This window comes from Aminobacter sp. 01T433 (genome assembly GCF_056398585.1).
The window spans coordinates 1-56,858 of record NZ_JBFTPR010000018.1; the positions used below are offsets into that span (position 1 = coordinate 1).

Genomic DNA, 56,858 nt, shown 5'->3' on the forward strand with positions numbered 1-56,858 from the left:
GCCTGTTCGTCAAGCGCTCGCTCGGCTCCGGCTATGCCGGCATCGACAACACGCTGTTTTACAAGGACGGCACCATGATGCTGCTCGGCGACGCCAAGAAGATGACGGAAGAAATCGTCAAGGCCATGGATCACTGAGCCAAGCGCTCAAGCGATCTCGCCGCAGCGAGAACTGAAAAAGCCCGGCAAATGCGCCGGGCTTTTTTTTGAATAGCCGAAAGCTCAGCGCTGAGCTTCGGTTGCCATTTTCACCGCCATTCCGGCCAGAACCGTGCCCATCAGCCAGCGCTGGATCTTGAGCCAGCCGGGGTTGTGGGCGAGGAACTGCGAGATCGATCCTGCCGAAAGCGCAATCATCGCGTTGACCGAGACGCTGATGCTGATCTGGATCATGCCGAGGATCAGCAACTGGGTCAGCACGCTGCCGGCCACCGGATCGATGAACTGGGGCAGCAGCGACAGATAAAGCACCGCGACCTTGGGGTTGAGCAGGCTGGTGAACAGGCCCATCGCAAAAAGCTTGCGCGTGCCGTCCTTCGGCAGTTCGCGGATGTGGAAGGGTGAGCGCCCGCCGGGGCGGATGGCCTGCCAGGCGAGCCACAGAAGATAGGCAGCGCCGGCAAAGCGGATCGCGTCATAGGCGTATGGCACCGCCAGAACCAGCGCTGTGATGCCGAAGGCAGCACACAGCATGTAGATGACAAAGCCGAGCGCCACGCCGCCGAGCGAGATCAGCCCGGCCCTGGATCCCTGGCTGATCGAGCGCGACACCAAATAGATCATGTTTGGGCCAGGCGTCAGCACCATGCCCAACGCAATCGCGGCAAAGGCGAGGAGATTTGCAGTCTCGGACATGGCATTCCCCTCGGCTTCGGTCGTGTCGAGGGGAATTCCTATACAGTGTCGCTGGGTTCAGACAGGGGCAGCCAGGTGCAAGCAATTGCGACAGCAACGGCACCGGGGCGCAGGCGCCCTGTCTAACTCCTTTGTCTGTCTTGGTTCAGCGCGCGCTCACCAGCTGCAACGCGCCAACCCCCAGCGCGGCGTTGAGACCCGTCTGGCCCGAAACGCTGATCGGCTGAAGCGCGACCGAACGATACCAGCCAAACAATACGTTGGCCCCCACGCCCAACAGCGCAGTCGCCTCTGCACTGGCACCGGCATAATTTCCGGCGAGCAGGGCAGGCGAATGAACATCGCCGCTCGACGCCATCACCAGCCATTGCAGGACCGCTCCGTTGGTGAAGCCGACGTCGACGCCATATTTGTTGATGCGGCCGGAATAGGCCTGCTGCGGGTCGTTGCGGTTTGACGGCGTGAACGTGCAATGCATGTCCTTGCTCGAGCCGATAACAAAGCCGACGCCGCCCTCGATGACGCAAGTGAGAAGTCCCACCTTGACGCCGAAATCCGCATGCGCGGGCGCTGAAAGCGGCACAAGGGCAAGTGCTGCGAGGATGAGCTTTTTCATGGCGGTTTCCTTTCAGGGCATGAAGAATATCAACCCAATAGCCGCTGAAAAGTTCCCGCTTGGATTGCCGCCTATTTGATCTTGCGCAATTGCAGGCTGATTTTTTCCGAAAAGCGCTCGATGCGCGCTAGCTGCGGCTTTTCGGCCTCATAAAAGGGCAACATCGTAAAACGTGCCTTGGGCGCGCAGGCCTTGAACACACCCCATTTCAGGATGCGGCGAACCGGACGGCGCATGACCAGCCGGTCGACCCACCAAGGGCTGCCAAGGGTGGTGATCGTAACGACGTGGCGGAGCTTGTAGAGCAGCGGCCTGATCGGGCCGAAATCGCTGCCGTGGTCGAAGGCGATGCCGGGCGAAAACACCCTGTCGACCCAGCCCTTCAGCATCGCCGGCAGCCCGAACCACCAAGTCGGGAAGATCAGAACCAGTATTTCCGCATCGCGCAGTGCTGAAGCGTGGCTCATCAGCGCCCCCGACTCGAAACGCTCGGTATAATACGAGGCGCGTTCGGCCTCGTTGAGGCGCGGGTCGAAGCTTGCCGCATAGAGGTCGAGCAGCGTCACCTTGTGGCCAGCGCTGGTCAGTTCTTTGACCGCAATGTCAGCGAAGTGCCGGTTGAGGTTTTCGGCCAGCGGATGCGACAGGACAATAAGGCAATTCACGGCAGGCCTGACACTCAGATGTGACCCCGAAAATCGGGATCGATTCTCGGATATGATCATGCCTGGGTTAAGATACTACCTGCGTGCTTCGTGCGTCCCAAAAGACGCGCGGCACATAAGGATCAGACGCCGCGCGTGCGCGCCAGGCCGTCGACGGCCGGCTTGTAGTTCGGGTCGAGTCGGACCGCTTCGGCGTAGGATTTGGCGGCCTTGGCCTTGTCGCCGCGGCGCTCATAGATCAGCGCCTGGTTTGCCCAGCTCTCGGCGATCTTGCCGTCGAGCTTGATCGCCATGTTGAAGTCGGCGAAGGCGTTTTCGTCGTCACTGGTGGCGAGGTAAGAGAGCCCACGGCCATTGTAGGGTTCGGCCGAATCCGGAGCGAGCGAGATCGCCTTCGAGAAGTCCTCGATGGCAAAGGCGTGCTGGCCCTGGCTCTGATAGATCAGGCCGCGATTGTGGTAGGCGCGCGGGTCGGTGGTATCGAGCTCGATCGCCTTTTGGAAATCATTGAATGCATCCTGCGAGCGGCCGGCTTTGCGGTAGAGGTTGCCGCGGCCGATATAGGCGGCGTCGTAGGAGGCGTTGAGCTGGATGGCCTTGTTGTAGTCGGCGAGTGCCGCCGGCTGGTTGCCCATGAAGCGGTAGATCAGCGCGCGGTTGGAATAGGCCTGGTAGAAACTCGGGTTGAGCTGGAGCGCCCGGTCGAAGTCCTGCAGCGCCTCGCGGTACTTGCCGCTGCGGCCATAGGCCGAGCCGCGCACATTGTAGCCTTCAGGGTCGTTGGGATTGCTGGCGATCACGGCGCTCAGCGAGGAGATGTTCTCGCTCGAGCCTTGCGCCGTGTCGATGCGCGTCAGTTCGCCTGCTGGACCGCCCGACTGGCAGCCGGCGACAGTCATCGCGACAAGCAAGAGGGCCGTCATGGCGCCGCCGCGCAGCAGTGAGTTGCGGTTGCTCATGACTGCATTCATCGCTGCGTGTCCCTCGCTTGCGCGCCCCGGGCAGTGGGCGCTGCGTCCAGCGGCAAGCCGGACAAAACAAAAAGGTGGCGGCGATTTTTAGTCGCCCCACCTCGTCGTTATCCTTCGAAAAGGACCAAAGATTGGCAGATCAACGTGCCGGACGTGCGCCAGCACCTGCACCAGCAGCGGCTGCCGGACGCGGCGTGCTAGGCAGCAGGCCTTCGCGCTGAGCGCGCTTGCGGGCCAGCTTGCGGGCGCGGCGGACGGCTTCTGCCTTCTCGCGAGCACGCTTTTCCGACGGCTTCTCGTAGTGACCGCGCATCTTCATTTCACGGAAGATGCCTTCGCGCTGCATTTTCTTCTTAAGCGCGCGAAGCGCCTGGTCAACATTGTTGTCGCGGACGAGTACCTGCACTTGTGATCCTGTCGTTCGTGTTCGAAATCTCAAGGCCGCGGCAATAGCCACGAAGCCTCCGCGATGACTGACACCGCGAATTGTTGGGCGGCTGATAGCAGAATCAGGTCTGCCTGTCCACCACAAAGGCCGCATTTCCTGAGGTCGCTGTGAAATGCGCCCACTAAGCGAGCCCACTTCCGCCTCTTTTGTTGGTGACCAAGCCGATCCCACGCCCTCTCCAAATCCGCAAGGTAATTCTCATGCGTTCGATTCTCGTTGCCCTCGCGCTCGCCGCGGCCCTGCCGCAGGCGCATGCCGCCGATCTCATCCAGTTTTGGGACGCGCCGCAGCATGGCGGCAACAGTTTCAACCGCCTGCCGCCTGACCAGGCCCATTTCGACGCCCTGCGCGGCTATGGCGCGAGCTGGGTGCGATTGTCCTATGACAAGTGGAAGCCGGAAAAGCGCGACTTCCTGATCGGCACCGCTGACAAATATGAAGGTCTCGTCGCTTCGGACGTGAAAACCCTCAAGGCCGTGCTCGATCGCGCCGACAAGGCCGGGCTCAAGGTGGTGATCGCGCCTTTGTCGCTGCCGGGCATGCGCTGGGCGCAAAACAACGACAAGAAATTCGACGGTCGCCTGTGGAAAGACAAGGCCTATTGGGCTCAGGCTGCCGCCTTCTGGCGCGATCTCGCCGCCGAGCTCAAGGACCATCCGGCGGTCGCCGGCTACAACATCATCAACGAGCCGGCACCTGAGAAGGGCAATGGCCTTGCCGAGCATGCCGATCCGGCAGCGATGAAAGCCTGGTACGAAAAGCAGAAGGACAGCGCGAGCGACCTGCCTGCCTTCTACGAAACAGTGATCAAGGCGATCCGCGAAGTCGACCCGACAACGCCTGTCATGGCCGACTCTGGCTGGTATGCGGCGGCCGATGCCTTTTCCTATTGGCCGGCCAAGCTCACCGACGAGCGCGTGCTCTACTCTTTCCATATGTATGAGCCATACGCTGCCACCAGCGGCCCCAACATCAAGCGCGAAAAGCCCTACCAGTATCCGGGCATGGTGCCTTACGGAGATGGCGAGCAGAAATGGGACGCCGAGCGGGTCAAGGCCTATCTGGCCCAGCCGGTAAAATGGGCCGACAGCCATGGCATTGCACGTAACCGCGTCGTTGCCGGCGAGTTTGGCTGCATGCGCCGCCTGCCGTTCTGCACGCAGTATCTCGAAGACGTGCTCGCCCCGCTCGACGCCGACAAGCTGCATTGGGCCTTCTACAGCTTCCGCGAGGACGCCTGGGACGGCATGGATTACGAGCTGGGTTCGGCCAAGGTGAACTGGAAGTACTGGGAAGCCCAGGAGAAGAACGAGCCCGACCCGGTCAAGCGCAAGGCAACGCCCGAATTCGAGCCAATCTCCAAGCGCTTGTCCGCATCGAAATAGCGCTGCTTCACGCCAGGAACTTCAGGCCGTTGACGATCTTGTCTACGAGCTTGCGTTCGCCATGCAGGCCGAGCCCGACAAGGTCGAGTTCGGCCGCTGGCGTCGCCGCCACCGAGGCGCGGTTGTCCACATCGTTGCTGGTTGCAAACAGCGGCCGCGTGTAGATCGAGAATGCCATTCCACGCGAACGCGCCCGTTCATAGGTGCGCCTCATCGTCTGGGTGTCCGCGCCGTAGACGAAAACCGGCTCGCGGATCATGGCGAGATAGTTGTTATCGTCTTGGTCGCGATAGCCTTCGCCCGCCATTTCGGGAAAGCCGTGCATCAGCCCGCCGGTCAGGAAGGCGGCGATGTTGACCTTCTGCCAGGCGGCAAGATCGTCGATGAGGATGAGGGCAGTCTTCGTTGGATATATCATGACGCGAGGCTAGCCGCCGCTCGCACCGGGGTCTTGAACGTTTGTGCAAAGGCCCCGACATTCGGATCGACGATTTCGCGGATCCCGACCATGGCGCAGGACTTCCTGATCACCGACGAGCCGGCCCCTGGCATGCAGCGCCTCGTCGCCCGCTTCGGCGGCCACGCCTATGATCCGCACCGGCACGAAACCTATGCGATCGGCCACACGCTCTCAGGCGCGCAGGCCTTCCGCTATCGCGGCAGCGACAGGGTGAGCCAAAAGGATCAGTGCATGGTCCTGCATCCCGACGAGATTCATGACGGCCATGCCGGCGTGCCGGAGGGTTTCACCTATCGCATGCTCTACATCGAACCCTGGCTTCTGCGTGAGGCTCGCGACGGCGCCTCTGCCTTGCCCTTCGTGCCTGGCGTGGTCGAGCGCGACGCGGAACTGGCCGCGCTGATCGACGATGCCTTCGCCGACTTTCCCAATCCCATGGAGCCATTGCAGGTCGATGCGCTTTTTGCCGGCCTCGCCGACCATCTCGTCCGGCGCAGCGACGACCCGGGCCAGGCCTGCCCGGTGTCCGATCCGACCAGCCAGGTTGCCAAAGCCCGCGTGTTCCTTGCCGAGGAGTTCGAGCGGCCGATCGCGTCGACCGATCTTGAAGGCATCGCCGGGCTCGATCGCTTCGAGCTGGCGCGCGCCTTTCGCCGCCTTGTCGGCACCTCGCCCCATCGCTACCTCGTCGGGCGAAGGCTCGCCGCTGCCCGTGCCCGCATTGTCAAAGGCGAGAGCATGGCCGAGGCGGCTGCGGCTACAGGCTTCGCCGACCAGAGCCACATGACACGCCACTTCCGTGCCCGCTACGGCATCACGCCGGGACGCTTCGCCACGCTCGCCCGCATTGGCGAAGGCTGACTGGACCGCACAGTACCGTAGCGTGCACCATGTAAGCCGCGCCCTGTAGGTCTATTCCAGCCTGTCCTTTCGAGAATGCCGCGGAGCCGTTGCTTTGACCGATACAGCCATACCCGTCCGCCCGTCCTCCCGCGCCGATGGAACGGTGTTCGCTATCTTGCTTGCGGTCAGCTTCAGCCATTTCCTCAACGACGTCATGCAGTCGCTGATCTCGTCTCTCTATCCGATGCTGAAGACGGACTATCAGCTCGATTTCTGGCAGATCGGCCTGCTCACCACGACCTTCCAGATCACCGCCTCGCTGTTGCAGCCGGTCATCGGCATGTACACCGACAAGAAGCCGCTGCCGTTCTCGCTGCCGGTCGGCATGTGTCTGACGCTGGTCGGCCTGCTGACGCTGGCCTTTGCCCATAGCTACGAAATGCTCCTCGTCGGCTCGGCCTTCGTCGGCCTTGGCTCGGCGATCTTCCATCCCGAATCCTCGCGTGTCGCACGTCTCGCTTCTGGCGGCCGTTTCGGCCTGGCGCAGTCGCTGTTCCAGGTCGGCGGCAATTTTGGCTCGGCACTCGGTCCGCTGCTGGCAGCCTTCATCGTCGTGCCGCTCGGGCAGGGCGGCATTGCCTGGTTCTCGATCGGCGCCATGGTCGGCATCGTCGTGCTGATCCGCGTCAGCGTCTGGTACAGCCGCCATATCGCCAGCGCTGCCAAGCGCGCGGCACCAACGCTGTTCAACCCGCTGCCGCGCAACAAGGTGCTGGGCGCGCTGATCGTGCTTGCCATCCTGGTCTGCTCCAAGCAGGCCTACACGGCGAGCCTGTCGAGCTTCTACACTTTCTACGTCATCGAAAGGTTCGGCGTTTCGGTGCAGGAATCGCAGTATCTGCTGTTCCTGTTCCTCGGATCGGCAGCACTAGGCACCTTCCTCGGCGGTCCGATCGGCGACCGTTTCGGCGCCAAGACGGTGATCTGGTTCTCGATCCTCGGCGTGCTGCCGTTCACCCTGATGCTGCCTTATGCCGACCTGTTCTGGACCAAGGTGCTGACGGTGCTGATCGGCCTGATCCTGGCCTCTGCGTTTTCGGCCATCGTCGTGTTCGCGCAAGAACTGGTGCCCGGCCGCGTTGGCATGATCGCCGGCATCTTCTTCGGCTTCGCCTTCGGCATCGGCGGCATTGCTGCCGCCGTGCTCGGTGTGGTGGCCGATGCGCGCGGCATCGAATACGTCTTCAAGCTCTGCTCGTTCCTGCCGCTGCTGGGCCTGCTGACCATTTTCTTGCCCAACATGAAGGCCGCGCGTCTACGCACGGCCTGAAGGATTGGGTCTATCTAGACGCGGTTGATCGAGACACCGCCGTCGGCAAGCAAGGCCGCCCCGGTGGTGAAGCTCGACGCGTCCGAGGCGAGGTAGAGCGCGGATTGCGCGATTTCCTCGGGCTGTGCAATACGCTTCAGTGCGTGCAGCCCTTCGATGAAGGCGCGTTCTTCCGGGGTGTTGGCTGTCAGTGCCGGAGTGTCGGCAGCCCCTGGAAGCAAGGCATTGACGCGAATGCCGCGCGGGCCGAACTCCGCTGCCAGCGCCTTGGTCAGGCCAATGACGCCTGCCTTAGACGCTGCATAGGCGGCCATGCCGGGCATCCCAACCGTGTAGCCGACGAAGGTCGAGGTGAAGATCAGCGAACCGCCGCCGCGCTCCAGCATTGCCGGGAGCTGGTACTTGGCGCCGAGATAGGCGCTGGTCAGGTTGGTTTCCATCACCTCGGTCCAGCTTGCCAGTTCCAGCTCGGTGATCGGGCCCATCTCGCCGACCAGGCCGACATTGTTGAAGGCGACGTCGAGACCACCAAATAGCGCCAGTGCCTTCTCGACCAGGGCACGGGCAAAGCCTTCGTCCCTGACGTCGCCGGCCAGCGCCACCGCGTTGCCACCGTCGGCGAGGATTTCCCTGGCGAGCGCTTCCAATGCGGGGGCGCCGCGCGCGGCAAGGACCAGGCGCGCGCCTTGCCGGGCAAACAGCTTCGCTGTCGCGCGGCCAATGCCCGAGCTTGCTCCGGTGACGATTGCGGTTTTTCCATTCAGATCGAACATGTCTGCTCCTGTGGGCGTTTCGGCCGGAGGCGCCCGGCTCTGACCCACAGGTCGCAATTCAGGGCTCGACGAGCCACCCGATACGTGCGGCAAAATGGGCGGACCAAACGGACGGCGCAAAACGGCAGACGCCGTCGCAAACAGTGCAAGGCTGGTCGCGGGATTTCGCTAGTGCTACACCTCGCGCTCTTAAGCTTCCGGCATCTGCGAGGCCCTGAAACAATGCGGAAATATTCGGTTTTTGCCATAGCCCGGGAGGCGATGCGCGGCCACAAGGGCTGGGAGGAGCAGTGGTCCTCGCCTGAGCCAAGGAGCGAATACGACGTCATCATCGTCGGCGCAGGCGGGCATGGCCTTGCCACCGCCTATTACCTCGCCAAGGAGCACGGCATCACCAATGTCGCGGTGCTGGAAAAGGGTTGGCTCGGCGGCGGCAACACCGGCCGCAACACCACCATCATCCGCTCCAACTATCTCTATGACGAATCGGCAGGTATCTACGACCACGCGCTGAAGCTATGGGATGGGCTGTCGCAGGACCTCAACTACAACGTCATGTATTCGGCGCGCGGCGTCATGATGCTGGCGCACAACGTCCATGACGTGCAGGTGCTGAAGCGCCACGTCCATGCCAACCGGCTCAACGGCATTGACAATGAATGGCTGACGCCCGAGCAGGCCAAGGAGTTCTGCCCGCCGCTCAACATTTCGGCTTCCGCCCGCTACCCGGTGGTAGGCGCGTCTCTGCAGCGCCGCGGCGGCACCGCCCGTCACGATGCGGTTGCCTGGGGCTATGCACGTGGCGCGTCCGATCGCGGCGTCCACATCATCCAGAATTGCGAAGTCACCGGCGTGCGCCGCACTGCTGATGGCCGCGTTTCGGGCGTCGAGACCTCGAAGGGGTTCATCGGCGCCAAGAAGGTTGGCGTCGTTGCCGCCGGCCACACCTCGGTCATTATGAACATGGCCGGCGTACGCATGCCGCTCGAAAGCTATCCGCTGCAGGCGCTGGTGTCGGAACCGGTCAAGCCGGTCTTCCCTTGCGTGGTCATGTCCAACACCGTGCACGCCTATATCTCGCAGTCCGACAAGGGCGAGCTGGTCATTGGTGCGGGCACCGACCAGTACATCTCCTATTCGCAGACCGGCGGCCTGCACATCATCAACCACACGCTCGACGCTATCTGCGAGATGTTCCCGATGTTCACGCGCATGAAGATGCTGCGCTCGTGGGGTGGCATCGTTGACGTGACGCCTGACCGTTCGCCGATTCTGGCCAAGACGCCGGTGCCGGGGCTCTACGTCAATTGCGGCTGGGGCACTGGCGGCTTCAAGGCGACGCCGGGCTCGGGCAATGTCTTTGCCCACACCATCGCCCGCGACGAGCCGCACCCGATCAACGCGCCCTTCACCATCGAACGCTTCCGCACCGGCCGCCTGATCGACGAGGCGGCAGCGGCGGCGGTCGCGCACTGAGGAGCGGCTGATGTCGGAAAAATCAGTCAATCTTGCCGAGAAGCTGGCGCTCTTTGACGAGCGCTGGTCGCCCAAGATCGTTGCCGGTTTCAACGGCAACGACATCATGGTCGTGAAGGTCAAGGGCGAATTCAACTGGCATTCGCATCCCGATACAGACGACTTCTTCCTTGTGCTCAAGGGCCGGCTGCGCATCCAGCTCAGGGACGGCGATGTTGTTCTGGGGCCGGGCGAACTCTATGTCGTGCCCAAGGGTGTCGAGCATTGCCCGGTGGCCGAAGAAGAAACGCACATCCTCCTGATCGAGCCCGCTGGCGTGCCCAACACGGGCGATCCGGCGACTGCCGTCACGAAAACCCTGATATGAGGAAGGAACGCCGCTCGTGGTTCTGATCCGCCGTTCCCCTCGGTTCGTTTTGGCAGCGGTGGCGCACTGATGTCGACGCTCGCCGCGACCCTGGTTGCGATGGCGCCGCTCGTGCTCGCGGGCGAGAGGGGGATGTTCCACATTCCCGACATGAGCGAGGTGCGGCTGCAGAAGATCAGCCGTGCCGGCAACGAGAGCGAATGGCCGTTTTCGGTTGCCTCGGGCGTTCTCGCCTGTGTCTGGAGCGGCGGCCGCAGGGTGGTGTCCTTCGTCGAGGAACAGGCATCCGACGGCGACGACCCGGAGCCGCGCCAGCCGCGGCACGTCATCGTCTCGGCCAACCCGTTCGAGCTTACCTTTCTCAACATCGCCAACCGCGATCTGTTTCTGTCCGTCGACACGGTGGAAACGCTGATCAAGCGGGTGGCGCCGTTCGCCGCACTTGGCGAAAGGCTTTGCGACCAACCGCAAGGCACACAAATCGGCCCCGGCGAACTCTAGGGATCATCCAGATGCTTCTCATTCACTGCCCCTACTGCGAAGAAGAGCGCCCCGAGCTCGAATTCCGCAACGCCGGCGAGGCCCACATCGCGCGTTCGAACAACATCGCGGCTGAAAGCGATGAGGATTTCGAGAAATTCTTCTTCATCCGCTCGAACCCGAAGGGCGTCATCTTCGAGCGCTGGCGCCACATCCATGGTTGCGCGCGCTTCTTCAACGCCGCCCGCGACACCATCACCGACCGGTTCCTTTTGACCTACAAGGCAGGTGAACCGAAGCCCGACATTTCGACATTGTCGAGCGAAGGTGGTCCCGCCGCCTGGGCCAATCGCCCGCCAGACCAACTGAACGTGAAGCCTAAGGCCAAGCGCTCGACCAAGGGAGAGGCATGATGGCCGGTTCCTACCGCATTTCCGGCCAGGGCCGCCTGACGCCTGCCAAGACCGCGCGTTTCACCTTCGACGGCAAGCCGATGACCGGCCTTGCCGGCGACACGGTGGCCTCGGCGCTGCTTGCCAATGGCGTGCATCTCGTTGGCCGCTCGTTCAAATATCACCGCCCGCGCGGCATCCTCTCTGCGGGTGCCGAGGAACCCAACGCACTGGTGAGTGTCGAGCGCGATGCAGCACGCAAGACGCCGAACGTGCGGGCCACGGTGCAGGAGCTTTATGACGGGCTCACCGTCAATTCGCAGAACCGCTGGCCGTCGCTCTCCTTCGACGTCGGCGCGGTCAACGATCTTGGCTCGCCGTTCTTTTCGGCCGGCTTCTACTACAAGACCTTCATGTGGCCGAAGGCTGCCTGGAAGAAATTCTACGAACCCACCATCCGCGCCGCAGCTGGCCTGGGTGTCGCACCCGACCAGGCCGATCCCGACCACTATTCCGCACGCTATGCCCATTGCGAGGTGTTGGTGCTCGGCGGTGGTGCCGCTGGTCTCGCTGCTGCCCTTGCGGCTGCCGAGACAGGCGTGCGTGTCATCATCTGCGACGAGCAGGCCGATTTCGGCGGCGCGCTGCGCTATGAAAAGGGCGCTGTCATCGACGGCCAGGACGGTTGGAGCTGGGCGCAGGCGACAGTCGCCAAGCTTGCCGCCATGGACAATGTCCAGGTCCTGTCGCGCACGACTGCCTTCGGCTACTACGCTCAGAATTTCGTCGGCCTCGTCGAGCGCGTCACCGACCATGTCGCGCGTCCCGGCCGCGACGAGCCGCGCGAGCGGTTGTGGCAGGTCCGCGCCAACCGCGTCATCCTGGCCACCGGCGCGATCGAACGCCATATGGTCTTCGCCAACAACGACCGCCCCGGTGTGATGCTGGCATCCGCCGCGCGCACCTTCCTCAACCACTACGGCGTTGTCGTCGGCAAACAAGTTGGTGTCTACACCGCCAATGACAGTGCCTATGGTGCCGCGATCGACCTCAAGAAGGCCGGCGTCGGCGTTGCTGCCATCGTCGACCTGCGCGACAACCCGACCGGTCCACTGGTCGACGAGGCGCGCGCGCTCGGCATCGAGGTCAATCATGGCCGCGCCGTCACCAGCGCCAATGGCAGCCAGCGCATCAAGTCGATGACCGTGCAGGCCAAGGGGGGCGGTGCGGAACGCACCATCGCCGTCGATGCGCTGCTGATGTCTGCCGGATGGACGCCTTCGGTGCACATGTTCTCGCAGTCGCGCGGCAAGGTTGCCTTCGATGACGCGACCAAGCGTTTCCTGCCCGGCACCTACGCCCAGGATTGCATATCTGTCGGCGCCTGCAACGGCTCCGACTCGCTCGAAGACACCGTCGAGCAGGCGCTCGCGGCAGGTGCGGAAGCCGCCAAGAATGCTGGCGCCAAGTCGTCCAGGGGCGTTGCCATCAAGGTCGAGGCTTCTGAAGGCTGGAGCGGCGGCATGCTGGGCGCAGGCCCGGGCGCTGGCGCCGACACCAAGGTCAAGGCCTTCGTCGATTTCCAGAACGACGTGACCGCCAAGGACATCCGCCAGGCGGTGCATGAAGGCATGCGCTCGATCGAGCACGTCAAGCGCTTCACCACCAATGGCATGGCCACCGACCAGGGCAAGACGTCCAACATGCACGGCCTCGCCATCGCCGCCGAGGCGCTGGACAAGGACATCCCGCAGGTCGGCTTGACTACCTTCCGCGCGCCCTACACGCCGGTCACCTTCGGGGCCATCGTCAACCACGCCCGCCACGGCCTGTTCGACCCGACGCGCAAGACCGCGACCCATGCCTGGGCCGAGGGTCATGGCGCGGTGTTCGAAGATGTCGGCCAGTGGAAGCGCGCCTGGTATTTTCCACGCGCCGGCGAAGACATGCATGCCGCCGTCAACCGCGAATGCGTGACGGTGCGCAAGGCCGCCGGCCTGTTCGATGCCTCGACGCTTGGCAAGATCGAGGTGGTCGGCCCGGACGCGGCCAAGTTCATGGAACTGCTCTACACCAACCCGTGGGAGAAGCTCGAAGTCGGCCGCTGCCGTTATGGCATCATGCTGCGCGAGGACGGTTTTATCTACGATGACGGCGTTGTCGGCCGCCTTGCCGCCGACCGCTTCCACGTCACCACCACCACCGGCGGTGCGGCGCGCGTCATGAACCACATGGAGGACTATCTCCAGACTGAGTTCCCCAATCTCGACGTCTGGCTGACCTCGATCTCCGAACAGTGGGCGGTCATTGCCGTGCAGGGGCCCAACTCACGTGACATCATCGAGCCGCTGGTCGAGGGCATCGACATGTCCGACGAGGCGATGCCGCATATGTCGGTGCGCGAAGGCAAGATCTGCGGCGTGCCGACCCGGCTGTTCCGCATGTCGTTCACCGGCGATCGCGGCTTCGAGGTCAACGTGCCGGCCGACTATGGCCGTGCGGTCTGGGAAGCGCTGTGGGCCGAAGGCCAGAAGCATGGCGCTTGTGCCTACGGCACCGAGGCGATGCACGTGCTGCGCGCCGAGAAGGGCTATATCATCGTCGGCCAGGACACTGACGGCACGGTCACGCCCAATGACGCCGGCCTCGACTGGGCCGTCGGCAAGAAAAAGACCGACTTCGTCGGCATTCGCGGCATGATGCGCCCCGACCTTGTCGCCAAGGGCCGGAGGCAACTCGTCGGGCTCAAGACCAGGGATCCGCGCACGGTGCTCGAAGAGGGCGCCCAGATCGTCGAGAACCCCAAGCAGGCGATCCCGATGAAGATGATCGGCCATGTCACGTCGAGCTATTGGTCGGAGAATTGCGACCGCTCGATCGCCATGGGCCTTGTCGCCGGTGGCCGCGACCGCATCGGCGAAACGCTCTACGTGCCCATGCCCGACGGGGTCATCGAGGTGGAAGTCACCGGCACCGTGTTCTTCGATGAGAAGGGAGACCGCCTCAATGGCTAAGGTCGCAGTCGCCACCAGAAGCCCAGCACTCGCTGGCAAAAATCTTGGCGGGCAGGGCGTGTCGCTCAAGGTGCTGGAGCCGGCAAACCGCATGTCGCTGCGCGCCCGTCCGGCCGCTGTCGCCGCGCTCTCCAAGGCGCTCGGCCTGACCTTGCCGCAGAAGCCCAAGACCTCCGCCACCAAGGGCGGACGCACCGCTCTCTGGCTCGGGCCGGACGAATGGCTGGTCATCGACGAAGCAGGCGGCGACCCGCTCTCCGACTGCACGTCGGTCAAGGGACTGCACTCGGCCGTAGACGTTTCCCATCGCAACGTTGGCATTGCGGTGACTGGCACGAACGCCGCCGCCACCATCAACGCCGGCTGCCCGCAGGACCTGTCGCTCGCCGCCTTCCCGGTGGGGGCAGCTTCGCGCACGGTACTCGGCAAGGTCGAGATGGTGCTGCTCAGGACCGGAGAGGATGCCTTCCGCGTCGAGTGCTGGCGCTCGTTTTCGGATTATGTCTACGGTTTCCTGTCGGAAGCCGCGCGCGACGGCTGATTTTCGGAACCTCGGGGCAGGGCAGGCGTTTGTTCCTCGACGTTCAAGCGAGGACCAATGCGATGCCCCTCAGTTCCGAACCTGGCCCAGGTGCCATGCTCCCAAAGCGCGAGAGACGCGCCCGGCGCAGCGACGACCGGCCCAAGGATCAGCAGGTTCTGCAGCAGGAGCTCGACGAAGGGCTGGAAGACAGCTTTCCGGCCAGCGACCCGGTCTCGGTCACCTCGACCACCATTTCCGGTGGACCGGTAGAGCCGAGAAAAAGCTGACCGCTGCAGCCCCGCAAGTATATGAAAGCCGCTCTGTCAGTCGGCTTTCATAGCGAAATCCTTCCCGAACTCAGTACTTGGGCGGCACGATCCACGGGTTCATGTCGAAGCCGAGCCGCGGGCCTTGGCTGCTTTTGGTCGTCGACGGGCTGCGCTCCTTGATCGCACCTGTCGTGCTGCAGTCGAGCTTGTGCTTGGACGTCGTTGCGCTGCACGCAGAGGGCGCAGGCGTCGTCTTGTGGGTGTCCTTTGCCATTGCCAAGCCGCTCGTCGCGAGCACCGCCGCGAGCGCCAGAATTGTCCGTCGCATTGTCCATCTCCGTAAAATTGTACCGTACATGTACGGGGTAGCTTACAGATACGGCCGCACCTTGCGCATTGCAAGAGACTTATCCGTACGCGTACGGAGTTTTTGTTTTCAAGGCACTGAATGCTGCCCGGCAGGCTCTAACAATGGCCGGGTTCGTCTGTGAGCGGAGCCGTCTCGCTTGCGGCCAGTCCGGCCAAAGCGAGATCCCCGATTCGCGTCACATAGGCTTTGGGATCGCCGAAGGGATAGAAGGGAAACGTGATCAGCAGCGAGATCGCCCCATGGGCCACGGTCCACAGGGCCGTGGCGATGGCGCGGGCGTCACCCTTCAACTTGCCTGCCGAGATGCATGCTTCAACCCGCTCCAGGATCACCTGGAATGCCGGGTTGCCTCGTTCCATCTCGGCAAAGGTCTTTCCGACCGGCGGCTTCTGCTTTTCGGTCATGAACACGGTCCGGTATTCGTTCGGATTGCCAAGCCCGAACTCCGCATATTCGGTGAGGGCTGCGTGGACCGCTTCGAGTGGATCGTGAGGCCGGTTCTGCCGCATCCGTCGCGCCAGGTCGATGAAGGCATCCTCGGCAAGCGCCATAAGGATTTCCTGCTTGTCGGCGAAGTAGGAATAGACCGACATCGGGGCATAACCGACCCGCGTTGCAAGCTTGCGGATGGTCAGGCCCTCATAGCCTTCTTCCCGCACCAGCGCATGGGCGGCTGCTACCAGTTCGGCCCTGAGTTCGGCCTTGTGGAGCCCACGTCGGTTTGCGGCAATGCTGGACACGGATACGCCTTGTTGACTTCACGCACTCGAAGCCGGCGACTTTATACGCCGGTCCGGAACGCGGCAAGGCAAGCGCGGTAGCTCATCAGGACTACGACCTGACGGGGTCGATCAGGCTGTTTCGCGCGAGGGCTCGACAAAAGTCAGCGTCAGCCAGCGTGCCGTCAGCGCCGGCTTCTTCGAGTTCTCGATCTCGATCGTCACCTCATGCGTCGCCTGGATCCAGCCGGACGGGCGAATTTTCAGCTCGGCCAGCACGAAGTGGGTGCGGATGCGCGAACCGGTCTTCACCGGAGCCACGAACTTCAACTCCTCGAAGCCCTGGTTGATGCCCATGCTGCCGCCCTCGACCGAGGGAAGCGTGTCGAAGGTCATGGCCGAAAGCAGCGACAATGTCAGAAAACCATGCGCGATGGTGCCGCCGAAGGGTGTTTCCTTGGCAGCACGCTCGGGGTCACAGTGGATGAACTGGTGGTCGTCGGTGGCGTCGGCGAACTGGTCGATCATCAACTGGGTGACCGTGCGCCATGGCGAGACGCCGACTTCCTTGCCGACACTGGCCTGAAGTTCGTCGAGAGTGATCGATTTCAGGCTCATTCGTATCCCGTTCTGCATAAGAAAAAGTCATGCGCTGCGCTGACTGCGAGGACTGATACAGAATCGGACACGCCATGTCATCGCTTGCGGCGGCAAATCCGTCGCAGATTGGCCAATATCAGTTCTGTGCCGTTATTCCGCAGGCTCCACGCCGGTATACGCGGCTTCCTCGAGCTCACGCTTCAGGCGGTTCTCTTCCGCGACCTTCGGCGTGATGAAGCGGCCAAGCAGCAGATAGGCCACAGGCGTCAGGAACAGCGTCGAGATCGTCGCGAGGCCGAGACCGCCGACGATCACCCAACCAAGCGCGATGCGGGCCTCGGCCCCGGCGCCCTGCGCCAGCACCAAGGGCAGGCCGCCGAGCACGGTACAGATCATCGTCATCATCACCGGGCGCAGGCGGATCGTCGCCGCTTCTTCGATCGCCTGGCGCACGCCCATGCCGCGGTCGCGCAGCTGGTTGGCGAACTCGACGACCAGAATGCCGTTCTTGGCCATGACGCCGACAAGCAGCACAAGCCCGATCTGGCTGTAGGCGTTGAGCGAGGTGCCGGTCAAAAGCAGCGCGAAGACAGCGCAGGCGAGCCCCAGCGGCACGGTCGCCATGATGATGACCGCACTGACGAAGCTCTCGAACTGCGCCGCCAGCACCAGCAGGATAATGACGATGGCAAAGCCGAAGATCGTCAGCATGCTGCCGCTGGTTTCGTTGAGGGTCGCAGCTTCAGCCAGTGGCAGCAATCTGCTGCCCGCCGGCATCACAGGTGCCGCAATCTGTTGAACTGTCTTCAACGCTTCGCCAAGGGCAAAACCGTCGGCGAGGCTGGAGGTGATCGCCACCGAGCGCTGCTGCTGCTCGCGCGACAGCGACGGCGGCACGGCGCGCTCGCTGAGCGAGGCGATTGTCGAGACCGGCACGAAGCGCCCGTCGCTCGCCCGGATGAAGATGTTTTCGAGATCGGTCGAATCGTTGATCGGGTTGGTGGTCGAGACCAGCTTCACATCGTAGCTGCGGTCCTCGATGAAGACGCTGGCGATCTTGCGGCCGTCGAGCATGGCTTGCAGCGCTGGCGACAGGCCGTTGATGTCGATGCCGAGATCGGATGCGCGGTCGCGGTCGACGGTGACGAAGAGCTGCGGCTGCGTCGAATCGGTGCTGAGACGGGGCTGTACGAAGCGCGGGTCCTTCTCCATCTCGGCCAGCACCTTGGTGGCGGCAACACCCAGATCGGCATAGCTGTTGCCGATCAGCGCGAACTGCAGGCCGTTGCCGGCGCCGCGGATGCCAAGGCTGTTGGGCTGGGCGACCGTGGTGCGCACGCCGGGCACGTCGCGGGTCCGCGCCACGATGTCGGCGGCGATCTGCTGCTGGGTGCGGTCACGCTTGTCCCAAGGCGCCAGCGACAGCACCATGAAACCGCTATTGTTGTTATTGCCCGAGCCGGCGCTGACGAAGGTGCTTTCGATCTCGCCCGACTTGCGCAGCGGTTCGATCAGCCCCTCGATGCGGCGCAATTGCGAGGCGGTGTAGTCGAGGCTGACGCCTTGCGGCGCAGTGACGCGCAGCATCACCATCGAGCGGTCCTCGGTCGGCGTCAGTTCCTGGCGCACGGAGCCGAAGGCGATGTAGGCAGCACCTGCAAACAGGATCGAGATCAAGATGACGATCGCCGGAGCGTTGAGGCAGGCGCGCAGGCAGCTTTTGTAGAGAGCGGCGAGCTTGGTGCCGATCTTGCCGATCACGCCCGAACGGGTGTGCTCGATGCTCTTTTCCGTCAGCATGCGCGAGGCGAGCATCGGGCATAGCGACAGGGCCACGACTGATGACAGCAGCACCGAGATCGCCAGCACGAAGCCGAATTCGCGGAACAGGCCACCGGTCTGGCCAGGCAGGAAAGAGATCGGGATGAAGACGGCGGCAAGCGTTGCCGTTGTCGCCACAACAGCGAAAAACACTTCCTGCGTGCCAAGCACGGCGGCAGCGCGAGGGCCCATGCCTTCGTTGCGGCGCCGCACGATGTTTTCGAGCACGACGATGGCGTCATCGACGACAAGGCCTGTTGCCAGAACCAGTGCCAAAAGCGTCAGGATGTTGACCGAGAAGCCGGCGAGATAGATGCCGGCGATGGTGCCGATCATCGCCACCGGCATGGCAAAACCGGGAATGAGCGTCGCGCGCCAGTCCTGCAGGAACAGGTAGATGACGATCAGAACGATGGTCACCGACAGCAGCAGCGCGATCTCGACTTCGTGGATGGCGCCCTCAACGAAGGTGGCGTCATCAGAGGTGACGCGGATGGTCATGCCCTTGGGCAAGGTGGTCTGGATCTTTTCGGCGGCGGCGCGCACGCCCTTGGAGATGTCGAGCGTGCTCGACTGTGCTTGGCGCACGATGCCGATGCCGATGCCGGTCTTGCCGTCGGAGCGCAGCGAGGTCGAGCCGGGGTCGCCGCCCAGGGTCACCGTGGCGACGTCGCCGAGGCGGGTCTTGCCGTTGATGATGATGCTTTCAAACGCCTCGGGCGTCGTCACCGCGGCACTGGCGCGGACGATGATGTCCTGGTTGCCGACGGTCAGCGAGCCTGCCGGCGCGTCGAAGGAGACGCTCGCCAGCGCGTTGGAGATGTCAGCCAGCGTCAGCCCCAGGCTCGCCACCCTGGCCTGGTCGATGTCGACGCGGAAGATCTTGGCACGATCACCATAGGTCTGCACGTCGGCAACGCCGTCAACTGACGCCAGCACGTCCAAGATCTGGTCTTCGACCAGGATTGTCATGTCCTCGACGGGCATAGTGTCGGAGGTCACCGCTAGACGCATCACCGCGTCGGCATTGGCGTCGGCCTTGACGATACGCGGCGGGTCGGCGTCGTCGGGCAGGGTGTTGGTCACCCGACCGACGGCGTCGCGCATGTCGGACGCCGCGACATTGAGATCAACGCCGTCGTTGAACTCCACCGTCACCCGGCTGTTGCCGTAGGACGAGCTGGATGAGATCGCCTTCACGCCGGTGACACGCGCCACGGCACCTTCGACGACGGCTGTCACCTGGCGGTCGACGATTTCGGCCGCGGCATCGGAATAGGTCGTTGACACGGTGATCACAGGGCGGTCGACATCGGGCAGTTCGCGGATCTCGACGCCATAGAAGGCGGCGAGGCCGGCGACCACGATCAGGGTATTGATGACGAAGGCCAGCACAGGGCGGCGCACGAAAAGTGCGGTGATGCCTTTTTCGGCGTTTTCGTTCTGGGCGCTGCTCATTGGCCGCTCCCGCTCAGGAGCCGCTGCGCGCGGCAGCTTCACTGCCGGCAACGAGAAGTTCAGCACCCTCGCGCACTGTGTGGATGCCTTCAGTGACGACCTTGTCACCAGCCGTCAGCGCGGCTTGGACCAGCACGCTGTCGGTGTTGCGCTGGATGATGCGCACTGGCACGCGCTTGGCCTTGCCATTATCGAGCGCCCAGACGAAGGCGCCGTCACCGCCCCACTGGATAGCCAGCGGATCGACCGAAGGATAGGTGTCGCCGGGGAACTGCATGGCGACCTGGAACGACATGCCTGCGCGCAGAACGTCGCCGTCATTGTCGAGCCGGGCCTGGATGCGCAGCGTACGGCTTTGTGTTTCGAGCCTGTTGTCGACAGCGCTGACCACACCTTCGAAGATCTGGCCGGGGCGAGCGATGGAGTTGGCCGAAAGCGGCGCGCCGACCGTGATCAGGCCGGTGAAGCGTTCCGGCACCCAGAAGTCGACGATGATGCGCGAGCGGTCGTCGATGGTGGCGATCGTCGTCTGGCTGGTGACGTAGTTCCCGGCTTCGACTGGCAGGATGCCGACGACACCGGCAATCGGCGCGCTGATGGTCCGGCGCTCGAGTGCCAGAGCCGCGTCACGGACGGCGAGCCGCGCATTGTCGAGCGTAAGTTCGGCTTCTCTTTGCTGCACGGCGGTGACTGTATTGGATGCCCTGAGCGCCTTGATCCGCTCCAGCGATGCCTCGGCATCAGCCTCGGCGATGCGGGCGCGCTCGAGCGCGATCTCTTCGGAATCCGAATCGAGCTTGGCGATGACGGTGCCGGCCTCGACCTTTTCCCCCGACGTGACTGCAATTTCAGTCAGTCGGCCCGATGCATAGGGGTTGATGACGACGGAGTTCAGTGCGCGGCCGGTGCCGATCGCCGACAGCTTGTCGTTGATGGTGCCTGTGGTGACAAGCTGGGTAACAACAGGTGTCTGAGCCTGGCCACCACGACCGCCCTGACGATTGCCGCCGCCAGCCGTCTGTGCCGCCTTTTCGGTCGAGGCCTGGGCCCAGTCGATGCCCCAGCTTGCCAGGACAGTGCGCGAGCTTGGCACGAACAGCACCCAGCCGGCGGCTGCGACAAGCGCAATGACGATTGCCAAGACAATCTGCTTCCAGGCGGCCATCTGCATTCCAGTCTCGCTAAGTCCCTCGGCCCGGCATCTATCCGGTGCCACCTACACCGCTGCGCGCGGCGTCTGCACATTGTTTCGAGGTCTTGTGCGCGCAAAAAGAGGCTCGCAGGCGACCGCAGTATAGCCTAGTTCGATAGCTGAGACTTATGGCAATTCTCCGCCTGCCGCACATTAAATCTGCGTAATATTTGCAGGAATGGGTGCCGGATCAGCGCAGATCCTCGATCTCGCGGATGCGCTTGGCACCGTCGGTTTCGAGCTTTCGCGTCAGCGCGCCGATCAGCGTTTCGGCGGCAACGAACAACGCAGCGGACGAATCCCAGGCGGAAGGCACCGCTGTGCGCCCGGCGATCACATGGCGCGCAAACCGCGCGATCGGCGATAGCCACTGGTCGGTGAACAGGACGATGGTCGCGCCGCGATTATGCGCTTTTTCGGCAAAGTGGATCAGGCTGTCCTGGTAGCGGCGGATGTCGAAGATCAGCAGCGTGTCGCGCTTGCTCATGTCGATCAGTCGATCGCGCCACAGGCTTTCCTGGCCGACGAGGTGGGTGACATTCGGCCGGATCAGGTTGAGATGGGCGGCCATGTAGCGCGCCAGGGGATCGGTGAAGCGCCCGCCGACGAGGTAGACATGGGCGCGCTGGTTGGCGAGCTGACCGACGATGTCGGTGAGTTGCTTGTCCGAGATATGCCTGAACGTCTCGCGGACATTTTCGAGCACCGCTTCGAGGATCGGCGCTGTCGAGGCGGGCAGGGGCGATTGTGCCGTGTTGGTGCGAGAGGCCGGCGACTGCAGCTGAGCGGCCAGCTCGTCCTGGAGTGCCGACTGGAACTCCGGGTAGTTCTGGAATCCCAGCCTTGCCACGAAACGCAGGATGGTCGGCGACGACACACCGGCCTGCTGGGAGAATTCGGCCACCGTCTTCAGTCCGATCAGCGGATATGATGCGATCAGCGTCTGGGCCGCGCGGCGCTCGCCGGCCGGCATCGTGTCGATCTTTTCGGTGATCAATTCGGCAACGCTCGAAACCATCTGCATCTCCTCTGCGCACGTGGCCGATCTGGCCCAGCCGTGAGTCAGTTGCGTGCCTCAAATGACATTTGACAAACTCTTCCGATGTGTATGAAATCATCCATAGGGGCGCAATGAACAAAAATACGTAACATACGATACGGCCCCGGGGATGAATGAATGGGTATGGGCCAGGCTGCACTACGCGCCATGTCGAATGCCGTCCGGGTGACCAATCGGGCCGGGCGCAGCCCTTACGTTATTGTCTGCGATCACGCGTCTAATCGTCTGCCCGCGAGCTTCGGCACGCTCGGGCTCGACGTTTCCGAAATGCAGCGCCACATCGCCTGGGATCCGGGCGCGCTGCCGGTCGCCGAACGCATGGCCGAAGGTCTCGATGCGACGCTGGTTCAGTCCTGCGTGTCGCGGCTTGCCATCGACTGCAACCGGCCGCTCGCGGCCAATGACCTGATCCCCGAGATCAGCGAAACCACGGCGATTCCCGGCAACGCCGCACTCACCGCCGCTCAGCGCGAGGCGCGAATAGCGCTATCATGGCGACCGTTCCACGATGCGATCGACGAGGTCGTTTCGGAGCGGCTCCGCGAAGGGCGGGAGACGAGACTGGTGTCTGTCCATTCCTTCACTCCGGTCTACAAGGGCGTTTCGCGCCCCTGGCACATCGGCATCATTCACGACGAAGATGCCCGGCTCGCCGCCCCCTTGATCGCGGCGCTGCGGGAACTCGACAGCGTCAATGTCGGCGTCAACGAGCCCTATTCGCCGGCCGATCGCGTCTATTTCACCCTGGAACACCACGGCAGGTCGCGCGGCCTGCCGTGTGCGATGATCGAAATCCGCAACGACGAAATTCCGGCGCAGACCGGGCAGCGGAAATGGGCGGATTTGCTCACGGGCATCTTTGCGGAACTCGAACCGGAGGCGGGCGAGGCAGCCCCATTCCAGACGGGCACCGGCCGCGCAGCTCAATCGAAGGCATAACAATAAGGGGACACTGACATGGCAGCACCTGGTTATACCGATAAAGACAAGAGCGAGGACGTCCAAGTCCTTCACAGTATGGGCTACGCCCAGGAACTCGAACGGCGAATGAGCCAGTTCTCGAATTTCGCGGTTTCGTTCTCCATCATCTGCATTCTCTCAGGCGGTATCAACTCGCTGGCGCAGGCAACGTCGGGCGCGGGTGGTGCCGCCATCGGCATCGGCTGGCCGCTCGGCTGCTTCGTCAGCTTGGTCTTCGCCGTCGCCATGGCGCAGATCAGCTCGGCCTATCCGACGGCCGGCGGCCTCTATCACTGGGGCTCGATCCTCGGCAACCGCTTTACCGGCTGGCTCACCGCTTGGTTCAACCTGCTCGGCCTCGTCACCGTGCTGGGCGCCATCAATGTCGGCACCTACTACTTCTTCATGGGCGCCTTCGGCACCACCTATCTCGGGCTCGAAGACACCACCACCACCCGTATCATCTTCCTGGCGATCATCACCGGGTTGCAGGCACTGGTGAACCATATGGGCATCGGTCTTACCGCCAAGCTCACCGACTTCTCCGGCTACCTGATCTTTGCGACCGCAATTGCCTTGGCCATCGTTTGCCTGGCTGCTGCCGATACCTATGAGATCAGCCGACTGTTCACCTTCTCGAACTATTCGGGTGAAGCGGGCGGTAATGTCTGGCCGGCCAATTCGTCGATGTGGGTGTTCCTGCTTGGCCTGTTGCTGCCGATCTACACCATCACCGGCTACGACGCCTCGGCGCACACCTCCGAAGAGACTCTGAAGGCAGCACATTCCGTGCCGCGCGCCATGATCGGCTCGGTACTGTGGTCGGCCCTGTTCGGCTACATTATGCTGTGCTCGTTCGTGCTCATGCTGCCGAGCATGGACGATGCCGCAAAGCAGGGCTGGAACGTGTTCTTCTGGGCGATGACCGAACAGGTCAACCCGCTCGTCAAGGACCTGCTTTACCTCGCCATCTTCGTCGCCCAGTGGCTGTGCGGTCTGGCGACAGTGACGTCGGTGTCGCGCATGATCTTCGCCTTCTCGCGTGACGGAGGCCTGCCGGGATCCAAGGCACTTGCCAAGGTCAGCCCGACCTACCGCACGCCGGTAGCCGCGATCTGGACCGGCTCGATCCTGGCGGTGCTGTTCGTCTGGGGCTCGTCGCTGGTCTCCATCGGCGAGACGCCGGTCTACACCATCGTCGTCGCCTGCACGGTCATCTTCTTGTTCTTCTCCTTCACCATTCCGATCGCGCTCGGTTTGATTGCCTGGGGCACGTCGAAGTGGGACAAGATGGGACCGTTCGATCTCGGCGAGGGCGTCTTCAAGCTGTTCGCCGTGCTGTCGATCATCGCCATGGTGCTGATCTTCGTGATCGGCATCCAGCCGCCCAACGACTGGGCGCTGTACATCACCGTCGGCTTCCTGGTGTTGACCGCCATCATCTGGTTCGGCTTCGAAGCCCGTCGCTTCCAGGGTCCGCCGATTGGCGACGAGGTGGCCAAGCGTGCCGCCGAGATCGCCGCGGCCGAACGGGCCGTGGGCGAAACCGGACACTGACAGCTCACAAAATGGCCGTGGCCGGCCAAGCGCCGGCCACGTCTCGTTTCAACCCCAAAACGATCTTTTGAAGTGGCATTGCCCGGAGCGGAACAAAAATGGCTGGAAATCTCTCATTCGATCAGTTGAAAAAGGCTGTCGCCACAGGCGAGATCGACACGGTTCTCGCTTGTGCCGTCGACATGCAGGGCCGGCTGGTCGGCAAGCGGTTTTTAGCCAAGTACTTTGTCGAATCCGCTTATGACGAGACGCATGGCTGCAACTATCTGCTGGCCAACGACATCGATATGGAGCCGGTGCCCGGCTACAAGGCGGCGAGCTGGTCGAAAGGTTATGGCGACTTCGTCATGAAGCCCGACCTCGACACCATCCGAAAAGTGCCGTGGCTCGAAAAGACCGCGCTGCTGCTCTGCGACCTGCAGGACCACCACACGCATGAGGATCTCGCCCACTCGCCGCGCGGGATCCTGCGCAAGCAGGTCAAGCGGCTGCAGGATCGTGGCTATCTCGCCTATTTCGCTTCCGAGCTTGAATTCTACCTGTTCAGCGAAACCTACGACTCGGCGCGTGGAAAGCACTGGCAGAACCTCGACACGGCATCGCCCTATATCGGCGACTACCTGATCGGCATCACCACCAAGGAAGAAGGCGTCATGCGCCGGCTTCGCAATGAGATGGAAGCCGCCGGCATCCCGATCGAAAACTCGAAAGGCGAGTGGGGGCCGGGCCAGGAAGAGATCAACGTCCGCTATGCCGAAGTTCTGGAGATGGCCGATCGTCATGTCATCCTGAAGAACGGCGCCAAGGAGATCGCGGCCAGCGAAGGCAAGGCCATCTCCTTCATGGCCAAGTACAATTACGGCCTCGCCGGCAACTCCAGCCACATCCACAACTCGCTGTGGAGCGCGGACGGCAAGACACCGCTGTTCTACGACAAGGGCAGCGAATGGACGTTGTCCAAGCTCGGCCAGCAATGGGCAGCCGGGCAGCTCAAATACGCCAAGGAATTTACCTGGTTCCTGGCGCCCTATATCAATTCCTACAAGCGCTTCCAGGCCGGTACGTTCGCGCCGACCAAGATCATGTGGAGCGAGGACAACCGCACCGCAGGCTTCCGCCTCTGCGGGGAGGGCACCAAGGGCATCCGCATGGAGTGCCGCATCGGGGGTGCCGACCTCAATCCCTATCTGGCCTTTGCGGCTCTGATCGCGGCGGGCCTCGCCGGCATCGACGAAAAGCTCGAGCTGCAGAAGCCGTTTGTCGGCGATGCCTATCAGGCTGCCAGCCTGCCGGAAATTCCAAAGACTCTGCGCGATGCCACCGAGACCTTGGCGTCTTCGAAGATGCTGATCGAGGCGCTCGGCGAGGACGTCATCGAGCACTACGTCCACACCGCGCGCTGGGAACAGTTCGAATACGACCGCCGTATCACCGACTGGGAATTGCACAGGGGATTCGAGCGGTATTGATAAAATCACAACGTTGCGACAAAATGTGATTATTGCAATGCTTGGTGAGGCTGATGTGTCTACATCTCCGACAAAGGTCGACAAGGCTTGGTTCATTCATCGATTGGAGGAGAGAAATCTATCGTTAAGAGAGGTCGCCAAGAAGATGGGACTGGATCCCAGTGCGCTATCGCGTGCGTTTGATGGCAGGCGCCAGGTCAAATCCGGCGAAGCTGCGCAAATAGCCAGGCTGCTTGGCGTTTCGGGTGATGAAGTGAACTATCGCTTGAACATGCGTGCAGTAGAAGGTTCCGCAACGCGTAGGGCTTCCGCGCGCGATGGTCATCCCGGTGCTGGCTTTATGGAGGCTCAGCTGGATTTCGAAGACACGTCGAACGTAAATAACGAAGACGAGGAGCGCATCATCCCACCGCGCGGGGCCGATCCCCTGTTCGGCTGCATGGCTGGCACGCTGACCTTGCTACCGGACGTCGACTATACCGGGCCTGCCGATCCGGACTGGGGCAGGGCATATGAAAACTGATGGGCTGCTGCTGGATACGTGCTTTATTCTCTGGCTTTCAACCGAGCAGCCGGTGGCACGAACTGCAGTTGAAGAGGTCATCAGTGTCCGAAGGAATGGTGGCGTGATCTCCGTTTCGGCGATGTCGGCTTGGGAAATCGGAGTGCTTGTGGCCAAAGGCCAGCTTCCGTACATCAAGTCGCCGTATGTATGGTTTCAGCAGTTTGTTGAAACAGGAGCTGTGCGTGTCGAAGCTGTCGACAGCGAGGTTTTGGCTGAATCTTCGTCTCTGCCCGGTGGCGTTCACAACGATCCGGTGGACCGCATCATCATAGCCCAAGCCAGATCGAAAAACTTGGCAATCGTCACGCGGAACCGTGCAATCCTTGCCTACGGTGCGGCTGGCTTTGTCAAGACAATCCCTTGTTGAACTGGAGTTCTCTGTTTTGGAAACCGTAAAACTCAAATCCCCCGTCGATGGGTCGATCTATGCAGAACGGCCGATCGCCGAGGACAAGGCGGTCAACGCTGCTGTCGAGCGCGCCCGCAGCGCACAGGTCGCTTGGGCCCAGACCTCGATTGCCGAGCGCGGCAAATACATGCTGGCCATGCTGGAACATCTGGTCGCGATGAGCGACGAGATCGTGCCCGAGATCGCCTGGCAGATGGGTCGCCCGGTTCGCTATGGCGGCGAGTTCGGCGGCGTCAAGGAACGCACCAATTACATGGTCGAGATCGCCGAACAGGCGCTCAAGCCGGTGCTGGCCTCCAACCCGAAGGACGGCTTCCGCCGCTATGTCCGCAAGGACCCACTCGGCGTGGTCATGGTCATCGCGCCGTGGAACTACCCGTATCTGACCGCCGTCAACACCATCGTGCCAGCACTGATGGCCGGCTCGACCGTCATCTTGAAGCACGCCGCCCAGACGCTGCTCGTCGGCGAGCGTTTCCAGCAGGCCTTCGACAAGGCAGGCCTGCCCAAGGGCGTGTTCCAGAACATCGTCTTGAACCACGTCCAGACCGAGAAGCTGCTCGCCTCCGGCAAGATCGACCACGTCAATTTCACCGGCTCGGTTGCTGGTGGGCGTGCCATCGAAAAGGCTGCGGCCGGCACCTTCATGACGCTCGGCCTCGAGCTTGGCGGCAAGGACCCGGCCTACGTGCTGCCCGACGCCAAGATGGACCATGCGGTCGCCAACCTCGTCGAGGGTGCGTTCTTCAATTCCGGCCAGTGCTGCTGCGGCATCGAGCGTGTCTATGTCCACGAGAAGGTCTATGACCAGTTCGTCGAGGGCTTCATCGCCGAAACGAAAAGCTATGTGCTCGGCAATCCGCTTGAGCAGGCAACGACAATGGGGCCGATGGCGCAGGCCCGCTTCGCCGACTTCATTCGCGAGCAGAAGGCCGAAGCCCTGCGCAAGGGTGCCGTCGCGCACATGAACACCAAGGACGCGGCTGACAAGGCTGGATCGCCCTACCTGCCGGCCGAAGTGCTGACCAATGTCGATCACCAGATGAGCGTGATGCGCGAGGAGAGCTTTGGCCCCATCGTCGGCATCATGAAGGTGCGCAATGACGAAGAAGCCATCGCCTTGATGAATGACAGCCCCTATGGCCTCACCGCCTCGATCTGGACTGCCGACACCGAGCACGCAATTGCCATCGGCGACCGCGTCGAGACTGGCACCGTGTTCATGAACCGCTGCGACTATCTCGATCCCGCACTCGTGTGGACCGGTGTCAAGGACACCGGCAAGGGTGCTGCGCTGTCGCAGATCGGCTACGACAACCTGACCCGGCCGAAGTCGTATCACCTGCGCGAAAAGATCTGATTTCCCGAAAGCCAATCGATTTCTTGAAAGCAAAGACATGTCCAAACTCGTTTCCAAGTGGAATTACCCGACCACCGTGCGCTTCGGTGCCGGTCGCATCTCCGAACTGCCCGATGCGCTCGCCGCCACCGGTATCAAGAAGCCGCTCTTCGTCACCGATCCGGGCCTGGCAAAACTGCCGGTCGTCGCATCGACGCTGAAGATCCTCGATGACGCCAAGGTGCCTTACGGCGTCTTTTCCGATGTCCGCCCCAACCCCGTCGAGTCCAATCTCACCGCTGGCATCGCAGCCTTCAAGAAGGGCAAGCATGACGGCGTCATAGCCTTTGGCGGCGGCTCGGCGCTTGACCTTGGCAAGCTGATCGCCTTCCAGGCCGGCCAAACGTTGCCGGTGTGGGATTTCGAAGACATCGGCGACTGGTGGACGCGCGCCAACTCCGACGCCATCGCACCGATCATCGCCGTTCCGACCACCGCCGGCACCGGTTCGGAGGTCGGCCGCGCCAGCGTTTTGACGCATGAGGCGACGCATACCAAGAAGGTCATCTTCCATCCCAAGATCCTGCCCGCCATCGTCATTGCCGATCCGGAGCTTTCGGTGGGCATGCCGCAATTCATCACCGCCGGCACCGGCATGGATGCGCTGGCGCATTGCCTCGAGGCATATTGCGCCCCCGGTTTTCATCCGATGGCAGACGGTATCGGCGTCGAGGGCGTGCGGCTGGTCTTTGAAAACCTGCCCAAGGCCTATGCCAACGGCAAGGATATCACCGCGCGTGCCAACATGATGGCTGCGGCCGCGATGGGCGCGACCGCATTCCAGAAGGGTCTCGGCGCTATCCATTCCCTGTCGCACCCGATCGGCGGCCTCTACGACACCCATCACGGCATGACCAATGCCGTCTTCATGCCCTACGTGCTGGCCTTCAACCGCGATGCGATCGAAGACAAGATCGTCCGGCTGGCCGCCTATTGCGGCATCAAGGGCGGTTTCGACGGTTTTGCCAAGGCGGTGATCAAGCTGCGCAAGGAACTCAAGGTGCCGCACGCGCTGCCCGGGCTCATCAAGGGTCTCGACATGGACAAGAAGCGTAAAGCCCTGATCGCCGACATGGCCGTGGTCGATCCGACCGCTGGGGGCAACCCGATCAAGCTCACCAAGAAGGCAGCACTCGGCTTGCTTGAAAACGCCATCGAAGGGACGGTTTGAGACTAGTGCTGGAACGCGAACCCGACTTGTATAGTCGGCAAAATAGAGGGGAGGGCTTGGGGAGGCTTCCGCAATTTAATTAGCCGGTAAACAACGGCGACGATTGCGACAAACGATTAAAAGTAGTTAACTTTTTTCCACTGCGCGCGCCGGCTTCATTTAACCTTCATGCGATTGTCACATGAAGCCGATACCGCATCGCAGGCGTCTCAGGGCGTCAGTTCAACGGAGAGGACAACATGTTCAAGCTTACGGGAAAAGTGCTTTCCCTTACCGCGGCGTCGCTGATGGTGACGACCGCGATCGTTTCCGCGCAGGATCTCGCAGCGCTCGAGGCCGCCGCCAAGGCGGAAGGCCAGCTCACCACCATCGCGCTTCCGCATGACTGGTGCGGTTACGGCGCGGTCATCGATGGCTTCAAGAAGAAGTACCCCGAGATCACCGTCAACGAGCTGAACCCCGATGCGGGCTCCAGCGACGAAGTCGAGGCCATCAAGGCCAACAAGGACAACAAGGGCCCGCAGGCGCCTGACGTCATCGACGTCGGTCTCTCCTATGGCCCGCAAGCCAAGGCCGACGGCCTGATCCAGCCCTACAAGGTCTCGACCTGGGATTCGATCCCCGATACCGCCAAGGACGCTGACGGCTTCTGGTACGGCGACTATTACGGCGTGCTGTCGTTCGAAGTGAACAAGGACCTTATCAAGAACGTTCCGACCGACTGGGCCGACCTGCTTAAGGACGAATACAAGAACTCGGTTGCGCTCGCTGGCGATCCGCGCGCGTCCAACCAGGCGATCCAGGGCGTTTACGCAGCTGGTCTCGGCGCAGGTGCCACCGACGCTGCTTCGGCTGCCGAAAAGGGCCTCGCCTTCTTCAAGGAACTGAACGCCAAGGGCAACTTCGTGCCGGTCATCGGCAAGTCGGCTACCCTTGCCCAGGGCCAGACCCCGATCCTGATCACCTGGGACTACAACGCCCTTGCTGGCCGCGACACGCTCAACGGCAATCCGCCGGTGGAAGTCGTCGTTCCGAAGTCGGGCGTCGTTGCCGGCGTCTACGTTCAGGCAATCAGCGCTTATGCGCCGCATCCGAACGCCGCCAAGCTGTGGATGGAATACCTCTATTCCGACGAAGGTCAGCTCGGCTGGCTGAAGGGCTATTGCCACCCGATCCGCTTCAACGATCTCGCCAAGAACGGCAAGATTCCGCAGGAAATGCTCGACAAGCTGCCGCCGGCCGCTGCCTATGAAAAGGCTGTGTTCCCGACGCTTGACGACCAGGCCAAGAGCAAGGAAGCCATCACCAAGCAGTGGGATTCGGTGGTTGGCGCCAACGTCCAGTAATTGAGTTTCTGCCATCGCGGGCGGCCACGTGGCCGCCCGTATTTTCTCTCAAGACGGCGCACGAATGACCCAAGCCAGCATAACCACCACGGCTGATGCCGCGCGCTCCGCGCCGCCGGACGCGCAAAGAGGCTTCCGCCTGCCGACCCATTGGCTCGGCGTCGCGCCGTTCTTCATCTTTGCACTGATGTTCCTGATCTTGCCGACGCTCTACCTCGTCGTCGGGGCCTTTCAGAACGACCAGGGCCAATACACGCTCGACAACATTCGGCAATTGTTCATCGACCAGTCGATCCGCGACTCTTACTGGGTGTCGATCAAGATCAGTTTCTTTTCCGCCACCATCGGAGCTCTCGTCGGCCTTGCCATGGCGATTGCCATCGTGCGCGGCGGGTTGCCCACCTGGGTGCGCTCGTCAACCATGACGTTTTCGGGCGTCGCCTCGAATTTCGCCGGCGTGCCGCTGGCCTTCGCCTTCCTGGCGACCCTCGGCCGCCTCGGGCTCGTGACGGTCATCCTGCGCGACGCCTTCGGCATCAACATCTACGCGATGGGCTTCAACGTGCTCAGCTCGTGGGGGCTGATCGTCGTTTATCTCTTCTTCCAGATCCCGCTGATGATCGTCATCATCACGCCCGCCATCGACGGGCTGAAGCGCGAGTGGGGGGAGGCGGCAGCAACGCTCGGCGCCACGACCTGGCAATACTGGCGGATGGTCGTGATCCCGGTTTTGTGGCCGAGCTTCCTCGGCACTGTCATCTTGCTTTTCGCCAACTCGTTCGGTGCCATTGCCACCGCCTATGCGTTCACCGGTTCGTCGCTCAACATTGTGCCGATCAAGCTTTATGCGCAGATCCGCGGCGACGTGCTGCACAATCCGCATCTCGGCTACGCGCTAGCCTTCGGCATGATCTTCGTCACCGGTCTCGCCAACATCTTCTATATCTGGTTCAGGACTCGCAGTGAGAGGTGGCTCAAATGAAGACCAGTCGCTTCTGGGCCTGGCTTATCTTTGCCATTGGCGCCGCCTATTTCTTCATTCCGCTGATCGCGACCTTCGAGTTTTCGCTGCGCATGCGGCGCGGCGAATACTCCTTTGACGCCTACCGCGTCGTGCTCGGCGACGCCCGCTTCCAGGAGACCTTCGCCTATTCGGTGACGGTTGCAGTGTTCACGATCATCCTGGGCGTGCTGCTTGTCGTGCCGACGGCCTATTGGATCAGGCTGCGCATGCCGCAGCTAAGGCCCATCGTCGAGTTCATCACGCTGCTGCCGCTCGTCATTCCGGCGATCGTCATCGTCTTTGGCTATATCAGGATGTATGGTTCGAACTCGCCGCTGCCGTTCCTGGGGTCGGCGCGGGGAACCGATGCGCTGCTGGTCATCGGCTATGCGACGCTGGCGCTGCCCTATATGTATCGCGCCGTCGACACAGGCCTGCGCACCATCGACGTGCGCACGCTGACTGAAGCCGCCCAGATCCTCGGTGCCGGCTGGGTGACCATCATCGCGCGGGTCATCCTGCCTAACGTGCTGATCGCCGTGCTGTCGGGTGCCTTCTTGACCTTTGCCATCGTGATTGGCGAGTTCACGCTGGCGAGCCTGCTCAACCGTCCCGCCTTTGGTCCTTATCTGCAGAACATCGGTGCCAACCGCGCCTATGAGCCGGCAGCACTTGCGGTCATCGCCTTTGCCATCACCTGGGGCTGCATGTCGGTGATCCAGATTCTCGCACGTTTCGCGCCGAAGTCGGCAAATCGCCCGAACTGAACAAAAAGAGCAAAAGCCTATGGCCGACCCTTTCCTTTCCATCCAGAACGTCAAGAAATCCTTCGGCAACGTCGCCGTCGTCAAGGATTTCAATCTTGACGTCGGCGCGGGCGAGTTCGTCTCTTTCCTCGGACCCTCGGGTTGCGGCAAGACCACCATGTTGCGCATCGTCGCCGGCTTTGAGGAACCCTCGGCCGGCAAGGTCATGATCGGCGGCAAGGACGTCACCGGCCTCAAGCCCAACCAGCGCAACATTGGCATGGTGTTTCAGGCCTATGCGCTGTTTCCCAACCTGACCGTCGCCCAGAACATCGGCTTCGGCCTCAAGGTCGCCGGGATGCCAAAGGCGGAGGCCCAGGCCCGCGTGGCCGAGATGCTCAACATCATCAAGCTGCCCGACTTCGGCGACCGCTATCCCTATCAGCTCTCCGGCGGCCAACAGCAGCGTATCGCCTTGGCGCGCGCGCTTGCACCCAAGCCCAAGCTGCTCCTCCTTGACGAGCCACTGTCGGCGCTCGATGCCAAGGTGCGCATTTCGTTGCGAGAGGAAATCCGCTCGATCCAAAAGAAGCTCGGCATCACCACCATCTTCGTCACTCACGACCAGGAAGAGGCACTGTCGATGTCGGACCGCATCGTGGTGATGAACGAAGGCCGCGCCGACCAGACGGGCACGCCGTTCGAGATCTACAATCGGCCTTCGACCAAGTTCGTCGCCAATTTTGTCGGCACGCTCAATGTGCTTGAGGGCACGATCAGCGACGCTGCCTCGGGCACGGTCAAGATCAATGCCGAAGAGATCGGGCTCAAGGGCAAACTCAACGGGTCGAAATCCGGTGACACGCTGTCGTTTGCGCTTCGCCCTGAGGCCATCGCGCTCGGGCGCAAGGCGGGCAATGATTCAAGCCTGACGGGGCAGATCGCTGACGTGCATTTCTTGGGCTCGGTGATCCGCGTCCGTGTCGGCATCGGCCAGAACATGGTCTCGCTCGATACCTTCAATAGCCCCAACAGCCCACCGCCCGCCGTCGGGGAAAAGACCGAGATCAGTTTTTCCTCTGGGGATGTGCTGGTACTACACTAAGTACAACAGCAACCTGCGATGGTGCTCCAGGGCGCCTAGAACGAGTAACCGTCAAATGAGAGGCCACGGACAGAGCCCGTGGCCTGCAATTGGCAATCGGCTACCGATTATGGATTGATGAGAACGCCGACCACCTTGGTGCTGTCGTTCTTGTCGGTCTGGATATCGACCTTGGCGCCTGCCGCAACTTCCGGTGGGATGGCGATAGAGGGGTCAATAGTCCAGCTGGTGCCGTCTTCAAGCGTGATGACGCGCGTTTCCTTGTTGTATTCCTTTACCACGCCATTGGCGTCTGCGAAGGCGGGAAACGACATTGTACCGGCAACGGCCAAGGCGAGTACGAACTTTTTCATATAAGTGCTCCTTTGGTGTGTTTCAGCAATGTCACCCACGCGCACTAATCAAAGGGCGCGCGCCAGCTCCCCCAGCAGCAGTTAAACACGCGAGGCCGGATTTGGTTCCAAGCATATGCACAAGAATGGTGCGGGTCGGTTGTTGGGGGGAGGCGAAGCCGGGGCGGAGCGCGGTGACGCGTTCCTGTGCTGATGCGAGAGTTCAGCTGACGCCGTATTGCGTCATCAGGGCTGCCATGCGCGCAACGGCAAGGTCGGGCTTGTCGAGCACATTGGCTTGATCGGCAAGGCGGAAGATATCGGCATAGTGCACCGCGCCACGTGCCGACTGCATGCCCGCGGGCATGGTGAAATGGCTCTGGTGGCCGTTGAGCCAGGCGAGGAAGACGACGCCCGCTTTGTAATATTGCGTCGGTGCCTCGAAGATCTTTCGCGACAGCGGCACCGTGGGCTCGATGGTGGCGCGGAAGGTGGCGAGGTCGTCTTGCGCCAAAGCTGCCAGCGCTTTCGATGCCGAGGGTGCGACCGCATCGAAGATGCCGAGCAGTGCGTGGCTGTGCCTGAAGCCGTCGCCTTCGATCAGGCCGGCATAGTTGAAGTCGTCGCCGGTGAAGCAGATCACGCCCTCGGGCAGGCGGCGGCGCAATTCAACCTCGCAGGCGTGGTCGAGCAGCGAGATCTTGATGCCTTCGACCTTGTCCTTGTGGTCGGCGATGATGCCAAGAACGGTGTCGAGCGCATCCTCGAAACGCGGGGAGCCCCAATAGCCCCGAAGTTCGGCGTCGAACATGTCGCCTAGCCAATGCAGGATGACCTTGTCCTTGGCTTGGCCGAGGATGCGGCCATAGATCTTGCGGTAGTCGTCGGGCGATTTGGCGACATGGGCCAACGCGCGGCTTGCCATCATGATCGAGCGGCCGCCGTGCTTTTCGACGAAACCAACCTGTTCTTCATAGGCTGCGATGATGTCGTCGAGCGAATTGGCTTCCTGTTTGGCCAGTTGATCGGTGCCGGCCCCGCAAGCAAGGTCGGCGCCTTGGACGGAACGCGCCTCGTCGAGCGAGCGGCGGATCAGCTCCTGTGCGCCGGCCCAGTCGAGCCCCATGCCCCGCTGCGAGGTGTCCATCGCCTCGGCGATCTTGAAGCCCAGGCCCCACAGGTGATGGCGGAAAGCCATCGTCGTATCCCAGTCGATCGCTGGTTTGCTCCATGGGGTTGCGTCGGCCCAGGGGTCAGAGACAACGTGGGCTGCGGCATAGGCGATGCGGTTGAAAACGGGCACCGCCGAGGGCCGCTCCAGCGGAGTGCCGACAAGCCGGTAGTCGACGACCGTGCGGTCCACTTGTGGAAGTTTCACAAACCTGGCCATGGGTTCCTCCCCTGATCGATTGGAACTCGTAATTTAGATCGTTCCAAATTTCAAGAAGGAATATGGAACTGTTGCAGGGGCGAGCTGAGGCCCCAAGCCGAAAGGTGTCGTTCCGGTTACGAAGTTGCCATCGGGAAAGCCGCAACCGACTGCAAATGCACATGATATGGCCGCTTCTGATAGATCCCGTGGTGGTGTGCGGAGGCTGATGTTGCAAAGGAGGTACGAGATTTCGGTGTCTTGCCATGCTTGACAATTTGGAACGATCCAATTATTGGACTCGAATAACGGGGCCATAAAGCTCCGCCGGGAGGATCAAGTTGAAGCAGCCTAAGGTGACAGTTGTCGATGTTGCGCGCGCCGCTGGCGTGTCGAAGTCGACCGTGTCGCTGGTGCTCCAGGGCAGCTCGCTGGTCAACGAGGGGACACGCGCCAAAGTGGGCGTCGTCATCCGCGAACTCGGCTATGTCTACAACAGGGGCGCTGCCAATCTCCGGCAGTCGAAATCCAAGATCGTCGGCATCGTCGTCAACGACTTGACCAACAGCTTCTTTGCCGAGCTTGCCGTGGGCATGGACATGGTCGTGCAGTCCGCCGGCTACATCCAGTTCATGGCCAACACCTCGGAAAATGCCGACCGCCAGGGCGAGGTCATCGCCTCGATGCGCGAGCACGGCATGGCAGGGCTGATCCTGTCGCCGGCGCGTGGAACGACTGCAACCGACCTCAAGCCGCTGGTCGACAGCGGCATCCCGGTCGTGCTGGTGGCGCGCAACGTGCCCGGCCTGAAAGTATCGTCGGTGGTTTCGGACGGCCACGCCGGCGCCATGTCGGCTGTGCGGCACCTGATCGAACTCGGCCATCGCCGCATCGCCTTTCTCGGTGGGTTCAGCGATACCGCCGTCTTTGACGAACGCATGCGCGGCTTTCGCGACGCGCTGCTTGAGACAGGTCTCGAAGCTTCGGACGAGCTTGTCATCAGCTCCGCGCCTTCCCGCGCAGGTGGTGTGGCAGCGGTCGAACGCATGCTGTCCATGGCCGACCGGCCGACGGCTGCTTTGTGCTTCAACGACGCCGTGGCGTTCGGGGCGTGCGATGGCTTGCGCAGCGCGCGCATCGAGCCAGGCGTCGATTTCGGCGTGATCGGCTTCGACGACGTGATCGAGGCCAAGACCGCCGTGCCGGCGCTGACCACCGTTTCGGTCGATCCGCAGGGCATGGGCCGCAGGGCAGCGCAGCTGTTGCTCAAGCAGATCAATGCCGGCGATTTTGACGCCGAGGCGATGGTGGCCACCGTGCGTCTGGTGGTGCGCGAAAGCTGCGGTGCGCCGCAACGGGTGAAGGAGCTTACGGCATGACACGCTGGGGTCTGATCGGGGCGAGCACCATCGCCAGGGAATGGGTGATCGGCGCCATCCGGGCAACCGGCGGCGAGGTCGTCTCCGTCATGAGCACCAACGCTGAGCGCGGCCATGCCTATGCCGCGGAGAACGGCATCGCCAAATCGGCCACTTCGCTGGACGCGATTGTCGGCGATCCCGAAGTCGACGCCGTCTACATCTCGACCACCAATGAATTGCACCGCGACCAGGCGATTGCCGCAGCACGGGCCGGCAAGCACATATTGTGCGAGAAGCCTTTGGCACTGTCGCTCGACGACGCCAAGGCGATGGTCGCTGCGGCCCGCGAAGCCGGCGTGGTCATGGCCACCAACCACCATTTGCGCAATGCTGCCAGTCACCGCGCCATGCGCGATGCGATCGCTTCGGGCCGGATCGGCAGGCCGCTGGCCGCGCGGGTGTTCCACGCGGTCTATCTGCCGCCGCATCTGCAGGGCTGGCGGCTCGACAAGCCGCAGGCCGGCGGCGGCGTGATCCTCGACATCACAGTGCACGACGCCGACACGCTGCGCTTTGTGCTGAATGACGACCCGGTGGAAGCGATTGCACTGAGCCAGAGCGGCGGCATGGGGATGCGCGGTCTCGAAGACGGGGTCATGGGCGTGCTGCGCTTCAAGTCAGGCGTCATCGCCCAGTTCCATGATGCCTTCACCACGAAATTCGCCGAGACCGGCTTCGAGGTTCATGGCACCGAGGGCTCGCTGATCGCGCGCAACGTGATGACGCAAAAGCCGATCGGCTCGGTTGTCCTGCGCAATGCCGAAGGTGAGCACGAGCTGCCGCTTGGCCAGCACAATCTGTATGAGGCGGCACTTGCCGCGTTCCATGAGGCTGTCGCCGGCAAGGGTTCGCCGGCAGCAACGGGCGAAGACGGCGTATGGTCGTTGGCCACCGGGCTCGCCGTCGCCAAGTCGGCCGCGACGGGCGCGGCGATTGCAATCGAGCCGGAGCTCTGAGGCGATGGGCAAGCACATCACGCCTGAGGAAGCTGCAAGCCTGATCCCGGACGGCGCTGTCGTTTCGGTGTCGTCGTCGAGTGGGCTGGGTTGCCCGGACCTCATGCTGAAGGCCATCGGCGAACGCTTCGAGATGTCAGGTCATCCGCGCGATCTGACGACGCTGCACCCGATCGCTGCAGGCGACATGAGCGGCATCAAGGGTGTCGACTATATTGCCAAAAAGGGCCTGCTCAAAAAGATCATCGGCGGCTCCTATCCGTCGGGCCCGTCAAGTTCCGAGCCGCCGCTGATCTGGCAGATGATCGGCAATGAAGAGGTCGCAGCCTACAACGTGCCTTCAGGCATCATGTTCGACATGCACCGCGAGGCTGCCGCCAAGCGCCCCGGCGTGCTGACCAAGATCGGGCTCGACACGTTTGTCGATCCGACGCGTCAGGGCTGCGCCATGAACGCCAAAGCCGCCGCCGAGCCGCTGGTGAAGAAGATCAGTTTCGAAGGCGAAGACTGGCTCTATTTCCCCGTCATTGCCCCTGAGGTGGCCATCATCCGGGCGACGACGGCCGACGAGCGCGGCAACCTGACCTATGAGCATGAGGGCGCTTATCTCGGCGGTCTCGATCAGGCGCTCGCCGCGCGCAACAATGGCGGCATCGTCATCGCCCAGGTCAAGCGCATCACCAAGAACGGCTCGCTCAGGCCGCATGACGTGCGCGTGCCCGGCATGCTGGTCGACTATATCGTTGTCGATCCCGAGCAGAAGCAGACGACGCAGACGGCCTACGACCCGGCCATCTCGGGCGAGATCATGCGCCCGCTCGACAGCTTCCGCGTGCCGGAGTTCAACATCCAGAAGGTCATCGCGCGCCGCGTCGCGCAGGAGCTGGAAGCTGGCAGTGCTGTCAATCTCGGCTTCGGCATCTCGGCCAACGTGCCACGCATCCTGCTCGAAGAAGGCCTCTATGGCGAAGTCACCTGGGTGATCGAGCAAGGGGCAGTCGGTGGCGTGCCGCTGCTCGATTTCGCCTTCGGCTGCGCCTCGAATGCCGACGCTTTCATGCCGTCGCCTTACCAGTTCACCTATTTCCAGGGCGCCGGTTTCGATGCCTCGCTTTTGTCATTCCTCGAGATCGACCGCAGCGGCTCGGTCAATGTTTCCAAGCTCAGCTTCCGACCGCATGTGACGGCGGGCGCAGGCGGCTTCGTCGACATCACCGCACGCGCCAAGAAGATCGTCTTTTCCGGCATGTTCAATGCCGGCGCCAAGCTCGACATCGCAGATGGCAAACTGGTGATCGACAAGGAAGGCAAGCTCAAGAAGCTGGTCAACGAGGTCGAGCACGTCACCTTCTCGGGCCGGCGCGGCGTCGAGCAGGGCCAGGACATCACCTATGTCACCGAGCGCTGCGTAATGAAGTTGACATCAGGGGGCATCGTGTTGACCGAGATCGCGCCCGGCGTCGACCTTAAGGCTCATATCCTCGACCAGTCGGAATTCCCGCTGATCGTTTCGGACAAGCTCAAGCAGATGGATGCTGCCCTGTTTGCCGACGCACCGATCGGCCTCAAGCTACCGCGCAAGGCCGAACGCAAGCTGGAGCGTGCCCATGGCTGACCAGCGCATCAAGGTCGAATTCGAAGGCCACGTCGCCGTCATCACGGCGGCACGGCCCGACAAGCTCAATGCCTTCGACATCGACATGCTGAAGGCGCTATCGGTGGCCTGCGACGAGGTCGAGGCCAATGCGCAGATCCGCGTTGCGATCCTGACCGGCGAGGGCAAGGCGTTTTCGGCCGGCGGCGATATCAAGGCCTGGGGCGCGATGACGCCGAGCGAATTCGGCCATGCCTGGGTGCGTTTCGGCCATCGTGTCTTCGAGCGGCTGGCGACCCTGCGCGTGCCCTTGATCGCCGCCATCAACGGCCATGCCCTGGGCGGTGGATTGGAGCTGGCGATTGCCGCCGACATCCGCATTGCCGAGCGGCATATGAAGATCGGCCTGCCGGAAACCGGGCTCGGCATGGTGCCGGGTTGGTCGGGCACGCAGCGCCTGGTGCGTCGCGCCGGTGCGCAGGTCGTGCGCCGCATGGCGCTGGGCGGCGAGATTTTTTCCGCCGATGAAGCGGCAGCATTCGGGCTGGTCGACAAGGTCGTCGAGACTGGCGAGGCGGTCGCTGCCGCACGTGACTACGCGGTCAGGATCGCCGCGCGTGGGCCAGCGGCAGTCGAGGTGGCAAAACTGATGATCGCCACCGCCAATGGCGAGGACAATGGAACCGCCGTCGAGGCGCTGGGCTCGATCCTCGTCGCCAAGACCGGCGACCTGAAGGAAGGGCTTGCCGCCTTCAGCGAGAAGCGCGCGGCGAAATTTTCGGGAGAATGGTAATGACGGTCCTGATGCGCCCCAAGCCGCTCGACGGTTTCAAGGTTCGCGAATTCAACATGCTGATCGACGGCCAGTGGGTTGGCGGTTCGACTGGCTCGACGATCGAACGCGCCAGCCCCGGCCATGGCGTCGTCGTCAGCCGCTATCAGGCGGCGACAAAGGTCGATGCGGAGCGCGCGATCCAAGCGGCGCGCCGCGCCTTCGACGATGGCCACTGGCCGCGCATGACCGGTGCCGAGCGCTCGCTGATCTTGTTGCGCTGTGCCGACATGATCGCCGCCAGGGCCGACGAACTCGCCTTCCTCGACTGCATCGAATCCGGCAAGCCGATCTCGCAAGCCAAGGGCGAACTGGCTGGTGCCGCCGACATCTGGCGCTATGCGGCGGCCCTTGCCCGTGACCTGCATGGCGAAAGCTACAACACGCTTGGCGACGGCACGCTTGGTGTTGTCCTGCGCGAAGCGATCGGCGTCGTTTCGATCATCACGCCGTGGAATTTCCCGTTCCTGATCGTCAGCCAGAAGCTGCCCTTCGCGCTCGCCGCCGGCTGCACGGCGGTGGTCAAGCCATCGGAACTGACTTCCGGCTCGACGCTGGTGCTCGGCGAAATCCTGCTCGAAGCGGGCGTGCCGGCAGGTGTGGTCAACATCATCGTCGGCACCGGCCCCGAAGCTGGCGCGCCGCTGACCAGTCACCCCGACGTCGACATGGTGTCCTTCACCGGTTCGACCGGCATCGGCCGCCTCACCATGGCGAACGCGGCGCAGACGCTGAAGAAGGTGTCGCTGGAACTCGGCGGCAAGAACCCGCAGATCGTGTTCCCCGATGCCAATCTCGATGATTTCATCGATGCGGCGGTGTTCGGCGCCTATTTCAACGCCGGCGAATGCTGCAACGCCGGCTCGCGCCTGATCGTCCATCGCGACATTGCCGACGAGGTCACCGCACGCGTTGCGGCCCTGTCCGCCAAGGTCAAGGTCGGCGATCCGCTCGACCCCGAAACGCAGGTTGGCGCGATCATCACGCCGCAGCATCTTGCGAAGATCGTCACTTACGTGAAAGGTGCGAGAGACAGTGGCGCTGATGTCGCCGTCGGTGGTTCTGCCGCCGATCTCGGCCTCGGCCAGTTCATGGAACCGACGATTCTTTCGTCGGTCGCCCCCGACATGGCGGTGGCGCGCGAGGAGGTGTTCGGACCGGTGCTTTCGGTACTTACCTTCGAGACCACAGACGAGGCGATCCGTATCGCCAATTCGATCGACTATGGCCTGTCGGCTGGCGTTTGGAGCCGCGACTTCGACACCTGCCTTACGGTTGGCCGGCGCGTACGCGCCGGCACCGTGTGGATGAATACCTTCATGGACGGGGCTTCCGAATTGCCGTTCGGCGGCTACCGCCAGTCGGGCATCGGCCGCGAACTCGGCCGTCATGCGGTGGAGGATTACACCGAGACCAAGACGCTCAACATGCATATCGGACCGCGTACCGGCCACTGGATGCCGAAGGAGGCGCGGGCCTGAGGAGGAATTCCCCGAGGCGGGGCCGAAGGGATCTATGCCACGCAATGATGCGTGAGGAACTTGCAACCGGGAGGAAACTGGAATGCGTAAGTTTTTGATGAGTACGGCAGCCGTTGCGGCACTGTTTGCAGCGCCTATGCCGATGGCACATGCCGAAGACAGCGTGGAAGTGCTGCATTGGTGGACGTCGGGCGGTGAAGCCGCGGCACTCGATGTGCTGAAGAAGAACCTCGAAGCCCAGGGCGTCACCTGGAAGGACATGCCGGTTGCCGGCGGCGGCGGCGAAGCGGCGATGACCGCGCTGCGCGCCCGCGTCACCGCAGGCGATCCGCCTACCGCGGTGCAGGCGCTCGGTTTCGACATCACCGACTGGGCCAACCAGGGCGTTGTCGGCGATCTCGGCGAAGTGGCCGACAAGGAAGGCTGGGACAAGGTCGTTCCGGCGGCTCTGCAGAACTTCGCCAAGCATGACGGCAAATGGATCGCAGCACCTGTGAACGTGCACTCGACCAACTGGGTCTGGATCTCCAAGAAAGCGCTGGACGCAGCCGGCGGCAAGGCGCCCGAGAGCTGGGACGAGCTGATTGTCGTTCTCGACAAGATGAAGGCCAACGGCATCACCCCGCTCGGCCATGGCGGCCAGGCTTGGCAGGACGCGACCATCTTCGACGCCGTCGTGCTGTCGCTCGGCACCGACTTCTACAAGCAGTCGATGATCGATCTCGATCCGGCCGCTCTGGGCGGCGACAAGATGGTCGAAGCCTTCGACCGCATGACCAAGCTCAAGAGCTATGTCGACAAGGACTTCTCGGGCCGCGACTGGAACCTCGCTTCCGCGATGGTCATCGAGGGCAAGGCCGGCATGCAGATGATGGGCGACTGGGCCAAGGGCGAGTTCCTCAAGGCCGGCCAGAAGCCGGGCACCGACTTCGTGTGCATCCGCTTCCCCGGCACGCAGGGCGCCGTCACCTTCAACTCCGACATGTTCATGATGTTCAAGGTCGGCGACGACAAGAAGAAGGCGCAGCTGCAGATGGCCGCCGACATCGAAGATCCGGCCTTCCAGTCGTCGTTCAACGTGGTCAAGGGCTCGGTGCCGGCGCGCACCGACGTGCCTGACACTGCTTTCGACGATTGCGGCAAGAAGGGCATCAAGGACCTGGCGGAAGCCAGCGCCAGCGGCAAGCTGTTCGGCTCGATGGCCCATGGCTATGCAGCACCGGCAGCGATCAAGAACGCGCTTTATGACGTGGTGACGCGCCACTTCAACGGCGAGATCGACTCCAAGACCGCCGCCAAGTCCCTGGTCGAGGCGGTTGCCGCCGCCAAGGGCTAAATTTAGGCCCGTGCCCCGGCTTCGGCCGGGGCACCCTTACCGGATAACCCAGAGGCTGGACCCATGGCCGATCTCACGACGACCGCACCCCGCGCGGTAACGAACCCGCGCGCGACGATGCAGGACCTTTTGCCCAAGCTGGTGCTGGCACCAAGCTTCGCGGTGATCCTCATCTTCGTCTACGGCTTCATCATCTTCACGGCCTTCCTGTCGTTTTCCGGCTCGAAGCTGTTGCCCGACTTTTCGACCTGGGTCGGTTTTGGCAATTATGTCAGGCTGTTCAATCATCCCAACTGGATCACGGCCCTCAAGAACCTCGCCATCTTCTCGGTGCTGTACATCGTCGTGTGCAGCGCGATCGGCCTGGCGCTTGCCATCTTCCTTGACCAGAAGATCCGAGGCGAAGGTTTCCTCAGGCCGATCTATCTCTACCCAATGGCGCTGTCTTTCATCGTCACCGGCGTAGCCTGGAAATGGTTTCTCGATCCCGGCATCGGGCTCGAACACGTCATGCAGTCATGGGGCTGGGAGAGCTTCTCGTTCCGCTGGATCAAGGACGGCCAGATGGCGATCTACACCATCGTCATTGCCGCGGTCTGGCAGTCCTCCGGCTTCGTCATGGCGATGTTCCTCGCCGGACTGCGCGGCGTCGACAACGAGATCATCAAGGCGGCCCAGATCGACGGCGCTTCGACGCTCACCATCTATCGCCGCATCATCATTCCGCTGATGCGCCCGGTGTTCCTCTCAGCCTTCGTCGTGCTCGCCCACCTTGCCATCAAGTCCTACGATCTTGTGGTGGCGATGACCGATGGCGGCCCCGGCACCGCGACCTGGACCCCGGCATTGTTCATGCAGAAATTCACATTTGGCCGCAACGAAATGGGCATGGGTGCCGCCTCGGCGATCATCATGATGATGATGATCTTCACCATCATCGTGCCCTATCTCTACTCCGAACTCGGGGGGAAGAAGAAATGAGCGCTGCTTCCCAAGACGTTGCCACCCGCAACAGCATCTTCGCCCGCGCCATCATCTATGTCGTGCTGATCCTGTTTGCGATCTACTACCTGCTTCCGCTCTACGTCATGGTGGTGAACTCGCTGAAGCCGCTCGACGAGATCCGGCAAGGCAACATGCTGGCGCTGCCACAGCAATGGACGATCGCGCCCTGGCTGTCGGCCTGGTCGACGGCACAGATCGGCGTGCAACCGGTCGGGCTGAAGCCTTATTTCATCAACTCGGTGCTGATGGTGGTTCCTGCGGTCGCCATTTCCACCATGCTCGGCGCGCTCAACGGCTATGTGCTGACCAAGTGGCGCTTCAAGGGCGACAGCATCGTCTTCGGCATGATGCTGCTCGCTTGCTTCATTCCGTTCCAGATCGTGCTGATCCCTTCGGCCCGCATCCTCGGCCTGACCGGGCTTGCCGGCACGATCACCGGGCTTGTGCTGATCCACGCCGTCTACGGCCTCGGCTTCACCACGCTGTTCTTCCGCAACTATTATGAGGCGTTCCCGACCGAGCTGATCCGCGCAGCACAGATCGACGGCGCGAGCTTCTTCCAGATTTTCCGCCGCATCCTGCTGCCGTCGTCGGGGCCGATCATCGTTGTCACAGTCATCTGGCAATTCACCAACATCTGGAACGACTTCCTGTTCGGCTCGTCCTTCTCAGGCTTCAATTCCATCCCGCTGACGGTTGCGCTGAACAATCTGGTCAACTCGTCGACGGGTGTGAAGGAATACAACGTCCACTTTGCCGGCGCGATCCTCGCGGCGCTCCCCACCCTCATCGTCTACATCGTCTCCGGACGCTACTTCGTGCGCGGCCTGATGGCCGGCGCGGTCAAGGGGTAAGCCCATGTCGTTTCTCAAGATCAGCAATCTCTACAAGTCCTACGGCCAGGTGGAGATCCTCAAGGACATCAACATCGAGATCGACAAGGGCGGTTTCCTGGTGCTGGTCGGCCCGTCGGGCTGCGGCAAGTCCACGTTGCTCAACACAATCGCCGGGCTCGAGCCGATCACCTCGGGTGAGATCGCCATCAACGGCAAGTCGGTGGCTGGGCTGCACCCGTCCAAGCGCGACATCGCCATGGTGTTCCAGTCCTACGCGCTCTACCCCAACATGACGGTGGCGGGGAACATTGCCTTTGGCATGGAAATCCGCGGCGTGCCCAAGGATGAGCGCGAAAAGGCGATCAAGACCGTCGCCGACATCCTGCAGATCGGCCATCTGCTCGACCGCAAGCCAAGCCAGCTTTCCGGCGGCCAGCGTCAGCGCGTCGCCATGGGCCGGGCGCTGGTGCGCGATCCGCAGGTGTTTTTGTTCGACGAGCCGCTGTCCAATCTCGACGCAAAGCTGCGCGTCGACATGCGCACCGAAATCAAGCGCCTGCACCAGCGCATGAAAACGACCATCGTTTATGTCACCCACGACCAGATCGAGGCGATGACGCTGGCCTCCAAGATCGCCGTGCTGAAGGACGGCGTGTTGCAGCAGTTCGGCACGCCTGCCGAGATCTACAACAGCCCGGCCAACATGTTCGTCGCCGACTTCATGGGCTCGCCGGCGATGAACCTGCTCAAATGCCGCCTCGAAGGCGGTGCGGGCGGTCTCAGTGTCATTCTCGATCGCCCAGGCGATCAGCCATTGGCACTACCGATCAAGGTGGCCAATGGTGCGCTCGGCGCCTATTCGGGCAAGGAGATCATTTTCGGCGTGCGACCGGAGGCGCTGACCGACCCCGATGGCGCCGACCGCAACGCCAAATCCATCGCCGAAGGCGAATGCCTGATCGAGGTTGTGGAGCCGGCCGGCTCGGACACCTTCGCCGTCACCAAGCTCGGCGGCAAGGAAGTGGTGGCACGCCTGCGGGCCGATGCGGCCATACATGCAGGCCAGAAGACCAAGCTCGCCTTCAACCTCGACAAGGCGGTCTTCTTCGACCCCAAGAGCCAGCTGCGTATCGCCTGAAATGCCTGGATCGCCTGACATCGTCATCATCGGATCGGGGGTAGGCGGGGCCACGGTCGCCGCAGGCCTAGCCGCGACCGGCGCCGAAATCCTGATCCTGGAGACCGGTGGCCACATCGAGGATCGCCCCGAAAACCGCGACCAGCGTGCCATCTTCCAGCGCGGCCATTTCCGTCCCGACGAAACCTGGTACGAGGCCGACGGCACCGGCTTCAACCCTGGCAATTATTACAATGTCGGTGGCAATTCGAAATTCTACGGCGCTGTACTGACGCGCTATCGCCGCGAGGATTTCGCCGAAATGCAGCATCTCGAGGGCGTGTCGCCGGCATGGCCGTTTCCCTACGAAGAACTGGAGCCATGGTACGGCCTGGCCGAGGCGCTCTACCAAGTGCGTGGCGCTCTTGGCGAAGACCCCACGGAGCCCGCGCATTCCAAGCCTTATGGGCTGAAGCCGGTGGCCGACGAGCCGGCGATCGCAAAAGTGCGGGCGCGCCTGAAGGCGAAAGGCGTGCATCCTTTTTCGCTGCCGCTTGGGGTCGACATTGACCGTTGGCTTGCCAAGGGCAAGACGCCCTGGGACGCACACCCCAACAGCTTTGACGGCAAGATGGACGCCGAGACTGCAGCGCTCGCGGCCGCGCTGAAGCACGAAAATGTCAAGTTGCAGACCGGTGCCAAGGTAACGCGGCTGGAGACAGCGCCCGACGGGCGCAACATTGCTGCTGTGCATTTTACGGAGAATGGCCAAAGCCGGGTGCTGAAGCCAAAGCTCGTCATCCTGTCGGCGGGTGCTGTGCAGTCGGCGGTGCTTTTGCTGCGCTCGGCCAATGACGCCAATCCAAACGGCCTCGCCAACCGCTCCGACCAGGTCGGGCGCAATTTCATGAACCACAACTCGACTGCGGTGATCGCCATGAGCCCGTGGTTTCGCAACGACTCGATCTACCAGAAGACCTTTGGCTTCAACGATTTCTACCTCTCCGATGGCGAGGGCGGTCCACCGCTCGGCAATGTGCAACTGCTCGGACGCATTTCGGGAACAATCCTGAAGGGCGCCATGCCCTCGGTGCCGGAATGGCTGCTCAACCGCGTGACCGCGCATTCGATCGACTTCTACGCGATGAGCGAGGACCTGCCGTCGCCGGAAAGCCGCGTCATGTTCGACGGCGACCGCATCGTACTGAAATGGGTACGGACGAATTGGGATGCGCATCTCAAGCTCGTTGAAAAGCTGAAAGGCGTGCTGCGCAGTGCCGGGTTTCCCATCGTGGTCTCCCGCGCATTCGACAAGCGCACGCCCTCGCATCAATGCGGCACGGTGCGCATGGGGACTGATCCTGCTCAAGCACCGCTCGACGTCTATTGCCGTGCCTTCGACCATCCGAACCTGTTTGTTGTCGATGCTGGCTTCCTGCCGACCTCGGCGGCGGTCAATCCGGCATTGACCATCGCGGCCCAGGCGCTGCGCGTCGCCGATCATATCGCCAGCAAGGATCTTGCGGCATGAGCGCCCAGGCTAAACCCGTCGCGCTGGTGACCGGCGCCCGCCGCGGCATTGGGCTTGCCGTGGCGAAGGCGCTTGCCGAAGCAGGCTTCGACCTGGCCATCACCGATCGTGAGCAGGATCGGGCTGCGGCGGACGCCGTGTCCGGCCTCGAAAAGCACGGCGCAAAGGTGCTGTTCGTTGCTTCCGACCTCGCCGAGATCGAAGGCCATGCCGCGACTGTCGACCAGATCGTCGAACACTTCGGACGGCTCGACTGCCTGGTCAACAATGCCGGCATCGCCTCGAAAGTCCGTGGCGATTTCCTCGATCTCGCGCCTGAAAACTACGATGCCATCATGTCGGTCAATCTGCGCGGCACGGTGTTTTTCACGCAGGCCGTGCTGCGGGCGATGCTCGGCATGCCGCAGCCGAGCCAGCGGCGCTCGATCATCAACGTCACCTCGATCTCGGCCGAGATGACTTCGCCCGAGCGGCTCGACTATTGCATGACGAAGGCCGGGCTTGCCGCCTTCACCCAAGGCCTGACGCTTCGGCTGGCTGGCTCTGGCATCGACGTGTTCGAGATACGTCCCGGTATCATCCGCTCCGACATGACGGCGAAGGTTGCGGAAAAATACGACCGACTGATCGCCGAGGGGTTGGTGCCGGCAAAACGTTGGGGCGAGCCGGACGATATCGGCCGGATCGCCGCCTCGCTCGCCAGCGGCGCCTTCGGCTTTGCCACAGGCACCATCATCAAGGCCGACGGCGCATTGTCCGTCGCGCGTCTCTGAGAGTTTCGAGATGACCTACGACTATATCATCACTGGTGCGGGTCCCGCCGGCTGCGTGCTTGCCAACCGGCTGAGCGAGGATGCGGATGTGCGCGTGCTTCTGCTTGAAGCGGGCGGCGGCGACTGGAACCCGCTGTTCCACATGCCGGCCGGCTTCGCCAAGATGACCAAGGGCGTGGCGAGCTGGGGCTGGGAGACAGTGCCGCAGAAGCACTTGAAGAACCGCGTGCTGCGCTATACCCAGGCGAAGGTGATCGGCGGCGGGTCGAGTATCAATGCGCAGCTCTACACGCGCGGCAACGCCACGGATTATGATCTGTGGGAGAGCGAGGACGGCTGCGCCGGCTGGAACTACCGCTCGGTTCTGCCCTATTTCAAGCGCTCGGAAGACAACCAGCGATTTGCCGACGATTATCACTCCTATGGCGGTCCGCTTGGCGTTTCGATGCCGTCGGCGGCATTGCCGATCTGCGATGCATACATCCGTGCCGGCCAGGAATTAGGCATTCCCTACAACCACGACTTCAACGGCCGCCAGCAGGCGGGCGTCGGATTCTACCAGCTGACTCAGCGCAACAAGCGCCGCTCGTCGGCCTCGATGGCCTATCTCGATCCGATCAGGAGCCGTCCGAACCTCACGGTTCGGCTTGGTGCGCGGGTGACCCGCATCGTTGTCGAAAAGGGCAGGGCGGTCGGTGTCGAAGTGGCCCACGGCAACAGCCTCGAGATTATCCGCGCCGAGCGCGAGGTGCTGATCACCTCGGGTGCCATCGGCTCGCCAAAGCTATTGCAGCAATCTGGCATCGGCCCGGCGGATCATCTGAAGAGCGCCGGTGTACCTGTCGTGCATGACCTCAAGGGGGTTGGCGAAAACATGCAGGACCACCTAGACCTGTTCGTCATCTCCGAATGTACAGGCGATCACACCTACGACAATGTCGCCAAGCTGCACCGCACGCTTTGGGCCGGCCTGCAATATGTGCTGTTCCGCACCGGTCCGGTGACGTCCAGCCTCTTTGAAACAGGCGGCTTCTGGTATGCGGACCCCGACGCGCGTTCGCCCGATATCCAGTTCCATCTCGGTTTAGGCTCTGGCATCGAGGCTGGTGTCGCCAGGCTCAAGAATGCTGGGGTCACGCTGAATTCGGCCTATCTGCATCCGCGTTCGCGCGGCACCGTGCGCCTTGCATCCAGCGATCCGGCGGCAGCGCCCTTGATCGACCCGAACTACTGGTCCGACCCGCACGATCGCAAGATGTCGATTGAAGGGTTGAAGGTCGCGCGCGAAATCATGCAGCAGGCCGCGCTCAAGCCGTTCGTGCTGGCCGAACGCCTGCCCGGGCCGGGCAAGGTCAGCGACGAAGACCTGTTCGACTATGGCTGTGCCAACGCCAAGACCGACCATCACCCCGTAGGCACCTGCCGAATGGGCACTGACGACATGGCGGTGGTGGATCTCGAATTGAAGGTGCATGGCATTGCCGGCTTGCGCGTCTGCGACAGCTCGATCATGCCGCGCGTGCCTTCGTGCAACACCAACGGGCCGACGATCATGGTCGGCGAGAAGGGCGCGGACATCATCCGCAACCGCGAGCCGCTGCCGCCTGCCATTTTCACCCATGAGCGCAACGACGCGCGGCCACGAGCGCGCGCCGAGGTAAGTTAGGCGTACTGCTGGCGCCAGCTGCGTTATCTGGATATGCGAGCAGCACGTGAAGACGCTGGTTCGGCCACCTTGCTGCGTTCGACCAAGCGCGCCATGTCCGCCAACAACACGTCCTGCTCGTAGAAGGCGATACGTCCGCGACCGAGTTCCTTTGCGCGATAAAGCGCCTGATCCGCACGCTTCAACCAGGTCCTGACGTCCTGGCATTCCTCGCCCAGAAGCGTGATGCCGACGCTCGCGCCGATGGTGATGTTGTGCCCGTCGATGTCGTAGGGCGCGCACAGCACCTCCACCAGCCTGCTGCCGAGAGCAGCTGCGGCCTCGGGCTGATCGGCATTCGTCTGCACGATCGAGAACTCGTCACCGCCGACACGCGCGATGCTGTCTGTGCCGCTCGTGCAACTGCGCAATCTGGCAGCAACTTCGCACAGGAGCGCGTCGCCCACGGGGTGGCCTAGCGTGTCGTTCACCTGCTTGAATCGGTCGAGGTCGAGACAAAGCAAGGCACCTTGCGCGCCATTGCCTGCCTCTTTAGCAGCCTCCTCCAGGCGCAGCCGGAACAGGGTGCGGTTTCCAAGTCCAGTCAGCGCATCATGGTGCGCCATATGGGCGATGCGGGCCTGGTCCTTTTTCCGCGCGTCGATGTCTTCGAGGACACCGACCCATTCAACAACATGGCCATTGTCATCTGCGACCGGAGAGCCCTGCGAGCGGACCCAGAGCCACTGATCGTCCCTGACCTTCAGGCGGAACTCGACATCCAGCGGTGTCGCGTTGGCGATCGCCTCGCTCCAGGCTGCCGATGACTGCGGCCTGTCTTCGGGGTGGATGGCATCGGCCCAATCGTAGCCCACGAGCTCGCTTGCTGGCCGGCCGGTCAGTTGCTCCCAACCGGTGGCCGAACCGGCCCCATCGAGAGAACGGCGCCAAAGCACGATGGCGCCTGCTTCGGCAATGACCCGATAGCGCCGCTTTTCGCTTCGCAACGCCTTTTCGGCATTTTCGAAGCTCAGCCGCAGCATTTCGAACTCACGTATGGACGAAGGCGGCACTGACGCGTCGTTCGACAGCTTGCCGTCCGCAATCGCGTTGCTGTGGGCGACCAGCGCCTGAACCGGCTGGAGGATGCGGCGGCGCAGCCACATTGCAAGGGAGAGCGTCAGGCCGATCGCCACGATCGAACCGATCAGAAGACTCATGATGGGATCGCGCCAGCGCGCGTTGAAAAGGTTTGTCGGCTCGCCGACGACGACAACCCAACCTGGGGTGCCCTGCAATTTCTGGAACGAAAGCATGACTGGCAAGCCTTCGGCGGTTTCTGCTTCGATCAGTCCCGAGTCGGTTCCCAGCGCCTGGAGTTTAGGCCAGTCGGGCGCGATTTGACCGACGAAACGTTCGGGATCGCGCGAGCGGGCCACGATGCGGCCGTTGCCGTCGGTCACCGCGACGAGAATGCCAGTCAGCGAGCGTTTTCCTCGCAGCAAGGTCTGCACCAGCGCGGAAGGGGACGTCGTCAGGACAAACGCGGCCTGGCCGCCTGTCACCGGCAGCGCCAGCGACAGCAGGGGCCTGTCGTCCCTGATAACGATGTTCGAGACCATTGGCGATTGGCTCTGTAATGCCGCCAAGGCCGTGCCAGCTGCGACAGTCGAACGGTCACGCAAAAGATGCATGCTCTGCCTGTCGACCAGTGCGATTTCACCGTCGAGGCCGACCTTGCCGAAGCCTTTCTCAGACAGCGGAATTGGGTCCGCATGAGGCTGCCCAAAGGACGATGCGAGCACTTCCATGGTGGCGAAGCGCCCCTGCAGTTCGCCCTCTATGGCGTTGGCGAGCGTGCCGGCGGTGTCGTTCAACCTGGTGGTCGCGGTGTGCATGTAAGCGTATCCGGCATGCCAGACCGCAAGGGCCGAGACAGCAATTACTGGCACGAGGCAGACGAGCGCCAGCGCCAGGAGGTAGCTGTTCAAGCCCCGTTGCACGCCCTGTTTCGCTTCCGTGACCACCTTGCACATACTCCCGTGGATGCAACCCAGCGTAGGCCGATACCAGGGGTGGCTAATGCACCCAAAAGCCTTCCAAATGGTCAAGATTTGGCGCGCTTGAGGTCGGGGCAGCTGAGTTCATGCCACCTCGGAGAGGAAGTTGAAGCGGGAAGCAAGCACGTCGCGGAGGTGGTACGGCGAATGCCGCTCTAGCCGAACGGGCCGATCTGGAAGACCATGCTGACGATGGCTGCGACGCCGATGAAAAACAGGATCACTGCGGTCACGAGCGTGAACGATGGCGGAAAACTGCTTTGAGCGTGGACGAGCCCGGCAGCTCTCATCGCCTCACGCTCCCGTCGCAGGCCCAGCATGAACTGAAGATGGTAGATGATGCCGACAACGAGCATGACGAGGCCCAGCGCGACAAGGGCAATGCCGAAATTGCGCGCCGGCGCTGTGCCGGTAAGCGCTGCTTGTTCGCGCAATTTCTCAAACACCTGGTAGATGGTGAAGCCAAAGCTGATCAGCGCAAGCGAGGTACGGATCACCGACATCAAGGTGCGATCGGCACTCATGCGCGTACGCTGGAACGCCATGCCGGTTCGACGGGCGGCGAGTTCGTCCGACATGCTGTCGGACGAGAGCTTCGTTTCCGTCGACGTGACGTCCCTCCGGCTCACTGGCCCGAAGCCAGGCTCAGAGCTGGCAGCGATAGTACTTCATTGATATCTCGGGGAAGCTCGGGTCCATTCGCTCGAAAGTGTCCTTGTCGATCACCCTGAATGACAGGGACATGCTCTGGAACATCACTGAATCGGCGCAGTTCAGCAGCACCGAGAGGTGATCCTTCATCTCGCTTATCTTGCCAGCGGTGCAAGTCATGTTCGACCCGGTGATCTTGTTGCCGTTGATGAGCAGGCCGGTAGTCAAGCTGGACGTCTTGTCCTTGAACTGGATCACGCCGCCCACCTTATGGAAAGTATCGGCGCAGTCCGTGCCGCCTGTGGTCCAGGCGCCCTGCACCTGGTCCATCGATGCGGCCTGCACGCCGGTCGCAAAGATCATTCCCGCCGCAGCGAGTGCGAAAGCAACTCCATTTTTCGACATCACGGGACCCTCAGCCTCCTGTTGGTCAGGGAATGCTAGGGCGTGTCGCAAGGGAATGCTAGAGGCGCCGCGCAACAGGAAACTGATTGTGGTCACGCGGCCTGAGCATACTGCTGCGTGCAGTCGCATTTCAAAGATTTTTGTCAGTTGCATACTGGCCAAAAGAATACGCCTGGACAATCATGCGGCGAATGGGAGCTTGCGGAGCGACGGCGCAAGTCAAGCGAGGGGGTACCATGAGTGACCTGCGTAAATCGTGGATCGCGTTCGGAGCCATGTTGGCCGTTGCGCTGGCCATGCCTGGAACGGACCGCGCGCTGGCGCAAACCAGCAATACTGCAGCAGCAGAGACGGCAGCGGCTGCGGACGAGAGCGAGCCTGCGCCGCTGACCGAAGATGAACTTGAGATACTTGTCGCGCGTATCGCGCTCTATCCCGACGATCTGGTTGCCGTGGTGCTCGCAAGTTCGATCTATCCGCTTCAGATCGTGCAGGCGTCGCGCTTTCTCGAAGACAACAAGAAGACCCCTGACCTCAAGCCGAGCGACAAATGGGACGGCAGCGTCATTTCGCTGCTCAATTATCCTGAGGTCGTGAAGATGATGAGCGACGACCTCGACTGGACCCAGCAACTCGGCGACGTCGTTGCCTACCAGCAGAAGGACGTGCTGGTCGCCATCCAGCAATTGCGCGACCAGGCGGTGCAGAAGGGCGTTCTCAAATCCAGCGAGAAGGTGGTCGTTTCGAAGGAAAGCGACAAGGTTGTCATCAAGTCGTCCGACCCGCAAACGATCTATGTCCCGACATACCCGCCCGAGATGCTCTACGAACCGAACTATGTCTACCCGCCGGAGCCAATCGTCTACGCGCCATATCCTTCCTATTATTATCCCACCGCAACCTATTGGGCCGGCTTCGTCACCGGCGCTGCATGGGCTGCGGCCGTCGACTGGAACCATTGGGGCGCATGGGGTGGCAATGTCGACATCGACGTCAACCACATCAACAACCGCTTCGATGTCGATTTCAACAAGATCGACGTCAACAATATCGACGTGAACAAAATCCGGAACACGGATTTCCGCAACATCGACCGCTCGCAGATGGACCTCAAGAACCTCGACGTCGACCGCTCGAAGTTGACCCAGAACCTGCAGGGGCGGGACGGCAACAACCTTGCGCGCAAGGCGCAGAACAGGGAGGAGGGGGCGAATACCGCTGCCCGTGCCCATGACCTCAATGGCAAGGACATCAGAAAGAATGTCACCGAAGGGCTGAAGAACAATCCTGGCGCGCAACTTCCCAAGCCCGGGCAAAACCTCGACAGACCGACGGCCAGGGATCAGGTCAATCGTCCGGCTGCGGCAGGCGATAGGCCGGCGGCCAAACAAGTGACCGACAGAAAGGTCGCGCCGAAAAAGCCCGCCGCCCGCATCGACGATCGCCCGCGCAATCCCTCAGCGCTCGGCAATCCGGAAAGAGGCAGGGATGCGATGAACCATTCGGATCGGGGGGCTATGAGCCGCGGCGGCGGAAACCGTGGCGGAGAGCTGAGGGGCGGTGGCGGTCGGCCAAGAATGCACAGGTGATGGCAGCAGCTTCGAAGACAGCCAAACCCGAAGAAATTCAGGGAGAACGACAATGAACCGCCTGTTGATCGCAGCTACCGCCGCCATCTTCATCCTGGCACCAGCAAGCCACCACGCAGCGGTCGCGCAGGAAACTGCAACCGCCGACCACGACTTTGACAAGTTCATCGGAGCAAAGCCGACCGCATTCGACGGCGTTGACGCCCTTGTCGGCGCGTTCAAGTCCGGTTTGTCGTCATCAGACAAGCAGGCCGTTGCCAAGCTGCTCGGGCTCGACCCGGCGGCAGTTGCGGCGTCCAAGGATAGCGACGGGAGCTTCCCTGAAATCCGGGACGCCGCAGCCCAGTCCGTCACTCTCGACGAGACCAGCCCTGATCGCCGCATACTCGTGCTTGGCGACAAGGCCTGGCCGTTCCCGTTCCCGGTGGTGAAAGCCGACGGCAAGTGGTCGTTCGATACGGTTGCTGGTCTCGAAGAGGTGATCAACCGCCGCATCGGTGAAAATGAACTCACCGCGATCGCCGCAATGCGGAGCTATGTCTACGCGCAGCAGGTCTATCACAAGACCGATTGGGACGAAGACGGTGTGCTCGAATATGCGCAGAACCTGGTCAGCACACCTGGCACCTATGATGGCCTCTACTGGCATTCCGGAGATGGAATCCCCGAGAGCCCGGCCGGCGAGTTCGTCGATGAAAAAGCCCTGCAAAAACCGGAAGACGGCTATTTCGGCTATCGCTACCGTATCCTGAAAAGCCAAGGGGCAAACATTGCCGGTGGTGCGTATGACTACGTCATCAACGGCAATATGATCGGCGGTTTTGCCCTGATAGCGACGCCCGCACATTACGACCGAAGCGGCATCATGACCTTCGTCGTGAACCAGTACGGCACGGTCTATCAAAAAGACCTCGGAAGCGACTCGGGAAAGGCGGCCGCAGCCATTACCACGTTCAACCCTGACGACAGCTGGACCGTGGTCGACGAGCCGGGGGACTGAGTACAGGCACGGCTCCTGAATTGCATACATCGCCCTCATGCAGGCTTGCGATCTCTGCTCGGCGCCATGTCATTGGGCGGCGACCCTGCGAGCTTTTGACTAACCGTGCGATGGCGGGCACTCGCCATGGTCGCAAGCTCAGCCGGAGGTTGTATCCCCTAAACGGTATTTTAAGTCGTTTGCGCGCAAATAACCGCAACAAGAAATGCGGGGGTTGTGGTGTTCAAGCGCTTTTGGCAGTCGACCGGCGGTAATTTCGCGATCATTTTTGCCATATTACTGCCGGTGTTGCTGGCAGCCGTTGGCCTTGCGCTTGATGTCGCCAATCTGTCGAAAGCAAAGTCGGACCTGCAAAACGCGCTCGACTCCGCGGTGCTTGCGGCGTCGCGCCTGAGCGACCAGACAGGCTCCCGCACCGACGTGTTCAACGCGTTCTTCAAGACCAACATTGCCAACAGGCCAGCTCTCGTCAACGCGACGGCAGAGCTTACGGTCGACCAGCGCGTCAATCAGATCAAGACCACTGGGACCGCTGATGCCGACGTGGCATTGAATTTCGGTTTCATATTCGGGCAAAGCGCTCGCGTCTCGGCCGTGGCCAACGCCTTTGAATCGACAGCCAGGCTCGAGGTCGCTCTGGTACTGGACAACACCGGTTCGATGGGCGCTGCCAACATGAAGGCGCTGATCGAGGGTTCAAAAGACGTCATCAAGGCCCTCCAGAAGGTCAAGACCGACAGGCCCGAGCGCGAAATCCTTGCAGCGCTCGTGCCGTTCGTGACGGCGGTGAACATCAAAAGTACTGAAGGTTTCGATATGTCCTGGATCGACACCAGGGATGAAGTTCCGTTGGACGAGAGTTCCTGGAACGGCAAGAACTTCGAAAACCTAAAAGACCCCAAAGGCAACGATAAGAGCCGTATTGGCCACTGGAAGCTCTTCACGGAGCTGGAGAAAAGAAGGAAGTCCGGGCCAACAGGCGCATGGAAGGGCTGTGTAGAAGCACGCTTCGGTGATTACGCACTGGACGACACCGCACCCGACCTCACCAAACCCAACACCCTGTTCTTGCCCTATTTCGCGCCCGATGAGCCGGGCGACGCGGCACC

At 62.3% G+C, this 56,858-nt stretch carries 54 protein-coding genes and 1 pseudogene (1 of these 55 running past the window's edge); 37 read left to right on the forward strand and 18 right to left on the reverse strand.

All coding sequences use genetic code 11. The annotated features are described in order from the left end of the window. Nucleotides 1-137, forward strand: a 137-nt coding sequence (locus AC1DLV_RS24450; RefSeq protein ID WP_476802739.1) for an NAD(P)(+) transhydrogenase (Re/Si-specific) subunit beta, incomplete at its 5' end; no start/stop codon positions are given. Between the two features lie 84 nt (nt 138-221). Here AC1DLV_RS24450 and AC1DLV_RS24455 read toward each other — a convergent pair. The 5 genes from AC1DLV_RS24455 to rpsU all read right to left on the reverse strand — a co-directional run bounded on the left by AC1DLV_RS24455 (nt 222) and on the right by rpsU (nt 3,512). Then, on the reverse strand, nt 222-854 hold the full coding sequence (locus tag AC1DLV_RS24455; RefSeq protein ID WP_476802646.1) for a LysE family translocator: 633 nt from the start codon (nt 852-854) through the stop codon (nt 222-224). 145 nt (nt 855-999) lie between these two features. Then, nucleotides 1,000-1,470 (reverse strand): DUF992 domain-containing protein, encoded by a 471-nt coding sequence (locus AC1DLV_RS24460; protein WP_476802647.1) that lies wholly within the window; start codon nt 1,468-1,470, stop codon nt 1,000-1,002. 71 nt (nt 1,471-1,541) lie between these two features. Beyond that, nucleotides 1,542-2,135 carry an NAD(P)H-dependent oxidoreductase gene (locus AC1DLV_RS24465; RefSeq protein WP_476836273.1) on the reverse strand — a complete coding sequence of 198 codons (594 nt, stop codon included), beginning with the start codon at nt 2,133-2,135 and terminating at the stop codon, nt 1,542-1,544. Nucleotides 2,136-2,257: 122 nt separating this feature from the next. Further along, nucleotides 2,258-3,094 (reverse strand): tetratricopeptide repeat protein, encoded by an 837-nt coding sequence (locus tag AC1DLV_RS24470; RefSeq protein WP_476802649.1) that lies wholly within the window; start codon nt 3,092-3,094, stop codon nt 2,258-2,260. Nucleotides 3,095-3,245: 151 nt separating this feature from the next. Continuing rightward, a complete protein-coding gene (rpsU, locus tag AC1DLV_RS24475; RefSeq protein WP_067958156.1) occupies nt 3,246-3,512 on the reverse strand; it encodes a 30S ribosomal protein S21 in 267 nt (88 codons plus the stop codon). Between the two features lie 242 nt (nt 3,513-3,754). On the opposite strand from rpsU, the gene AC1DLV_RS24480 reads away from it, so the two are divergent. Continuing rightward, nucleotides 3,755-4,939 (forward strand): glycoside hydrolase family 5 protein, encoded by a 1,185-nt coding sequence (locus AC1DLV_RS24480; protein WP_476802650.1) that lies wholly within the window; start codon nt 3,755-3,757, stop codon nt 4,937-4,939. Between the two features lie 7 nt (nt 4,940-4,946). Here the strand turns inward: AC1DLV_RS24480 and AC1DLV_RS24485 are convergent, their stop codons facing one another. Then, nucleotides 4,947-5,357, reverse strand: a complete 411-nt coding sequence (locus tag AC1DLV_RS24485) for a DUF2000 family protein (protein ID WP_476802651.1) — start codon at nt 5,355-5,357, stop codon at nt 4,947-4,949. 90 nt (nt 5,358-5,447) lie between these two features. On the opposite strand from AC1DLV_RS24485, the gene AC1DLV_RS24490 reads away from it, so the two are divergent. Further along, nucleotides 5,448-6,260 (forward strand): AraC family transcriptional regulator, encoded by an 813-nt coding sequence (locus AC1DLV_RS24490; RefSeq protein ID WP_476802652.1) that lies wholly within the window; start codon nt 5,448-5,450, stop codon nt 6,258-6,260. Between the two features lie 94 nt (nt 6,261-6,354). Next, on the forward strand, nt 6,355-7,572 hold the full coding sequence (locus AC1DLV_RS24495) for an MFS transporter (RefSeq protein ID WP_476802653.1): 1,218 nt from the start codon (nt 6,355-6,357) through the stop codon (nt 7,570-7,572). A 14-nt stretch (nt 7,573-7,586) separates the two neighbouring features. On the opposite strand, the gene AC1DLV_RS24500 is transcribed toward AC1DLV_RS24495, so the two are convergent. Next, a complete protein-coding gene (locus AC1DLV_RS24500) occupies nt 7,587-8,345 on the reverse strand; it encodes an SDR family oxidoreductase (RefSeq protein WP_476802654.1) in 759 nt (252 codons plus the stop codon). Between the two features lie 222 nt (nt 8,346-8,567). Between AC1DLV_RS24500 and AC1DLV_RS24505 the strand changes: the two genes are divergently transcribed. The 7 genes and pseudogenes from AC1DLV_RS24505 (at nt 8,568) to AC1DLV_RS24535 (ending at nt 14,884) form a co-directional block, all read left to right on the forward strand. After that, a complete protein-coding gene (locus tag AC1DLV_RS24505; RefSeq protein WP_476784113.1) occupies nt 8,568-9,821 on the forward strand; it encodes a sarcosine oxidase subunit beta in 1,254 nt (417 codons plus the stop codon). 10 nt (nt 9,822-9,831) lie between these two features. Continuing rightward, entirely contained in the window at nt 9,832-10,188 is a 357-nt protein-coding gene (locus AC1DLV_RS24510; RefSeq protein WP_476802655.1) for a cupin domain-containing protein, read from the forward strand. Between the two features lie 69 nt (nt 10,189-10,257). Next, entirely contained in the window at nt 10,258-10,689 is a 432-nt protein-coding gene (locus tag AC1DLV_RS24515; RefSeq protein WP_476802656.1) for a hypothetical protein, read from the forward strand. An 11-nt stretch (nt 10,690-10,700) separates the two neighbouring features. Further along, nucleotides 10,701-10,970, forward strand: a pseudogene (locus AC1DLV_RS24520) (sarcosine oxidase subunit delta); the annotation flags it as partial. Between the two features lie 110 nt (nt 10,971-11,080). After that, nucleotides 11,081-14,074: a sarcosine oxidase subunit alpha gene (locus AC1DLV_RS24525; RefSeq protein ID WP_476802657.1), complete on the forward strand. Its 2,994-nt coding sequence runs from the start codon at nt 11,081-11,083 to the stop codon at nt 14,072-14,074. Next, entirely contained in the window at nt 14,067-14,615 is a 549-nt protein-coding gene (locus AC1DLV_RS24530; RefSeq protein WP_476802658.1) for a sarcosine oxidase subunit gamma, read from the forward strand. Before AC1DLV_RS24525 ends, AC1DLV_RS24530 begins: the two co-directional genes overlap by 8 nt. A gap of 62 nt (nt 14,616-14,677) precedes the next feature. Beyond that, nucleotides 14,678-14,884, forward strand: coding sequence for a hypothetical protein (locus AC1DLV_RS24535; RefSeq protein WP_476802659.1), 207 nt, complete (start codon nt 14,678-14,680; stop codon nt 14,882-14,884). Between the two features lie 70 nt (nt 14,885-14,954). On the opposite strand, the gene AC1DLV_RS24540 is transcribed toward AC1DLV_RS24535, so the two are convergent. The 6 genes from AC1DLV_RS24540 to AC1DLV_RS24565 form a co-directional block, all read right to left on the reverse strand. After that, the gene (locus AC1DLV_RS24540; RefSeq protein WP_476802660.1) at nt 14,955-15,194 is read right to left on the reverse strand and encodes a DUF680 domain-containing protein; all 240 of its coding nucleotides are present in this window, start codon (nt 15,192-15,194) and stop codon (nt 14,955-14,957) included. Nucleotides 15,195-15,331: 137 nt separating this feature from the next. After that, nucleotides 15,332-15,976, reverse strand: coding sequence for a TetR/AcrR family transcriptional regulator (locus tag AC1DLV_RS24545; protein ID WP_476784142.1), 645 nt, complete (start codon nt 15,974-15,976; stop codon nt 15,332-15,334). Nucleotides 15,977-16,087: 111 nt separating this feature from the next. Continuing rightward, a complete protein-coding gene (locus tag AC1DLV_RS24550) occupies nt 16,088-16,573 on the reverse strand; it encodes a MaoC family dehydratase (protein ID WP_476784143.1) in 486 nt (161 codons plus the stop codon). Nucleotides 16,574-16,705: 132 nt separating this feature from the next. Then, nucleotides 16,706-19,834, reverse strand: coding sequence for an efflux RND transporter permease subunit (locus AC1DLV_RS24555; RefSeq protein ID WP_476802661.1), 3,129 nt, complete (start codon nt 19,832-19,834; stop codon nt 16,706-16,708). Nucleotides 19,835-19,847: 13 nt separating this feature from the next. After that, nucleotides 19,848-20,999: an efflux RND transporter periplasmic adaptor subunit gene (locus AC1DLV_RS24560; RefSeq protein ID WP_476802740.1), complete on the reverse strand. Its 1,152-nt coding sequence runs from the start codon at nt 20,997-20,999 to the stop codon at nt 19,848-19,850. Between the two features lie 217 nt (nt 21,000-21,216). Beyond that, entirely contained in the window at nt 21,217-22,044 is an 828-nt protein-coding gene (locus AC1DLV_RS24565; protein WP_476781477.1) for a MurR/RpiR family transcriptional regulator, read from the reverse strand. A 159-nt stretch (nt 22,045-22,203) separates the two neighbouring features. Here AC1DLV_RS24565 and AC1DLV_RS24570 point away from each other — a divergent pair, with 159 nt between their 5' ends. The 11 genes from AC1DLV_RS24570 to AC1DLV_RS24620 all read left to right on the forward strand — a co-directional run bounded on the left by AC1DLV_RS24570 (nt 22,204) and on the right by AC1DLV_RS24620 (nt 33,816). Then, nucleotides 22,204-23,025, forward strand: a complete 822-nt coding sequence (locus AC1DLV_RS24570) for an N-formylglutamate amidohydrolase (RefSeq protein WP_476802662.1) — start codon at nt 22,204-22,206, stop codon at nt 23,023-23,025. A gap of 18 nt (nt 23,026-23,043) precedes the next feature. Beyond that, nucleotides 23,044-24,603 (forward strand): amino acid permease, encoded by a 1,560-nt coding sequence (locus AC1DLV_RS24575; protein WP_476802663.1) that lies wholly within the window; start codon nt 23,044-23,046, stop codon nt 24,601-24,603. 98 nt (nt 24,604-24,701) lie between these two features. Continuing rightward, on the forward strand, nt 24,702-26,072 hold the full coding sequence (locus AC1DLV_RS24580) for a glutamine synthetase family protein (protein WP_476802664.1): 1,371 nt from the start codon (nt 24,702-24,704) through the stop codon (nt 26,070-26,072). Nucleotides 26,073-26,109: 37 nt separating this feature from the next. Further along, on the forward strand, nt 26,110-26,595 hold the full coding sequence (locus AC1DLV_RS24585; protein ID WP_476836274.1) for a helix-turn-helix domain-containing protein: 486 nt from the start codon (nt 26,110-26,112) through the stop codon (nt 26,593-26,595). Then, complete coding sequence (locus tag AC1DLV_RS24590) at nt 26,585-27,004, forward strand: type II toxin-antitoxin system VapC family toxin (protein ID WP_476802666.1); 420 nt, start codon at nt 26,585-26,587, stop codon at nt 27,002-27,004. Before AC1DLV_RS24585 ends, AC1DLV_RS24590 begins: the two co-directional genes overlap by 11 nt. A 16-nt stretch (nt 27,005-27,020) precedes the next feature. Further along, nucleotides 27,021-28,406 carry an aldehyde dehydrogenase family protein gene (locus tag AC1DLV_RS24595; RefSeq protein WP_476802667.1) on the forward strand — a complete coding sequence of 462 codons (1,386 nt, stop codon included), beginning with the start codon at nt 27,021-27,023 and terminating at the stop codon, nt 28,404-28,406. Between the two features lie 37 nt (nt 28,407-28,443). Continuing rightward, complete coding sequence (locus AC1DLV_RS24600) at nt 28,444-29,616, forward strand: iron-containing alcohol dehydrogenase (protein ID WP_476802668.1); 1,173 nt, start codon at nt 28,444-28,446, stop codon at nt 29,614-29,616. Between the two features lie 239 nt (nt 29,617-29,855). After that, nucleotides 29,856-30,962, forward strand: a complete 1,107-nt coding sequence (locus tag AC1DLV_RS24605; protein ID WP_476802669.1) for an ABC transporter substrate-binding protein — start codon at nt 29,856-29,858, stop codon at nt 30,960-30,962. Nucleotides 30,963-31,026: 64 nt separating this feature from the next. Continuing rightward, on the forward strand, nt 31,027-31,944 hold the full coding sequence (locus AC1DLV_RS24610) for an ABC transporter permease (RefSeq protein ID WP_476802670.1): 918 nt from the start codon (nt 31,027-31,029) through the stop codon (nt 31,942-31,944). Next, nucleotides 31,941-32,732, forward strand: a complete 792-nt coding sequence (locus AC1DLV_RS24615; RefSeq protein ID WP_476802671.1) for an ABC transporter permease — start codon at nt 31,941-31,943, stop codon at nt 32,730-32,732. The genes AC1DLV_RS24610 and AC1DLV_RS24615 overlap by 4 nt, the downstream gene beginning before the upstream one ends. Nucleotides 32,733-32,751: 19 nt before the next feature. After that, the gene (locus tag AC1DLV_RS24620) at nt 32,752-33,816 is read left to right on the forward strand and encodes an ABC transporter ATP-binding protein (RefSeq protein ID WP_476802672.1); all 1,065 of its coding nucleotides are present in this window, start codon (nt 32,752-32,754) and stop codon (nt 33,814-33,816) included. Between the two features lie 107 nt (nt 33,817-33,923). Here the strand turns inward: AC1DLV_RS24620 and AC1DLV_RS24625 are convergent, their stop codons facing one another. Continuing rightward, nucleotides 33,924-34,169, reverse strand: coding sequence for a hypothetical protein (locus AC1DLV_RS24625; protein WP_476802673.1), 246 nt, complete (start codon nt 34,167-34,169; stop codon nt 33,924-33,926). Between the two features lie 202 nt (nt 34,170-34,371). Further along, the gene (locus AC1DLV_RS24630) at nt 34,372-35,538 is read right to left on the reverse strand and encodes a dihydrodipicolinate synthase family protein (protein ID WP_476802674.1); all 1,167 of its coding nucleotides are present in this window, start codon (nt 35,536-35,538) and stop codon (nt 34,372-34,374) included. Between the two features lie 320 nt (nt 35,539-35,858). Between AC1DLV_RS24630 and AC1DLV_RS24635 the strand changes: the two genes are divergently transcribed. From AC1DLV_RS24635 to AC1DLV_RS24690, 12 genes are all read left to right on the forward strand, one after another. Beyond that, nucleotides 35,859-36,896 carry a LacI family DNA-binding transcriptional regulator gene (locus tag AC1DLV_RS24635; RefSeq protein ID WP_476802675.1) on the forward strand — a complete coding sequence of 346 codons (1,038 nt, stop codon included), beginning with the start codon at nt 35,859-35,861 and terminating at the stop codon, nt 36,894-36,896. Next, nucleotides 36,893-37,894 (forward strand): Gfo/Idh/MocA family protein, encoded by a 1,002-nt coding sequence (locus AC1DLV_RS24640; RefSeq protein ID WP_476802676.1) that lies wholly within the window; start codon nt 36,893-36,895, stop codon nt 37,892-37,894. Before AC1DLV_RS24635 ends, AC1DLV_RS24640 begins: the two co-directional genes overlap by 4 nt. Before the next feature lie 4 nt (nt 37,895-37,898). Next, complete coding sequence (locus tag AC1DLV_RS24645; RefSeq protein ID WP_476802677.1) at nt 37,899-39,509, forward strand: acyl CoA:acetate/3-ketoacid CoA transferase; 1,611 nt, start codon at nt 37,899-37,901, stop codon at nt 39,507-39,509. Continuing rightward, complete coding sequence (locus tag AC1DLV_RS24650; RefSeq protein WP_476802678.1) at nt 39,502-40,281, forward strand: enoyl-CoA hydratase/isomerase family protein; 780 nt, start codon at nt 39,502-39,504, stop codon at nt 40,279-40,281. The genes AC1DLV_RS24645 and AC1DLV_RS24650 overlap by 8 nt, the downstream gene beginning before the upstream one ends. Beyond that, entirely contained in the window at nt 40,281-41,801 is a 1,521-nt protein-coding gene (locus AC1DLV_RS24655; protein WP_476802679.1) for an aldehyde dehydrogenase family protein, read from the forward strand. Before AC1DLV_RS24650 ends, AC1DLV_RS24655 begins: the two co-directional genes overlap by 1 nt. 82 nt (nt 41,802-41,883) lie before the next feature. Continuing rightward, complete coding sequence (locus AC1DLV_RS24660; RefSeq protein WP_476802680.1) at nt 41,884-43,137, forward strand: ABC transporter substrate-binding protein; 1,254 nt, start codon at nt 41,884-41,886, stop codon at nt 43,135-43,137. A gap of 63 nt (nt 43,138-43,200) precedes the next feature. Next, a complete protein-coding gene (locus tag AC1DLV_RS24665) occupies nt 43,201-44,118 on the forward strand; it encodes a carbohydrate ABC transporter permease (protein WP_476802681.1) in 918 nt (305 codons plus the stop codon). Then, nucleotides 44,115-44,996, forward strand: a complete 882-nt coding sequence (locus AC1DLV_RS24670; RefSeq protein WP_476802682.1) for a carbohydrate ABC transporter permease — start codon at nt 44,115-44,117, stop codon at nt 44,994-44,996. The genes AC1DLV_RS24665 and AC1DLV_RS24670 overlap by 4 nt, the downstream gene beginning before the upstream one ends. Nucleotides 44,997-45,000: 4 nt before the next feature. Beyond that, complete coding sequence (locus tag AC1DLV_RS24675) at nt 45,001-46,116, forward strand: ABC transporter ATP-binding protein (RefSeq protein WP_476802683.1); 1,116 nt, start codon at nt 45,001-45,003, stop codon at nt 46,114-46,116. Between the two features lies 1 nt (nt 46,117). Then, nucleotides 46,118-47,626, forward strand: coding sequence for a GMC oxidoreductase (locus AC1DLV_RS24680; RefSeq protein ID WP_476836275.1), 1,509 nt, complete (start codon nt 46,118-46,120; stop codon nt 47,624-47,626). Beyond that, on the forward strand, nt 47,623-48,399 hold the full coding sequence (locus tag AC1DLV_RS24685) for a 3-ketoacyl-ACP reductase (protein WP_476802685.1): 777 nt from the start codon (nt 47,623-47,625) through the stop codon (nt 48,397-48,399). Before AC1DLV_RS24680 ends, AC1DLV_RS24685 begins: the two co-directional genes overlap by 4 nt. Before the next feature lie 10 nt (nt 48,400-48,409). Next, on the forward strand, nt 48,410-50,065 hold the full coding sequence (locus AC1DLV_RS24690; protein ID WP_476802686.1) for a GMC family oxidoreductase: 1,656 nt from the start codon (nt 48,410-48,412) through the stop codon (nt 50,063-50,065). A gap of 23 nt (nt 50,066-50,088) precedes the next feature. Here AC1DLV_RS24690 and AC1DLV_RS24695 read toward each other — a convergent pair whose 3' ends face one another. From AC1DLV_RS24695 to AC1DLV_RS24705, 3 genes are all read right to left on the reverse strand, one after another. Continuing rightward, entirely contained in the window at nt 50,089-52,035 is a 1,947-nt protein-coding gene (locus AC1DLV_RS24695) for a diguanylate cyclase domain-containing protein (protein ID WP_476802687.1), read from the reverse strand. Nucleotides 52,036-52,259: 224 nt separating this feature from the next. After that, the gene (locus AC1DLV_RS24700; RefSeq protein WP_476802688.1) at nt 52,260-52,733 is read right to left on the reverse strand and encodes a YidH family protein; all 474 of its coding nucleotides are present in this window, start codon (nt 52,731-52,733) and stop codon (nt 52,260-52,262) included. Between the two features lie 16 nt (nt 52,734-52,749). Then, entirely contained in the window at nt 52,750-53,322 is a 573-nt protein-coding gene (locus tag AC1DLV_RS24705; protein WP_476802689.1) for a hypothetical protein, read from the reverse strand. Between the two features lie 74 nt (nt 53,323-53,396). On the opposite strand from AC1DLV_RS24705, the gene AC1DLV_RS24710 reads away from it, so the two are divergent. From AC1DLV_RS24710 to AC1DLV_RS24720, 3 genes are all read left to right on the forward strand, one after another. Next, entirely contained in the window at nt 53,397-54,749 is a 1,353-nt protein-coding gene (locus AC1DLV_RS24710; protein ID WP_476802690.1) for a DUF3300 domain-containing protein, read from the forward strand. A gap of 52 nt (nt 54,750-54,801) precedes the next feature. Then, a complete protein-coding gene (locus AC1DLV_RS24715) occupies nt 54,802-55,749 on the forward strand; it encodes a DUF2950 family protein (RefSeq protein WP_476802691.1) in 948 nt (315 codons plus the stop codon). Nucleotides 55,750-55,968: 219 nt separating this feature from the next. Further along, a protein-coding gene (locus AC1DLV_RS24720; RefSeq protein WP_476802692.1) for a pilus assembly protein crosses the window boundary here: on the forward strand, nt 55,969-56,858 show its 5' portion. The gene runs 748 nt beyond the window's last position; only the first 890 of its 1,638 coding nucleotides appear in the window; the start codon lies at nt 55,969-55,971; the stop codon falls past the right edge of the window.

Bases quoted from the DNA above. Each gene is read 5' to 3' on its own strand.
- AC1DLV_RS24455 (WP_476802646.1), bottom strand. From the start codon at position 854: ATGTCCGAGACTGCAAATCTCCTCGCCTTTGCCGCGATTGCGTTGGGC.
- AC1DLV_RS24460 (WP_476802647.1), bottom strand. From the start codon at position 1,470: ATGAAAAAGCTCATCCTCGCAGCACTTGCCCTTGTGCCGCTTTCAGCG.
- AC1DLV_RS24470 (WP_476802649.1), bottom strand. From the start codon at position 3,094: ATGAGCAACCGCAACTCACTGCTGCGCGGCGGCGCCATGACGGCCCTC.
- AC1DLV_RS24480 (WP_476802650.1), top strand. From the start codon at position 3,755: ATGCGTTCGATTCTCGTTGCCCTCGCGCTCGCCGCGGCCCTGCCGCAG.
- AC1DLV_RS24485 (WP_476802651.1), bottom strand. From the start codon at position 5,357: ATGATATATCCAACGAAGACTGCCCTCATCCTCATCGACGATCTTGCC.
- AC1DLV_RS24490 (WP_476802652.1), top strand. From the start codon at position 5,448: ATGGCGCAGGACTTCCTGATCACCGACGAGCCGGCCCCTGGCATGCAG.
- AC1DLV_RS24500 (WP_476802654.1), bottom strand. From the start codon at position 8,345: ATGTTCGATCTGAATGGAAAAACCGCAATCGTCACCGGAGCAAGCTCG.
- AC1DLV_RS24505 (WP_476784113.1), top strand. From the start codon at position 8,568: ATGCGGAAATATTCGGTTTTTGCCATAGCCCGGGAGGCGATGCGCGGC.
- AC1DLV_RS24510 (WP_476802655.1), top strand. From the start codon at position 9,832: ATGTCGGAAAAATCAGTCAATCTTGCCGAGAAGCTGGCGCTCTTTGAC.
- AC1DLV_RS24515 (WP_476802656.1), top strand. From the start codon at position 10,258: ATGTCGACGCTCGCCGCGACCCTGGTTGCGATGGCGCCGCTCGTGCTC.
- AC1DLV_RS24525 (WP_476802657.1), top strand. From the start codon at position 11,081: ATGGCCGGTTCCTACCGCATTTCCGGCCAGGGCCGCCTGACGCCTGCC.
- AC1DLV_RS24530 (WP_476802658.1), top strand. From the start codon at position 14,067: ATGGCTAAGGTCGCAGTCGCCACCAGAAGCCCAGCACTCGCTGGCAAA.
- AC1DLV_RS24535 (WP_476802659.1), top strand. From the start codon at position 14,678: ATGCCCCTCAGTTCCGAACCTGGCCCAGGTGCCATGCTCCCAAAGCGC.
- AC1DLV_RS24540 (WP_476802660.1), bottom strand. From the start codon at position 15,194: ATGCGACGGACAATTCTGGCGCTCGCGGCGGTGCTCGCGACGAGCGGC.
- AC1DLV_RS24550 (WP_476784143.1), bottom strand. From the start codon at position 16,573: ATGAGCCTGAAATCGATCACTCTCGACGAACTTCAGGCCAGTGTCGGC.
- AC1DLV_RS24555 (WP_476802661.1), bottom strand. From the start codon at position 19,834: ATGAGCAGCGCCCAGAACGAAAACGCCGAAAAAGGCATCACCGCACTT.
- AC1DLV_RS24560 (WP_476802740.1), bottom strand. From the start codon at position 20,999: ATGGCCGCCTGGAAGCAGATTGTCTTGGCAATCGTCATTGCGCTTGTC.
- AC1DLV_RS24565 (WP_476781477.1), bottom strand. From the start codon at position 22,044: ATGGTTTCGAGCGTTGCCGAATTGATCACCGAAAAGATCGACACGATG.
- AC1DLV_RS24570 (WP_476802662.1), top strand. From the start codon at position 22,204: ATGGGTATGGGCCAGGCTGCACTACGCGCCATGTCGAATGCCGTCCGG.
- AC1DLV_RS24575 (WP_476802663.1), top strand. From the start codon at position 23,044: ATGGCAGCACCTGGTTATACCGATAAAGACAAGAGCGAGGACGTCCAA.
- AC1DLV_RS24580 (WP_476802664.1), top strand. From the start codon at position 24,702: ATGGCTGGAAATCTCTCATTCGATCAGTTGAAAAAGGCTGTCGCCACA.
- AC1DLV_RS24585 (WP_476836274.1), top strand. From the start codon at position 26,110: ATGCTTGGTGAGGCTGATGTGTCTACATCTCCGACAAAGGTCGACAAG.
- AC1DLV_RS24590 (WP_476802666.1), top strand. From the start codon at position 26,585: ATGAAAACTGATGGGCTGCTGCTGGATACGTGCTTTATTCTCTGGCTT.
- AC1DLV_RS24600 (WP_476802668.1), top strand. From the start codon at position 28,444: ATGTCCAAACTCGTTTCCAAGTGGAATTACCCGACCACCGTGCGCTTC.
- AC1DLV_RS24605 (WP_476802669.1), top strand. From the start codon at position 29,856: ATGTTCAAGCTTACGGGAAAAGTGCTTTCCCTTACCGCGGCGTCGCTG.
- AC1DLV_RS24610 (WP_476802670.1), top strand. From the start codon at position 31,027: ATGACCCAAGCCAGCATAACCACCACGGCTGATGCCGCGCGCTCCGCG.
- AC1DLV_RS24615 (WP_476802671.1), top strand. From the start codon at position 31,941: ATGAAGACCAGTCGCTTCTGGGCCTGGCTTATCTTTGCCATTGGCGCC.
- AC1DLV_RS24620 (WP_476802672.1), top strand. From the start codon at position 32,752: ATGGCCGACCCTTTCCTTTCCATCCAGAACGTCAAGAAATCCTTCGGC.
- AC1DLV_RS24625 (WP_476802673.1), bottom strand. From the start codon at position 34,169: ATGAAAAAGTTCGTACTCGCCTTGGCCGTTGCCGGTACAATGTCGTTT.
- AC1DLV_RS24630 (WP_476802674.1), bottom strand. From the start codon at position 35,538: ATGGCCAGGTTTGTGAAACTTCCACAAGTGGACCGCACGGTCGTCGAC.
- AC1DLV_RS24640 (WP_476802676.1), top strand. From the start codon at position 36,893: ATGACACGCTGGGGTCTGATCGGGGCGAGCACCATCGCCAGGGAATGG.
- AC1DLV_RS24645 (WP_476802677.1), top strand. From the start codon at position 37,899: ATGGGCAAGCACATCACGCCTGAGGAAGCTGCAAGCCTGATCCCGGAC.
- AC1DLV_RS24650 (WP_476802678.1), top strand. From the start codon at position 39,502: ATGGCTGACCAGCGCATCAAGGTCGAATTCGAAGGCCACGTCGCCGTC.
- AC1DLV_RS24655 (WP_476802679.1), top strand. From the start codon at position 40,281: ATGACGGTCCTGATGCGCCCCAAGCCGCTCGACGGTTTCAAGGTTCGC.
- AC1DLV_RS24660 (WP_476802680.1), top strand. From the start codon at position 41,884: ATGCGTAAGTTTTTGATGAGTACGGCAGCCGTTGCGGCACTGTTTGCA.
- AC1DLV_RS24665 (WP_476802681.1), top strand. From the start codon at position 43,201: ATGGCCGATCTCACGACGACCGCACCCCGCGCGGTAACGAACCCGCGC.
- AC1DLV_RS24670 (WP_476802682.1), top strand. From the start codon at position 44,115: ATGAGCGCTGCTTCCCAAGACGTTGCCACCCGCAACAGCATCTTCGCC.
- AC1DLV_RS24675 (WP_476802683.1), top strand. From the start codon at position 45,001: ATGTCGTTTCTCAAGATCAGCAATCTCTACAAGTCCTACGGCCAGGTG.
- AC1DLV_RS24680 (WP_476836275.1), top strand. From the start codon at position 46,118: ATGCCTGGATCGCCTGACATCGTCATCATCGGATCGGGGGTAGGCGGG.
- AC1DLV_RS24685 (WP_476802685.1), top strand. From the start codon at position 47,623: ATGAGCGCCCAGGCTAAACCCGTCGCGCTGGTGACCGGCGCCCGCCGC.
- AC1DLV_RS24690 (WP_476802686.1), top strand. From the start codon at position 48,410: ATGACCTACGACTATATCATCACTGGTGCGGGTCCCGCCGGCTGCGTG.
- AC1DLV_RS24710 (WP_476802690.1), top strand. From the start codon at position 53,397: ATGAGTGACCTGCGTAAATCGTGGATCGCGTTCGGAGCCATGTTGGCC.
- AC1DLV_RS24715 (WP_476802691.1), top strand. From the start codon at position 54,802: ATGAACCGCCTGTTGATCGCAGCTACCGCCGCCATCTTCATCCTGGCA.